This is a genomic window from Stutzerimonas stutzeri KOS6 (assembly GCF_000307775.2).
GTDB lineage: Bacteria > Pseudomonadota > Gammaproteobacteria > Pseudomonadales > Pseudomonadaceae > Stutzerimonas > Stutzerimonas stutzeri_B.
Genome location: NZ_KK020676.1, coordinates 2,499,431 through 2,557,101 on the forward strand (window position 1 = coordinate 2,499,431; position 57,671 = coordinate 2,557,101).

At 62.6% G+C, this 57,671-nt stretch carries 50 protein-coding genes (2 of these 50 running past the window's edge); 25 read left to right on the top strand and 25 right to left on the bottom strand.

Annotation, left to right across the window (positions count from 1 at the left end):
- From fliD to moaA, 7 genes are all read right to left on the bottom strand, one after another.
- A protein-coding gene (fliD, locus tag B597_RS39490) for a flagellar filament capping protein FliD (protein WP_024162336.1) crosses the window boundary here: on the bottom strand, positions 1 to 908 show its 5' portion. It extends 580 nt beyond the left edge of the window; 908 of the gene's 1,488 nt are visible here — the first part of the coding sequence; its start codon is at positions 906 to 908; its stop codon lies beyond the left edge, outside the window.
- A gap of 64 nt (positions 909 to 972) precedes the next feature.
- Positions 973 to 1,323, bottom strand: coding sequence for a flagellar protein FlaG (locus B597_RS39495; RefSeq protein ID WP_024162337.1), 351 nt, complete (start codon positions 1,321 to 1,323; stop codon positions 973 to 975).
- A gap of 58 nt (positions 1,324 to 1,381) precedes the next feature.
- Positions 1,382 to 3,973, bottom strand: coding sequence for a flagellin N-terminal helical domain-containing protein (locus tag B597_RS47940; protein WP_003294808.1), 2,592 nt, complete (start codon positions 3,971 to 3,973; stop codon positions 1,382 to 1,384).
- Positions 3,974 to 4,384: 411 nt separating this feature from the next.
- Positions 4,385 to 6,760, bottom strand: a complete 2,376-nt coding sequence (gene ligA, locus B597_RS39500; protein WP_003294809.1) for an NAD-dependent DNA ligase LigA — start codon at positions 6,758 to 6,760, stop codon at positions 4,385 to 4,387.
- A gap of 417 nt (positions 6,761 to 7,177) precedes the next feature.
- Positions 7,178 to 8,011 carry a cell division protein ZipA gene (zipA, locus tag B597_RS39505; RefSeq protein ID WP_003294811.1) on the bottom strand — a complete coding sequence of 278 codons (834 nt, stop codon included), beginning with the start codon at positions 8,009 to 8,011 and terminating at the stop codon, positions 7,178 to 7,180.
- A 177-nt stretch (positions 8,012 to 8,188) separates the two neighbouring features.
- A complete protein-coding gene (smc, locus tag B597_RS39510; protein ID WP_024162338.1) occupies positions 8,189 to 11,677 on the bottom strand; it encodes a chromosome segregation protein SMC in 3,489 nt (1,162 codons plus the stop codon).
- A 200-nt stretch (positions 11,678 to 11,877) separates the two neighbouring features.
- Complete coding sequence (gene moaA, locus B597_RS39515; RefSeq protein ID WP_024162339.1) at positions 11,878 to 12,873, bottom strand: GTP 3',8-cyclase MoaA; 996 nt, start codon at positions 12,871 to 12,873, stop codon at positions 11,878 to 11,880.
- Between the two features lie 189 nt (positions 12,874 to 13,062).
- Between moaA and B597_RS39520 the strand changes: the two genes are divergently transcribed.
- Both B597_RS39520 and B597_RS39525 read left to right on the top strand, forming a co-directional pair.
- Positions 13,063 to 13,914: an ion transporter gene (locus B597_RS39520; RefSeq protein ID WP_003294812.1), complete on the top strand. Its 852-nt coding sequence runs from the start codon at positions 13,063 to 13,065 to the stop codon at positions 13,912 to 13,914.
- Between the two features lie 133 nt (positions 13,915 to 14,047).
- On the top strand, positions 14,048 to 14,461 hold the full coding sequence (locus B597_RS39525) for a CopD family protein (protein WP_003294814.1): 414 nt from the start codon (positions 14,048 to 14,050) through the stop codon (positions 14,459 to 14,461).
- A gap of 99 nt (positions 14,462 to 14,560) precedes the next feature.
- On the opposite strand, the gene B597_RS39530 is transcribed toward B597_RS39525, so the two are convergent.
- Entirely contained in the window at positions 14,561 to 15,037 is a 477-nt protein-coding gene (locus B597_RS39530; RefSeq protein WP_024162340.1) for a DUF2231 domain-containing protein, read from the bottom strand.
- Positions 15,038 to 15,184: 147 nt separating this feature from the next.
- Between B597_RS39530 and coxB the strand changes: the two genes are divergently transcribed.
- Genes coxB through B597_RS39550 form a run of 4 tightly spaced genes read left to right on the top strand, consistent with a single transcriptional unit; the run spans position 15,185 to position 19,798 of the window.
- Positions 15,185 to 16,075 carry a cytochrome c oxidase subunit II gene (gene coxB, locus B597_RS39535; RefSeq protein WP_003294818.1) on the top strand — a complete coding sequence of 297 codons (891 nt, stop codon included), beginning with the start codon at positions 15,185 to 15,187 and terminating at the stop codon, positions 16,073 to 16,075.
- A complete protein-coding gene (ctaD, locus tag B597_RS39540) occupies positions 16,072 to 18,603 on the top strand; it encodes a cytochrome c oxidase subunit I (RefSeq protein WP_003294820.1) in 2,532 nt (843 codons plus the stop codon). Before coxB ends, ctaD begins: the two co-directional genes overlap by 4 nt.
- A complete protein-coding gene (locus B597_RS39545) occupies positions 18,600 to 18,959 on the top strand; it encodes a hypothetical protein (protein WP_003294821.1) in 360 nt (119 codons plus the stop codon). Before ctaD ends, B597_RS39545 begins: the two co-directional genes overlap by 4 nt.
- Positions 18,960 to 18,970: 11 nt before the next feature.
- Positions 18,971 to 19,798, top strand: a complete 828-nt coding sequence (locus B597_RS39550; protein ID WP_003294822.1) for a cytochrome c oxidase assembly protein — start codon at positions 18,971 to 18,973, stop codon at positions 19,796 to 19,798.
- Positions 19,799 to 19,820: 22 nt separating this feature from the next.
- Here B597_RS39550 and tusA read toward each other — a convergent pair whose 3' ends face one another.
- Positions 19,821 to 20,072: a sulfurtransferase TusA gene (gene tusA / locus B597_RS39555; RefSeq protein WP_003294823.1), complete on the bottom strand. Its 252-nt coding sequence runs from the start codon at positions 20,070 to 20,072 to the stop codon at positions 19,821 to 19,823.
- 57 nt (positions 20,073 to 20,129) lie between these two features.
- The gene (gene rlmM / locus B597_RS39560; protein WP_003294824.1) at positions 20,130 to 21,179 is read right to left on the bottom strand and encodes a 23S rRNA (cytidine(2498)-2'-O)-methyltransferase RlmM; all 1,050 of its coding nucleotides are present in this window, start codon (positions 21,177 to 21,179) and stop codon (positions 20,130 to 20,132) included.
- Between the two features lie 174 nt (positions 21,180 to 21,353).
- Here rlmM and acnA point away from each other — a divergent pair, with 174 nt between their 5' ends.
- Together acnA and B597_RS39570 are read left to right on the top strand one after the other, a co-directional pair.
- Positions 21,354 to 24,029, top strand: coding sequence for an aconitate hydratase AcnA (acnA, locus tag B597_RS39565; protein WP_003294826.1), 2,676 nt, complete (start codon positions 21,354 to 21,356; stop codon positions 24,027 to 24,029).
- Between the two features lie 271 nt (positions 24,030 to 24,300).
- On the top strand, positions 24,301 to 25,869 hold the full coding sequence (locus B597_RS39570; RefSeq protein WP_003294828.1) for a methyl-accepting chemotaxis protein: 1,569 nt from the start codon (positions 24,301 to 24,303) through the stop codon (positions 25,867 to 25,869).
- A 53-nt stretch (positions 25,870 to 25,922) separates the two neighbouring features.
- Here the strand turns inward: B597_RS39570 and B597_RS39575 are convergent, their stop codons facing one another.
- Positions 25,923 to 26,609: an alpha/beta family hydrolase gene (locus B597_RS39575; RefSeq protein ID WP_024162341.1), complete on the bottom strand. Its 687-nt coding sequence runs from the start codon at positions 26,607 to 26,609 to the stop codon at positions 25,923 to 25,925.
- 63 nt (positions 26,610 to 26,672) lie between these two features.
- Here B597_RS39575 and ccoN (B597_RS39580) point away from each other — a divergent pair, with 63 nt between their 5' ends.
- The 12 genes from ccoN (B597_RS39580) (at position 26,673) to B597_RS39635 (ending at position 38,776) form a co-directional block, all read left to right on the top strand.
- On the top strand, positions 26,673 to 28,097 hold the full coding sequence (gene ccoN / locus B597_RS39580) for a cytochrome-c oxidase, cbb3-type subunit I (RefSeq protein WP_003294831.1): 1,425 nt from the start codon (positions 26,673 to 26,675) through the stop codon (positions 28,095 to 28,097).
- A gap of 13 nt (positions 28,098 to 28,110) precedes the next feature.
- On the top strand, positions 28,111 to 28,722 hold the full coding sequence (ccoO, locus tag B597_RS39585; protein ID WP_003294832.1) for a cytochrome-c oxidase, cbb3-type subunit II: 612 nt from the start codon (positions 28,111 to 28,113) through the stop codon (positions 28,720 to 28,722).
- 94 nt (positions 28,723 to 28,816) lie between these two features.
- On the top strand, positions 28,817 to 29,752 hold the full coding sequence (ccoP, locus tag B597_RS39590) for a cytochrome-c oxidase, cbb3-type subunit III (protein ID WP_003294833.1): 936 nt from the start codon (positions 28,817 to 28,819) through the stop codon (positions 29,750 to 29,752).
- 350 nt (positions 29,753 to 30,102) lie between these two features.
- Complete coding sequence (gene ccoN / locus B597_RS39595; protein ID WP_003294835.1) at positions 30,103 to 31,530, top strand: cytochrome-c oxidase, cbb3-type subunit I; 1,428 nt, start codon at positions 30,103 to 30,105, stop codon at positions 31,528 to 31,530.
- A gap of 12 nt (positions 31,531 to 31,542) precedes the next feature.
- A complete protein-coding gene (gene ccoO, locus B597_RS39600) occupies positions 31,543 to 32,154 on the top strand; it encodes a cytochrome-c oxidase, cbb3-type subunit II (protein WP_003294836.1) in 612 nt (203 codons plus the stop codon).
- 6 nt (positions 32,155 to 32,160) lie between these two features.
- Positions 32,161 to 32,346 (top strand): CcoQ/FixQ family Cbb3-type cytochrome c oxidase assembly chaperone, encoded by a 186-nt coding sequence (locus tag B597_RS39605; protein WP_003294837.1) that lies wholly within the window; start codon positions 32,161 to 32,163, stop codon positions 32,344 to 32,346.
- Positions 32,347 to 33,264 carry a cytochrome-c oxidase, cbb3-type subunit III gene (gene ccoP / locus B597_RS39610; protein ID WP_003294839.1) on the top strand — a complete coding sequence of 306 codons (918 nt, stop codon included), beginning with the start codon at positions 32,347 to 32,349 and terminating at the stop codon, positions 33,262 to 33,264. It begins immediately after the preceding gene.
- A gap of 135 nt (positions 33,265 to 33,399) precedes the next feature.
- The gene (ccoG, locus tag B597_RS39615) at positions 33,400 to 34,812 is read left to right on the top strand and encodes a cytochrome c oxidase accessory protein CcoG (RefSeq protein ID WP_003294841.1); all 1,413 of its coding nucleotides are present in this window, start codon (positions 33,400 to 33,402) and stop codon (positions 34,810 to 34,812) included.
- Positions 34,813 to 34,824: 12 nt separating this feature from the next.
- Entirely contained in the window at positions 34,825 to 35,325 is a 501-nt protein-coding gene (locus tag B597_RS39620) for a FixH family protein (RefSeq protein WP_024162342.1), read from the top strand.
- A gap of 7 nt (positions 35,326 to 35,332) precedes the next feature.
- Positions 35,333 to 37,747, top strand: a complete 2,415-nt coding sequence (locus B597_RS39625) for a heavy metal translocating P-type ATPase (protein WP_003294843.1) — start codon at positions 35,333 to 35,335, stop codon at positions 37,745 to 37,747.
- Positions 37,748 to 37,854: 107 nt separating this feature from the next.
- Positions 37,855 to 38,067 carry a cbb3-type cytochrome oxidase assembly protein CcoS gene (gene ccoS, locus B597_RS39630; RefSeq protein WP_003294844.1) on the top strand — a complete coding sequence of 71 codons (213 nt, stop codon included), beginning with the start codon at positions 37,855 to 37,857 and terminating at the stop codon, positions 38,065 to 38,067.
- Entirely contained in the window at positions 38,060 to 38,776 is a 717-nt protein-coding gene (locus B597_RS39635) for a sulfite exporter TauE/SafE family protein (protein WP_003294846.1), read from the top strand. Before ccoS ends, B597_RS39635 begins: the two co-directional genes overlap by 8 nt.
- Before the next feature lie 14 nt (positions 38,777 to 38,790).
- On the opposite strand, the gene nadE is transcribed toward B597_RS39635, so the two are convergent.
- Positions 38,791 to 39,615, bottom strand: a complete 825-nt coding sequence (gene nadE / locus B597_RS39640; protein WP_003294847.1) for an ammonia-dependent NAD(+) synthetase — start codon at positions 39,613 to 39,615, stop codon at positions 38,791 to 38,793.
- Positions 39,616 to 39,814: 199 nt separating this feature from the next.
- Between nadE and hemN the strand changes: the two genes are divergently transcribed.
- The 4 genes from hemN to B597_RS39660 all read left to right on the top strand — a co-directional run bounded on the left by hemN (position 39,815) and on the right by B597_RS39660 (position 43,279).
- On the top strand, positions 39,815 to 41,197 hold the full coding sequence (hemN, locus tag B597_RS39645) for an oxygen-independent coproporphyrinogen III oxidase (protein ID WP_003294849.1): 1,383 nt from the start codon (positions 39,815 to 39,817) through the stop codon (positions 41,195 to 41,197).
- Between the two features lie 113 nt (positions 41,198 to 41,310).
- On the top strand, positions 41,311 to 42,045 hold the full coding sequence (gene fnr / locus B597_RS39650; protein WP_003294851.1) for a fumarate/nitrate reduction transcriptional regulator Fnr: 735 nt from the start codon (positions 41,311 to 41,313) through the stop codon (positions 42,043 to 42,045).
- A gap of 24 nt (positions 42,046 to 42,069) precedes the next feature.
- Positions 42,070 to 42,618, top strand: a complete 549-nt coding sequence (locus tag B597_RS39655) for an adenine phosphoribosyltransferase (protein ID WP_003294853.1) — start codon at positions 42,070 to 42,072, stop codon at positions 42,616 to 42,618.
- Positions 42,619 to 42,670: 52 nt separating this feature from the next.
- Positions 42,671 to 43,279, top strand: coding sequence for an SCO family protein (locus B597_RS39660; protein WP_003294854.1), 609 nt, complete (start codon positions 42,671 to 42,673; stop codon positions 43,277 to 43,279).
- A gap of 29 nt (positions 43,280 to 43,308) precedes the next feature.
- On the opposite strand, the gene B597_RS39665 is transcribed toward B597_RS39660, so the two are convergent.
- The 8 genes from B597_RS39665 to pdxB form a co-directional block, all read right to left on the bottom strand.
- Complete coding sequence (locus B597_RS39665; RefSeq protein ID WP_003294855.1) at positions 43,309 to 44,013, bottom strand: type 2 periplasmic-binding domain-containing protein; 705 nt, start codon at positions 44,011 to 44,013, stop codon at positions 43,309 to 43,311.
- 10 nt (positions 44,014 to 44,023) lie between these two features.
- Complete coding sequence (locus tag B597_RS39670) at positions 44,024 to 44,797, bottom strand: ABC transporter permease (RefSeq protein WP_024162344.1); 774 nt, start codon at positions 44,795 to 44,797, stop codon at positions 44,024 to 44,026.
- Positions 44,794 to 45,540: an ABC transporter ATP-binding protein gene (locus tag B597_RS39675; RefSeq protein ID WP_003294859.1), complete on the bottom strand. Its 747-nt coding sequence runs from the start codon at positions 45,538 to 45,540 to the stop codon at positions 44,794 to 44,796. Before B597_RS39675 ends, B597_RS39670 begins: the two co-directional genes overlap by 4 nt.
- Positions 45,541 to 45,636: 96 nt before the next feature.
- Positions 45,637 to 46,626, bottom strand: coding sequence for an ABC transporter substrate-binding protein (locus B597_RS39680; RefSeq protein ID WP_003294861.1), 990 nt, complete (start codon positions 46,624 to 46,626; stop codon positions 45,637 to 45,639).
- A gap of 145 nt (positions 46,627 to 46,771) precedes the next feature.
- On the bottom strand, positions 46,772 to 47,371 hold the full coding sequence (gene recR / locus B597_RS39685; RefSeq protein WP_003294863.1) for a recombination mediator RecR: 600 nt from the start codon (positions 47,369 to 47,371) through the stop codon (positions 46,772 to 46,774).
- 98 nt (positions 47,372 to 47,469) lie between these two features.
- Entirely contained in the window at positions 47,470 to 47,796 is a 327-nt protein-coding gene (locus tag B597_RS39690; protein ID WP_003294866.1) for a YbaB/EbfC family nucleoid-associated protein, read from the bottom strand.
- Positions 47,797 to 47,816: 20 nt separating this feature from the next.
- Positions 47,817 to 49,826: a DNA polymerase III subunit gamma/tau gene (gene dnaX, locus B597_RS39695; RefSeq protein ID WP_024162345.1), complete on the bottom strand. Its 2,010-nt coding sequence runs from the start codon at positions 49,824 to 49,826 to the stop codon at positions 47,817 to 47,819.
- Between the two features lie 88 nt (positions 49,827 to 49,914).
- Complete coding sequence (gene pdxB / locus B597_RS39700) at positions 49,915 to 51,060, bottom strand: 4-phosphoerythronate dehydrogenase PdxB (RefSeq protein WP_003294868.1); 1,146 nt, start codon at positions 51,058 to 51,060, stop codon at positions 49,915 to 49,917.
- 120 nt (positions 51,061 to 51,180) lie between these two features.
- Here pdxB and B597_RS39705 point away from each other — a divergent pair, with 120 nt between their 5' ends.
- Positions 51,181 to 52,575 carry an MATE family efflux transporter gene (locus B597_RS39705; RefSeq protein ID WP_003294870.1) on the top strand — a complete coding sequence of 465 codons (1,395 nt, stop codon included), beginning with the start codon at positions 51,181 to 51,183 and terminating at the stop codon, positions 52,573 to 52,575.
- 10 nt (positions 52,576 to 52,585) lie between these two features.
- Here the strand turns inward: B597_RS39705 and B597_RS39710 are convergent, their stop codons facing one another.
- The 5 genes from B597_RS39710 to B597_RS39730 all read right to left on the bottom strand — a co-directional run.
- Positions 52,586 to 53,689: a cyclic nucleotide-binding domain-containing protein gene (locus B597_RS39710; protein ID WP_003294872.1), complete on the bottom strand. Its 1,104-nt coding sequence runs from the start codon at positions 53,687 to 53,689 to the stop codon at positions 52,586 to 52,588.
- An 18-nt stretch (positions 53,690 to 53,707) separates the two neighbouring features.
- Positions 53,708 to 54,658 carry a 1-aminocyclopropane-1-carboxylate deaminase/D-cysteine desulfhydrase gene (locus tag B597_RS39715; protein ID WP_003294873.1) on the bottom strand — a complete coding sequence of 317 codons (951 nt, stop codon included), beginning with the start codon at positions 54,656 to 54,658 and terminating at the stop codon, positions 53,708 to 53,710.
- A gap of 5 nt (positions 54,659 to 54,663) precedes the next feature.
- Positions 54,664 to 56,022, bottom strand: a complete 1,359-nt coding sequence (locus tag B597_RS39720; RefSeq protein ID WP_003294875.1) for a hypothetical protein — start codon at positions 56,020 to 56,022, stop codon at positions 54,664 to 54,666.
- 188 nt (positions 56,023 to 56,210) lie between these two features.
- Positions 56,211 to 56,573, bottom strand: coding sequence for a nuclear transport factor 2 family protein (locus tag B597_RS39725; RefSeq protein ID WP_051519761.1), 363 nt, complete (start codon positions 56,571 to 56,573; stop codon positions 56,211 to 56,213).
- Between the two features lie 91 nt (positions 56,574 to 56,664).
- Positions 56,665 to 57,671: the 3' end of an NADPH-dependent 2,4-dienoyl-CoA reductase gene (locus B597_RS39730; protein WP_003294879.1), read on the bottom strand. Its footprint extends 1,024 nt past the window's final position; only the last 1,007 of its 2,031 coding nucleotides appear in the window; the start codon falls outside the window, past its right edge; the stop codon is at positions 56,665 to 56,667.

A 57,671-nucleotide genomic window follows, 5' to 3' on the forward strand; every position in this document is an offset into this window, starting at 1 on the left:
TGTTTCTTCACACCGGTCTTGTCTTGCGTGATACCGATAGTCAGCGGCTCGTTTTCCGGCGTCTTGGCCTTGATATCGAGCGTGACGCCTTCTATCGCCCCCTCGATCTTGTTGGTCTTACTGGTAACCAGCATGCCATCAATGGAAATCTGCGCGCTCTGTGCCGTGGCAAGGGTCATCGGCCCCTGGCGGTACTCGCTTAACGCGGCAAGATAGGCGGGATCTTCGCCGCTTTCGTAGTCAGCAGCATTTGGTTCCACGCTGGGCGTGAGATATGCCAGCTGATCCAGAGCGAAGGTGCCTGCGCTCGCGTCCAGAGAAGTCGCCTCGACGGTAATATCTGCGCCCTCACCCGCCTTGGTGCTGCTGAGCACCAGCCGCGAGCCGGCGTCATCCGTAACGATCGCAGCGGAGACACCCATTTCGACGCCTGCCTTGTTGATGGCATCGCGAATGCCTGCCAGCGTGTTATTGCTTGCATCCACACGGATGCTCGGTAGCGCCTCGTCGCCCACCTTCAGCGCCAGCGTGCCACTACCGAAGCTGGCAGGCGCCTCGGCGGAGTTGTCGAATGCGCGCAAGCCCACTTTACTGCTGCTTGCCAAAGCCATGACTTCGACCCTGTAGGTACCTGCACTCGCCTCCGTGCTGGCGCTTACACCAACCACATCCGACTTACTGGAAGTGGCCGAGCGAGCCTGAAACACTTCGGGCTTGTTCAACGCGTCGAGCGACTTTTGGAAATCGCTGATGGCGCTTTTCAATGCACCGAGCGCGGTGATCTGCGTCGTGGTCTTTTTTTCCAGGCTGGCAAGCTGGGTTTCACGGGGCGCGCGCTCGGCGGCGACCATGCTGTTGACAATACTGTCGATGTCGATGCCGGAACCAATGCCCGTTACGCCTGCCATTGCCCTACCTCGTCAAATAAACCACACACCAAATTCGGTCTTGTACCAATCAAGAAACGTGCCGCTATGCCTTCGCCTCGAACAACAGGCTTCGCATTTCATCCAGTCGCTCAGCCAGGCGCAGGATATCCTCTGAAGGAATCTGCCGCACCACCTTTCCGGAGTCGCCATCCACCACCCGCACGACCACCTGACCGGTGGAGTCGTCCACACTGAAGTCCAGGTTGCGTTGCAGGCTCTGCACCTGCGTGCGGATACGCTTTACTGCCTCGCCAACATCCTCCGCCCGCTCGACACTGGCAGATTCAGCCGCCTCGCCGAACGACGAAAGCCCAGCGTCCCTGAGGAGGCTGGGCGTAGGTCTGCTCGTCGAGGGGGGTGCAGAAGGGTTAACCGCTACTCTTGCGATGTCCATACTCACCTCTCAAGGAATCGATGGGGCGGCTGAACCGCCCCATCGGACCGCGCTCCGGTTACTGCAGCAGGCTGAGTACGGCCTGCGGCAGCTGCTTGGCCTGGGCCAGGATCGCGGTGCCGGCCTGCTGCAGAATCTGGTTCTTGCTCAGGGTGGCGGTTTCCGCGGCGAAATCCGTGTCCAGGATACGACCACGGGCGGCCGATACGTTCTCCGTGATGTTCTGCAGGTTGGAGATGGTGTTGTCGAAGCGGTTCTGCACCGCACCGAGCTTGGCGCGCTCACTATCAACCTGCTTCATGGCCTCGTCGAGCACTTGGATGGCCATCTGCGAGCCCTCGGTGCTGCTGATGTCGAGCTTGCTCAGGCTGGCCTCCTGCGATACGGCGGCGTTGCTGCCTGCAGTCAGGCCCAGCGCTGCAAGGCCAGTGCCGGCTGCGCCGTCCGCGACCTCGAACCCCTCCTTGGAAGTGAGGCTCAGCGTGCCGTCATCGTTCTTGCTGGCGGTAACGCCGGTGCTCGAGCCGTTGATGGTGGTCACGATGCTGTCCATGTCATCGCCGGCCTTGAACTTGACCTCGGTGCCATTGAGGGTGATCGATGTATCGGCGGCCAGCTTGGACTCGGTGGTACCGCTAGACAGGCCCAGCTTGGCCAGCGAACCGGCTGACGCGTCCTCCAGCTTGATGTCCTTGCCGTCGGCCGATTGCAGCGCGATACGACCATCCTTGACTTCAGCGGTGACGTTGGTCTTGTCGGTGCTCTTGTTGATGGAGTCGACGATCTCGTTCAGGTTGCTGCCGTCATTGAAGGTCAGCGACTCGCCGTTCAGCTTGATCGATGCACTGCCGGCGATGGTGCCGCTGTTTTGAGCTCCGGCGATGGTGCCGCTGTTTTGAGCTGCCGGACCCGCAACCTTCACAGCGCCGCCGTTGTAGTCGGTGGTAGCTAGGCCAAGCACGGTCAGACCCGCAGCTCCTTCGGCAGTAGTTCCCGCGCCCTTGATAGTGAAGCCTTCCTGGGAGGAGAGCTTAATAGTGGTACCGCCCGTTTGCTCCTCAGCGGTGACCCCTGCGCCCAGATCGTTAATTTTCCTGACGATTGTGTCTACAGTGTCACCAGTGGCGAAGGATAGTTCCTTCCCGTTGATGGACACTTTGCCGTCAGCAATCGTACCAAGTGTAAATAGCTTTTCAGCGTTACCAGTAGCAACTTGTGTGGTGCCTTTCTCGACGCCCAGTGCATCCAGCGCGCTGACGGTGCCGTCGATGGCGATGTTGTTGCTGGAGGTCAGCTCCAGTATGCCGCCAGTTTCGGTAGCAGTAATGCCTAGCCCAGCATCGTTGATCCGCGCTGCCACGGTAGCGGCGTTATCGCCATCCAACAAAGCAATTTCGGTGTTGTTAAGTTTGAAAGAAGTGTTGGAAGTAGGCGCAACGAATGCTTGCGAGCCAACCACTTTGGCCTGACCGAGATCGGCAGCGGCATATGTAGCAGCCGTCAGACCCACATCACCGTTTGCGGTGCCCGCACCAATCGTTATGTCGCCTTTAGCCTCTAGCTTCAGCTTGCCTTCTTCGATACTGGCAGTAACGCCGGAAGTCGCCGAAGCATCATTGAGTCGAGTAACTACATCCTCCAACTCATCGCCCGCCTGAAGCGTAACTGTGCTTGATGCATAGCCAGCAGCGTTAAGAATGATAGTTTCGCCGTCTGCAATCCCGGTAGCGTTGAAGTCGCCCGCCACCACACTGGCCCGTCCGGAAACGGCAACCGCCAAGCTATTGGTTTCATTCTCGAACCCAATGGCAGTGCCACCGGTAACCTCGAAGCTCTCGTTTGAGGTCAGAACGATCTTGCCGTCTTGCTTGCTGGCGGTAACGCCGGTTTTGTCGAAGGAGTTGTTGATCAGTGCGACCGTATCATCAATATCGAGAGCAGTGGGGTCACCATCCAACGCAATGTCAACGCCATTGATATTAACCGAAGTATCGATCGAGATATCAGTGAACACCTTTCCGGTGGAGCTCACCGGTTCACCCGTTGCACCAGCGGTCGTGGTACCGATCTTCGAACCCGTGACCGTAGCGCTCATGCCCTCGGCATCGAGGCCCTGAGTCGAGGCAGCGCTGAAGCTGCCCTTCAGGCCGGTGGAACTCATATCGCCCAGGCTGAAAGAAATGGTTTCGTTGGCGTTGGAGCCCACCTGGAAGGCGGTGCTGCCGAGCGAGCCGTCGAGCAGGTTCTTGCCGCCGAAGCTGGTAGCCTTGGCGATACGGGTAAGTTCGCCCGAAAGGGTGCTGAACTCCTGCTGCAGCGACTGGCGGTCCTGATCGCTGTTCGAGCCGTTCGACGATTGCAGTGCCAGGTCGCGCATGCGTTGCATGATGCTGGTGGACTGCTGCAGCGCGCCTTCGGCCGTCTGCGCCATGGAGATACCGTCGTTGGCGTTGCGCACTGCGACGCCCAGACCGTTGATCTGGCTGGTCATCCGGTTGGAGATCTGCAGGCCGGCGGCATCGTCCTTGGCGCTATTGATACGACTACCGGAAGACAGACGTTCCATCGAGGTGGTCAGCGCGTTAGACGACTGATTCAGGTTGCGCTGGGTATTCAGCGAAGCAATGTTGGTACCGACAGTAAGAGCCATGATGAGCCTCCAGGGGCGCTGGTTACTTGGGTTGCCTGAGCGTGCGACTCCGGGCCGGCTGGTGCCCAGGCACCCTTTGAGTTCGCATTCGAAGAGCTTATCGGCGTCGTTTGGGTTGGCTTTAGGGCAGGTTCGAACTTTTTCGTGAGCCCGGCACCGCTCCAACGCTACGCCAGCGCATCCAACTACGGACTTGCTTGACAAGCTTTTCGGGCGATGCGCGTAAAACTTTAGGGCGGTGGCAGAGCGGTGACGGAGGGACAATCGTTAGATGCTGTTAAGTGCTTGCAAGCATTTTCGCGGCCAAGGCCGCGCCCACAGGGCTAATGAAACATTGTAGGAGCGGGCCATGCCCGCGAAGCTCCTGCGTGGTCAGTGTTCGCGAGCATGGCTCGCTCCTACCTTGCCCAGCTACCACCTAACCCCTTCCAGCTTCGCCAACCGCTCAAGAAACGCTGCCTCATCCAGAACTGTAAGGCCAAGCTCGTTGGCCTTCGTCAGCTTCGAGCCGGCACCTGGCCCCGCCACGACACAGGAGGTCTTCGCCGAAACGGAACCCGCGACCTTGGCGCCCAGGGCTTCCAGGCGGGCTTTGCCCTCGTCGCGGCTCATTGCTTCGAGCGTGCCGGTCAGTACCCAGGTCTGTCCGGCAAGGGGCAAGCCTTCTGCCAGCTTTTTCTCGCTTTCCCAGTGCATACCAAACTCGCGCAACTGCGCTTCGATAGCGCGGGCGCGCTCGGCGTTTTCAGGTTTGTCGAAGTAGTCGCGCAGCGAGCGTGCGGCCTTTTCGGTAAGGCGTTCGACCTGGCGCAGGTCGAGCCAGTCGGCGGCGATGATCGCTTCCAGGCTGCCGAAGCGATCGGCCAGGCGCTGTGCGCCAGTGCTGGCGATGAAGGGAATGTTCAGTTTGTCGAGCAGGCCGGCCAGGGTCGCGCAGGCGGCAAATTCAGGATGGACGTCGCTCTCCCCCTGCGGCTGGACGCCGCGTTCGCGCAGCAGCGTGATGACCGTGCGGTTGTGCTCGTCCTCGAAGAAACTATGGATCTCGTGCGCCACCTCGAGCCCCACATCGGGCAGGTAGACGAGTACATCAGGCAGCGCACGGCCAATACGATCCAGGGAGCCCAGTGCCCGCGCCAGCAATTTGGCGGTTTCCTCACCCACATCAGGGATGCCCAGCGCATAGACGAAACGCGCCAGGGTCGGCTTGCGGCTGGCGTCGATGGCGTTGAGCAGATTGCGTGTGGAAAGCTCGGCGAAGCCTTCCAATTCGATGACTTGCTCTTGGGTGAGGCAATAGAGGTCCGCCGGAGACTTGACCAGTCCCCTGTCAACCAGCTGCTCGACGATCTTGTCGCCGAGGCCATCGATATCCATCGCGCGGCGCGAGACGAAGTGGATGATCGCCTGCTTGAGCTGTGCCTGGCAGGCCAGACGGCCAACGCAGCGGTAGATCGAACCTTCGCTGACCGACTCGCGCCCCTTGCTGCGCTTGATCAGCTGGGTGCGCTCGACTGCAGACCCACAGACCGGGCATTGCTCGGGCACATGCACCACGCGCGCGTCAGCCGGACGGCGTTCAGCTATCACCCCAAGTATCTGCGGAATCACATCGCCGGCACGGCGCACGATGACTGTATCGCCGATCATCACGCCCAGCCGCGCCACTTCGTCCATGTTGTGCAAGGTGGCGTTGGAAACCGTGACACCCGCAACCTGTACCGGCTTCAGACGAGCGACGGGCGTGATGGCGCCGGTACGGCCGACCTGAAACTCGACGTCCAGTAGCTCGGTGATCTCTTCCCGCGCCGGAAACTTGTGTGCGATGGCCCAGCGCGGCTCCCGCGCCCGGAAGCCCAACTCGCGTTGCTGCGCGACCGAGTTCACCTTGAACACTACGCCGTCTATCTCATACGGGAGGGCATCACGCTTCTCGCCGACGGCGTCGTAGTAAGCCCGGCATTCGGCGACCCCTTTGGCCAATTTCAGCTCACGGCTGATAGGAAGCCCCCAGCTTTTCAGCGCTTCGAGAATGCCGATGTGCGTACCGGGCAACTCGCCATCGTTGCGCCCTACGCCGTAGGCACAGAGCTCGAGCGGACGACTGGCTGTGATCTTCGAATCCAGCTGGCGCAGGCTACCGGCCGCGGCATTGCGTGGATTGGCGAAGGGCTTGCCACCGTTTTCCAGCTGCCGCGCATTGAGCGCCTCGAAGCCGGCCTTGGGCATATAGATCTCGCCACGCACCTCGAGCACCGCTGGCCAGCCGGTGCCATGCAGCTTGAGCGGGATGTTGCGCACGGTGCGCACGTTGGCGCTGATGTCCTCGCCGGTGCTGCCGTCGCCACGGGTGGCGCCGCGGACCAGGTGGCCGTTCTCGTAGAGCAGGCTGACGGCCAGGCCGTCTAGCTTGGGTTCGCAGCTGTACTCGACCACCGCACCATCACCGAACAGGTCGCCTGCCGGGAGATCCAGCCCTTCGCGCACACGCCGGTCGAAATCGAGCAGGTCCTGCTCCTCGAACGCATTGCCCAGGCTGAGCATCGGCACTTCATGGCGCACCTGGCCGAACGCCGCAAGCGCCGCACCGCCGACCCGTTGGGTCGGCGACTCCGGTGTCACCAGTTCCGGGTGTTCGGTTTCGAGCGCCCTGAGTTCGTTGAACAGGCGGTCGTACTCGGCATCGGGCACGCTGGGCTCGTCGAGAACGTAGTAGCGATAGTTGTGCGCGTCGATTTCGCTGCGCAGTTCGGCAATGCGCTCGGCAGCGGTTTGGGCGGAAGGCATATGACGGAGCCGTGGCAGTGGCAGTGCTGATTCAGACCGTATCAGCGCGCCTTGGTTGATATGAAGGCGCAGGATTCTAGCCGAATGCGAAGCTGAAGGCAGGTCTGCGGCATTGGACGGAGTTCGGACTATGCGAACTGCGTAACGGGACGCCTGCTTTGAATGATAGGAATGCCGGTTCTAGTGGCTGAACTGCTGAATGATAGGAGTGCTGGTGGGCTGAAGCCCACCCTACGGAATACCCCGAACACGGCGTGCCGGCGGGCTGAAGCCCACCCTACGGAATACCCCGAACACGGCGTGCCGGCGGGCTGAAGTCCTCCCCGCGGCATTTGCGGAGCGAGGCGGCAGGCAAGCGAAAGCGAGTTTGCCCCCGCCAAACGCAACACCGGGCGTGAGGGCCGGTGTGGTGAGTTATCAGCGTTGCTTGATGGTCATCTGCCGGCGTTCGTATTCGACGATACGCTGGCGGTAGTGCTCGATGGTCTGGGCGGTCAGCACGCTGCGCTGGTCGTCCTTCAGTTCGCCGTTGAGTTCCTGGGACAGCTTGCGCGCGGCGGCGACCATGACGTCGAACGCCTGCTTCGGATGGCGCGGGCCGGGCAAGCCGAGGAAGAAACTCACCGCCGGGGTGGTGAAGTGATCGATATCGTCCAGATCGAAAGTGCCTGGCTTGACCGCGTTGGCCATGGAGAACAGCACCTCGCCATTGCCGGCCATGCTTTCGTGGCGGTGGAAGATATCCATCTCGCCGAAACGCAGGCCGCTTTCCAGGATGTTCTGCAACAGCGCCGGACCGCGGAAACCGTGTGGGTCGCGGGAGATGACGTTGATGACCAGCACCTCCTCGACAGGCGCCTGCTCCTTGGCTGGCTGCCCCTCGGTGTCCTCAGCGTCGCCAACCACAGGGTCGAGCAAGGTCGGGACCGGTTCGCCGGCATTGAGCTCCAGGTCGCCCTGATACGGCTCGCTCTGGCGACGTTTCTTGCCGAAGTCACGAGTGGACTCGCGAGCGTTCATGGGTGGCATGTCACCCTCGTCCAGCGAGGGCTCGTGATTGCGATTGACCACGCGTGCAGGCCCGAGAAGCTCGTTTTCTTCATCGGCGTCGGGAAGATTGGATAGATTGCGGTCGAGCTTGAACTTCAACTTGCCTTTGCCGCCTCGCATGCGCCGCCAGCCGTCGAACAGAATCCCGGCAATGACCATGATGCCGATGACGATCAGCCACTCGCGCAGACCGATATCCATTAATACATTGACCTCTGAATCCGATGATAAAGACGCAACGAGTGGTCACCTGGACCCCTTCAGCGCATCGAAAAAATTGTGTTCTAAGCTAGCACGACGAACGGTAGATTTCACCGTACGGGACTTGTCTTTTTATTCACTTCCTTTGTCAGAAAGGGTCAACCGCATACTTGATCCTCAGGCTTGCGCCAGTTCCACGGCCTGTTCCACATCGACCGTAACCAGGCGAGAACACCCCGGCTCGTGCATGGTCACGCCCATCAGCTGATCGGCCATTTCCATGGCAATCTTGTTGTGCGTGATATAGATGAATTGCACGGTCGAAGACATCTCTTTCACCAGTCGCGCATAACGACCGACGTTGGCGTCGTCCAGTGGCGCATCGACTTCGTCGAGCATGCAGAACGGCGCAGGATTGAGCTGGAAGATGGCGAATACCAGCGCCAGCGCGGTAAGCGCTTTCTCGCCTCCGGAAAGCAGATGAATGGTGCTGTTCTTCTTTCCCGGCGGGCGAGCCATGATCGCCACTCCGGTATCGAGTAAATCTTCCCCGGTAAGTTCCAGATAAGCATTACCGCCACCGAAAACTTTGGGGAACAGAGCCTGCAAGCCACTGTTGATCTGGTCGAAGGTTTCCTTGAAGCGGTTGCGGGTTTCCCGGTCGATTTTGCGGATGACATTCTCCAGCGTCTCCAGTGCCTCGACCAGATCATCGTTCTGCGCATCGAGATAACGCTTACGCTCCGACTGCTGCCGATACTCGTCGATTGCCGCCAGATTGATCGGCCCGAGACGCTGGATACGTTGGGCCAGGCGCTCCAGCTCCGCTTCCCAGTCCTGCTCGCTCGCCTCGACCGGCAGCGTCGCGAGCACACCGTGCAGATCGTAGCCATCCTCGTGCAATTGGTCCTGCAGCGCCTTGCGCCTGATGCTCAGCCCCTGCCAATCCAACCGCTGTTGTTCCAGCTGACCACGCAGCAACTGTGCCTGCTGCTCGGCCTGGGCCCGCCGCTTCTCCGCGTCACGCAATTGGCGATCGGCATCCTCCAGCGCCAGGCGCGCATGCTTGAGTTCGTCCTCGACACCCATGCGCTGCTCGAGCAACTCCTCGAGCTTCATACGCAGCTCTTCCAGCGGCGCCTCGCCCTCCTCCAGATTCAGCGTGAGCTGCTCACGGCGCTCGATGGCACGTTCGAACTGCTGCTCCAGGCGCTCCAACGCCTGCCGCGTCGAGTCGTGCTGCGCCTGGAGCGAACCGACCCGCAGCGCTAGCTGATGCGCATGATCCTTGTGCTGGCGCGCTTCCTGACGGATACGGTCCAGTCGTTCGCGAATGCCGTCGCGGCTCGCCAGCAGGGCTTCGCGCTGATCGGTGTCCTGAGCCATGGCATCCAGCGCCTGCTCAAGCTGCAGACGCGCTTCGCCCAGTTGCTCGGTTTCGACCTCGCGCTGCTCGAACAGCTCGGCGAACTCCTCGTCCATACGCTGGCGGCGCAGCGCCAACTGCTCCAGACGGGCCTGGCGGGCGGATAGTTGTGCTTTGAGATCACTGTGGCTGCGCGCCTCGTCCTGCTGGCGACGGCGCTGCTGCTCACGCTCGTCTTCGAGACGGGAATGATCGCTAAGTAGCCCAATGATTCGCTCTTCGACCGCAGCCAGGCTGGCTTCACGTTCGTCGCGCTCGGCCAGAAGACGCTCCAGTTCCTGTCCACGTGCGAGCACGCCGGATTCCGCCTCGCTGGCACGACGCACCCGCAGAAAATGCCGGCCGACCCAAAAGCCATCGCGACTCACCAGGCTTTCGCCCTCGACCAGTCCCGAACGCGCAGCCAGCGCCTGCTCCAGCGAGTCGACCGGCCGCACCCGGCCCAGCCAGGGCGCCAGGTCATGCCCGGACTCGACCAGCTCGAGCAAGCTGCCAGGGCTGCGTATGCCACCCGCCGCGGCGCTGACCAATCGCAGCTCACCCTGCTCGAAGCCATCGAGCCCGAGCGCTGCGAAATCGTCCAGCAGTACCGCCTGCAGGTCGGCACCGAGCACGGTTTCCACCGCCAGTTCCCAGCCCGGCTCGACACGCAGCCCCTCGGCCAGGCGCGGCCGCTGCTCCAGCCCCTGTTCACGGAGCCACTCGGCGATCCCTTTGCCCGGATCCATGGCGGCCTGCTGCAAGGCTTCCAGCGAAGCGATGCGACCGTTGAGGCGCTGCAACTCGCCCTGCGCCTGTTGCTGCGTTCGGGTCGCCTGCTGCAGTTCTTCGCGCAGCTGTTCCAGACGTTCATTGAGCGCTTCGCCCGCCGCCGCCAGCGCTTCGAGGTCGAGTTCGCTGGCGGCAAGCTGCTCGCCGAGCTCGAGAATCGCCGCATCTTCGGGATCGGCAGCCAGCAACGCGCGCTCGTCATCCAGCCGGCGCTGGCGCTCGGCCAGGCGCTCCAGGCTCTGCTCCAGCTGCTGGATACGTGATTGCTGGACCTCCGCAGCGCGGCGTGGCTCGGCGCTGAGCTGGTTGAAGCGTTCCCACTGCTCCTGCCAAGCCAGCATGGCCGTTTCCGCTTCTTCCAGCTGGGCAGCGGACTCTTCGGCGGCCGCACCGGACAACGCCTGCTCGGGCTCGAGCATGGCCAACTCTTCACCCAGCGTGGCCAGCAGGGTGCGATCGTGGCCCAGGTGGGATTCGGTCTCCAGGCGCGCCTGTTCCGCTTCGCGAAGATCGTCCTGCAACTGGCGCAAGCGCTGCTGGCCGTGCTGGATGCTCTGCTCGACGCGGGCGATGTCACCACCGACCGAATAGAAGCGGCCCTGCACCTGGTTGAATCGCTCGGACAGCTCGTGATGACCGTCGCGCAGGCGCTCGATGCTGGCATCGGCATTACGCTGCTCGGCGACCAAGGCCTCGAAGGCAACCTCCTGATCGCCGATGACGTGCTCGCGCTGGCCGACCTGCTCGTTCAATGCCTGCCAGCGCAGCGCCGAAAGCTGCGCCTTGAGCTGGCGCTCCTCGGTCTTGTATTCCTGATACTTCTCCGCCGACTGCGCCTGGCGGTGCAGCCGCTCGAGCTGGCGCTCCAGTTCTTCGCGCAGATCGGTCAGGCGGGCGAGGTTTTCGTGGGTGCGGCGAATCCGATTCTCGGTCTCGCGCCGACGCTCCTTGTACTTGGAGATGCCTGCCGCTTCCTCGATGAAGTTGCGCAGATCCTCAGGCTTGGCCTCGATCAGCTTGGAGATCATGCCCTGCTCGATGATCGAGTAACTGCGAGGCCCCAGGCCCGTACCGAGGAAGATGTCGGTGATATCGCGACGCCGACACTTCACCCCGTTGAGGAAGTAGGTGTTCTGCGAGTCGCGGGTGACGCGGCGGCGAATGGATATCTCGGCAAAGGCGGCGTACTCACCGGTGAGCGTGCCGTCGGCGTTGTCGAAGATCAGCTCGATGCTCGCCTGGGTCACCGGCTTGCGTGTATTGGAGCCGTTGAAGATGACGTCGGTCATCGACTCGCCGCGCAGGTTTTTCGCCGAGCTTTCGCCCATGACCCAGCGCACCGCGTCGATGATGTTGGATTTGCCGCAGCCGTTCGGCCCGACCACTGCCGCCATGTTGCTCGGAAAGCTCACCGTAGTGGGATCGACGAAGGATTTGAAGCCGGCGAGTTTGATGCTTTTCAGTCGCATGCGCCTATCCGTGGCAGTCAGCGTGGGAACGAACAAGCGGGGTCGCCGTGAACATCGGAAATCCTGGCATCGAATGGGTACTGGCAAGAAGCCAGGGAGTTTATCACGCAGCCCGGCTCTGCTCGCAGCGTGGCGGCGCACAGAACCGCAGCCGCGAGGGCAACGGAACTGAAGCAGCGCTCAGCCAGTACGACGGCTCGCTAACCGCCCGTCATGCTCATGAAGCGCACCACCTGGACTTGCTCGTCGGTGCGGAAATGATGCTTCTCCGGCTTGAGCTGCAGGGCCTCCATCAGGGCATTGCGCAATCGCTCGCCGTCACCCGGATGACGGCGCATCAGGCTTTTCAGATCGAGCGCGCCTTCGTGCCCGAGGCATAGCACGAGCTTGCCTTCGGCGGTCACCCGCACACGGTTGCAGCTGCCGCAGAAATTGTTGCTGTGCGGCGAGATGAAGCCGATCTGCGTCTCGCTGCCAGCGACCTGCCAGTAGCGCGACGGCCCCCCCGTGGCATGGCTGCTGCGCACCAGCGCATGACGCGCCTCGATACGTTCGCGCACCTCGTCGCTGGAACAGAAGGTGATCTGCCGTTGATGGCTGGAAACGCTACCCAGCGGCATTTCCTCGATGAAGCTGATGTCGAGGCCTCGTTCGATAGCGAAATCCACCAGGTCGAGGATTTCGTCATCGTTGCGCCCTTTCTGCACCACGCTATTGAGCTTGATGCGAGTGAAACCGGCCCGGCGTGCGGCTTCGATGCCTTCCAATACCTGGCCCAGCTGGTCGCGCCGGGTCAGTTCGGCAAAGCGATCACGCCTGAGCGAGTCAAGACTGATGTTGAGACGCTTGACGCCTGCGTCGCGCAGCGTCGAAGCCAGTACCGGTAGCTGCGAACCGTTGGTAGTGATCGCAAGATCCTCCAGCTCCTCGCGTGCGCCAAGTTGTGCGAGCAGCCCCGCAACCCCCTTGCGCACCAGAGGCTCGCCGCCGGTCACACGGATGCGTTTGACACCGAGGCTGATAAATGCATCGGCTACGGCATAGAGTTCTTCGAGAGTGAGTATCTGCGCGCGCGGCGCGAAGACCATGTCCTCGCTCATGCAATAGGTACAGCGAAAATCGCAGCGGTCGGTTACCGACAACCTCAGGTAGGTGATGCGCCGGCCGAACGGGTCGACCAACTGGGAATCGGGCATTGAACTCTCCAACTGCTGGCTGCGCCTGTGTTCAGATTATGCGCTTAAAGCGGATCAGGCAAAGTGACGTTACCAGCGGCGCGCAGCAAGTGCCACAGCGAGACATGCAGCTGGACGACCGCAATGCTTTAATGAGCCGTTTTGGCAGGCAAGCGGCTCGACCTGCCCCAATGCGAGAGAGCATAGCGAATGGATAACGACTCCCTGGAAGCGATGAGCTGGCGCGAGCGGCTGTACACCATCATCTTTTTTACCAATACCCCGGCCGGCAAGCGCTTCGACACCTGGCTGCTGGTGGTCATCCTGGCCAGCCTGGTGGTGGTGATGTTCGACAGCATCGCCTCGTACAACCAGCGATACGGCCAACTGCTGACCGGCCTGGAATGGGCTTTCACGATTATCTTCGCCGCCGAATACGTGCTGCGCATCTATACGCACCCCGAGCCGCGCAAGTACATCTTCAGCTTCTACGGCGCGGTCGACCTGCTTTCGGTTCTTCCCGCGTTCCTCGCCCTGCTGCTGCCCGACGCGCAGTACCTGCTGGTAGTGCGTGTCATCCGCATGCTACGGATTTTCCGCGTGCTCAAGCTCACACCCTACCTGAGTCAGGCCAACCTCCTTCTGGTCGCCCTGCAAGGCAGCCGACAGAAGATCACTGTCTTTCTGCTCAGCGTCACCACGCTGATTGTCGTCTACGGCACCCTGATGTACGTGATCGAGGGCCCGAGCAATGGTTTTACCAGCATCCCGATCAGCATCTACTGGGCGGTGGTCACCCTGACCACCGTCGGTTTCGGCGATATCGTTCCCCACACCCCGCTGGGCAAGGCCCTGGCGACCATGGTGATGATCACCGGTTACTCGATCATTGCCGTGCCCACCGGCATCTTCACTGCCGAACTGGCCAACGCAGCGCGTCAGGACAGCTTGCGTCATAGCTGCCCGAGTTGCGACAAGCTTACCCACGAAGCCAATGCCGCCTTCTGCAGCCGCTGCGGCAGCCAGCTGTTCGAGCGCCGCGAGCACGACGCAACAGAGTGAGCAAGGCGACGCCTGAACCCGTCTGCCATGCCCTTTCGCAGGGCGGGCCGGCCGCCTCGCCGAACGATCACGAACTGCCCGCAGGCTGGGCTGTCACATCCTCAGATTCGCATCAGGCAGGATGGAGAACGGCATGCCCTTGCTCAAACTGCTGCACTTCGCCGCCCTGCTCTGCTGGTGCGGCTCGCTGCTCTACCTGCCGGCGCTGATCGCCGCAGGCACCAGGCGTAGCGACCAGCTCTTCTACCGCGATCATGCGCACCTTACCCGTATGGTCTTTACCCTCATCAGCACGCCCGCCGCGCTGCTGGCGATCGGTTCCGGCACGGCGCTGTTCCTGCGTGACGGCACCCTGGCCGGCTGGCTGATCATGAAACTCACGATGGTCACGGGCATGGCGCTCTGTCATGCGCTATGCGGCGTTCTCGTCCTGCGCATCGAACGTGAGCCGGAGCGTGGCGTCACATACCAGTGCATCACATTGGGCGTGATGGTGCCCGTGCTGATCGCCATGACCCTGTGGCTGGTACTGGCCAAACCCTTCTGACTCAAGGAATGACCGCCTCGCATGACCGACCCTCAGGCCCGATTCGCTTATCTCCTGCGCCGCCTCGGCAGCCTACTGGTGACCGCGAGGCGCCGGCGCTCACGGCCCCTCGCCCTCGATGTCCACGCCCACCGCATGCTCATAGACCAGGCGGCCACCGAGAAACGCGGCCAACGAGATCAGCACGGCAGTGAGCAACGACAGGTACAGCCCCCACATGGCGTCAATGTCGGCGCGGTCCATCCCCTGATAGCGCAGCAGCCAGTTCAGCGACGCCAGCGAGAGCATCATGACTGCGAGGATTGCATGGCACCAGGCGGTGACCTTGCGCCGGATCTGCTGGACGGTCACCAGATCGATCACGCCGGCGATGCTGGCGACCCAGCCGCCGATCGCCCCCACTCCGGACAGCCACAATCCGGCACGCCACCAGAATTCGTCGAGCGTCCACAGATAGGCAAGGTCCGCCGGGACCAGGCCGATGAGTGCGGCGACCGGGAAATGGATCATCATCGGATGCAGTGGATGGCCGCCAATTGCGGCGTTGCTGTTGATGGACTGGCGGTCTGTGGCCATCCGGCCCTCCCAGGCACTGAAGTGAAACGGGCCGCCCAGCCAACGAGACGAGACGGCAACCCTTTCAAATGGACCACGCTGGCGCTGGCAGTTCCTTTGCTGGCGGGTTGCGAAGGCCCGCAGTCGGCGCTTTCACCGGCAGGGCCGATGGCCCGCGACGTGGCGAACGTCTGGTGGGCGATGTTCGGCTTTTCCGTGGTGGTGCTGCTGGTGGTGAGTACGCTATGGATCTATGCCATGTTGCGCCGCCCGAAAACACATACTGCCGAACAAGCCAAACGGATCAACCAGCGCTGGATCATCGGCGGCGGCATCATCTTGCCGACCGCCAGTATCATCGCCCTGCTCGCCTTCGGCATTCCCACCGGGCGCGGCATGCTGCCGCTGCCGGTCGATGGCGAGCAACCGTTGCTCATCCAGGTCATCGGTCACCAATGGTGGTGGGAGGTGCGCTACCCGGAAAGCGGCGTGGTGACGGCCAACCAGTTCATCCTACCGATCGATCGCCCGGTGGACGTGGAGGTCACCAGCGCCGACGTGATCCACTCGTTCTGGGTGCCGCGCCTGGGCGGCAAGCTGGACATGGTTCCCGGCCGGACCAACACGCTGCGCCTGGAGGCGGCCAGGCCCGGAGTGTTCCGCGGACAATGCTCGGAGTTCTGCGGCAGCCAGCATGCGCACATGATCTTGCACGTCGAGGCGTTGCAGCCCGACGCCTTTGCCAGCTGGATCGAAGCCCGCGCCGGGCGCGAACACCAGGCACCGACCGGCGATGCCGGCCGGGTATTCGATGAGCGCTGCGGACAATGCCATCGCGTCGCCGGCGTCAGCGCGGGCAGTCGCGCACCGGACCTGAGCGACCTTGCGACACGCCCAACACTGGGTGCAGGCGTGATTGCCAATGACAGCGAAGGTCTGCGCCGCTGGCTGCGCGATCACCAGAGTCTCAAGCACGGCAACGCCATGCCACGCCACGACGACATCCCCGAAGAAACACTCGCCCAGATTGCCGACTGGCTGGAGACGCTCGCTCCATGACCCCGACTCACAACCGCGGTGTGCCTGCCACCGATCCAGACCAGCTCCACGATCAGTTCAACGAGGTCTGGGGCAACCCACGTGGCTGGCGCGCGCTGACCATCGTCAACCACACCAGCATCGGGCTGCGCTTCCTGGTCACCGGCGCCTTCTTCTTTCTGGTCGGTGGCCTGCTGGCCATGCTCATCCGCACCCAGCTCGCCCTGCCCGGCTACGAGTTGATGGAGCCGGATGTCTATAACCAGGTCTTCACCATGCACGGCACGGTGATGATGTTTCTCTTCGCCGTACCGATGATGGAAGGTCTGGCGGTCTACCTGATCCCGAAGATGATCGGCGCCCGGGACCTGATATTCCCCCGCCTGTCCGCACTGGGCTACTACTGCTACCTGTTCGGCGGACTGATCCTGCTGTCGAGCATCTTCCTCGACGTCGCGCCCAAGGCCGGCTGGTTCATGTACACGCCGTTGTCCAGCTCGGCGCATACGCCGGGAGTGAATTCGGACTTCTGGCTGCTGGGCATCACCTTCGTCGAGATTTCCGCGGTGTCCGCCGGCGTCGAGCTGGTGGTATCGATTTTGCGCACGCGCACCAGCGGCATGGCGCTGCACAAGATGCCGCTGTACGCCTGGTACATCCTGGTCATGGCGATGATGATCGTCGTCGGCTTTCCGCCACTGATCCTCGGTTCCATCCTGCTGGAGCTGGAGCGGGCCGCCGACATGCCTTTCTTCGATGTCGCCCGCGGCGGCGACCCGGTGCTCTGGCAGCACCTGTTCTGGCTGTTCGGCCACCCCGAGGTGTACATCATCTTCCTGCCCGGCGCCGGCATCGTCTCGACCTTGATCCCGGTGTTCTGCCAGCGCCCGCTGGTGGGCTATCGCTGGGTCGTGCTGGGCGTGCTGACCACCGGCTTCATCAGCTTCGGGCTGTGGGTGCATCACATGTTCACCGTGGGCATCCCGCAACTGGCCACGGCCTTCTTCTCCGCGGCGAGCATGCTGGTGGCGATTCCCACCGGGGTGCAGATCTTCGCCTGGCTGGCGACGCTCTGGCTCGGCAAACCGGTATACAAGGTGCCAATGCTCTGGCTGGTGGGCTTCCTGATCGTCTTCGTTGCTGGCGGCCTGACCGGTGTGATGCTGGCGCTGGTGCCGTTCGACTGGCAGGTGCATGACACCCATTTCGTCGTCGCGCACATGCACTACGTGCTGGTCGGCGGCATGGTCTTCCCGCTGATGGCTGGCCTGTATTACTGGCTGCCACACTTCTCCGGGCGCATGCCATCGGAGAAGCTCGGCCGCTGGGGTTTCTGGCTGTTCTTCGTCGGCTTCAACGTGACCTTCATGATCATGCACTGGACCGGCCTGATCGGTATGCCGCGCCGGGTCTATACCTACGACACGGGCCTGGGCTGGGACATGCCCAACCTGGTGTCGTCGGTCGGCAGCTTCATCATGGCAGTGGGCGTGGCCACCATCCTGCTGGATATTATTCTGCACTTCCGCTTCGGCATTCCGGCACCGAAAAACCCCTGGCAAGCCGACACGCTGGAGTGGGCTACCAGCCTGCCGCCCAGCGCGTACAACTTCGTCAGCCTGCCCGATGTGACAGAGCGCCATCCGCTCTGGAAAGACCCGGACCTGCCCGACAGCATCGCCCGCGGCGAACATTCGCTGACGGTGATCGACCACGGTCGGCGGGAAACCTGGGGCAGCGATCCACTGACCGGCAAGGTGCGCGAGATCATCCATCTTCCGGGCAACAGCTGGCTGCCGTTCATTGCCGCGGTGTTCCTCGCCGTGCTCTGCCTGAGTCTGCTGAACAAAGCCTATATCATCGCCATCATCGCCACCGTGGCCACGCTGATCGTGCTGCTGCGCTGGTCGTGGGATAACGGTGCGCACCCGGCTGCAGCCCCGGACGCGCATACCCAACCCGGCGAACCGCCGTTGCACTCGCGCACGTTCGATGGCCCCGGCCTGTGGGGCATGGGCGTAACGCTGCTGGCCAACGGTGCACTGTACCTGTCGCTGCTGTTCGGCTGGTTCTACCTGTGGACCGTTTCGCCGCAATGGCAGGTGCCCGATAGCGAATTGAATGGCTGGCTGATGCTGGCCAGCGCATTGTTGCTCAGTGCCGGGACGCTCTGGCTGCACCTTTTGATCAAGCGCCTGCGGGCAGGCATCCACCGCGGACTGATGTCACAGCTCGTGCTGCTGGCGTTGGTGGCGCTGGCGCAGTCGGCCATGCTGCTCTGGCTGCTGCTGTCGGCGGGGCTGGCGCCGACCGAAACCGCCCACGATGCGGTGATCTTCGTGATGCTGGCGTACAACCTGATCCATTGCACCCTGGCTGCCGTGCTAACCGGCCTACAAGCATGGCGGGTAGCGCTCGGCTACGTGGGCGACAAGGCGCCGTACGAGCCCGTCGTGGTCGAGCAGCTCTGGTACTACAACCTCGGCGTGCTGTGGATCAGCTATGCGGCCATCGTGCTGTTTCCGGCGACATGGGGAGGTCCCTCATGAAATATGCGCGCACCTCGCCCTACCATCCGATCCAGATCCCCATCGGGCTGATCATCTGGAGCCTGTGGTTCGTCGCGATGTATGGTGGCCAAGCAGTGGCCTGCAAGGTCAGCCCGCCCGACCCGGCACAGGGCGTATGGAACTGGCTGAATGGCAGCCTCGGTATGCTGACCCTGATAACGCTCGGGCTCCTGCTGTGGATGGCACGCTACTTCTGGCGCCTGTCGCGTGCGCCGGAGCAGTTGAACGAACGCCAGCAGTTCGTCACCAGGATTGCCACCGGTATTCATTTCATCGCGGCGCTGGCCACCCTGTTCGTCGGCATTCCGCTGCTGCAGATTCCGCCATGCCTGTAGGCCGCTCCCCGATGCGCTGGGCCGCCGTTTCAGCGCTGGCCGCGCTCATCCTGCCCGCTCCGGTCCATGCCCACGGACTGTTCGATGCCCACCTGCTCGCCCGCGCACCACTGCTGCTCACGGCTCTGCTGGTGGCGACAGCCTGGCTGCTTTACGTGGTCGGCGCACGCAAGGTGCCGCCACGGCGTCACGAAGCGCTGTGCTTTCACAGCGCCATGCTGCTGGTCGTGTTCGCCGTATTCGGTCCCATCGACGACTGGGCGGAAAGCAGCACCAGCTGGCACATGACCCAGCACATGCTGTTCATCATCGTGATCGCGCCATTGTGGGCGCTTGCCCGCCCGCTACCGCAATGGCGCGGTGTGACCGGCCGCCTGGCCAGGCCCGTATGGACTGCCATCTTGCGCGCAGGACGCTATCCGACCCTGCTGGCCTTGCTGCATGGTGCGGTGATCTGGATCTGGCATACACCGAAGCTCTATGTGCTGGCGCTGGACAACCTCTGGTGGCACGCCTTCGAGCATGCCTGTTTCCTGTTCACCGGCTGGCTGTTCTGGTGGTCGGCCTTTCGCGCCAATCCGAAGCAGGTACCACAGGCGCTGATGGCCGTATTGCTGACCCTGATGCATACCGGCCTGCTGGGCGCCCTGCTCACCTTCGGCACGACGTCGTTCTATGGCGAAGGTCGATCAGTGCAAGACCAGCAACTGGCCGGGCTGATCATGTGGGTACCAGGCGGCCTGATCTACCTGATCGGCGGCGGCTGGATCGCCTGGCGTTGGCTGCTGCGCATGTGGCGGCGCCAGCAGGCGCGTGGCGCGAGCGAGGAGATATCCTGAGCGGCACATGGCGCCGCCGGCCTTACTCGCTCTTCTTGCGAATCCAGTAGAGGTAGGTACCCGAGGCTTCCTGCTGCTCGACCAGATCGTGGCCGAGAAAGATGCAGAACTTGGGAATGTCGCGCTGGGTCGACGGGTCGGTGGCGATGACCTTGAGCAAGGCACCGCTGGCCAGGTCACGCACCTTGTTGTGCAGCATCATTACCGGCTCGGGGCAATTCAGGCCGCTGGCATCGAGTACGGCATCGGCTGTCATTTCGGCTGATCGGGTCATCGCAGGCTCCGGAAAACAGGTCGGCATTGTCGCGCAGATGGGTCGGGAGGTCACCCGTCAGAGGCGACGCAGATGGCAGGTCACTTCCTCGCGATCGTGATACAGCTGCTTGCAGCCGATACTGGCCTTCACTCCGCGCTCCGCCAGTCCGTCGGCGATGCGCTCCAGCAAGCGTTTCACCTCGGCATAGCGCTGCTTCATCGGCAGCTTGAGATTGACCACCGCCTCCCGGCACAGGCCCTCGCCGATCCAGGTTTCCAGGAGCGCCGCGTTGCGCGCCGGCTTTTCGACGATGTCGCAGACCATCCAGTTGACCGGCTTGCGCGGGCGGAAGGTGAAGCCGTCGGCACGAAAATGCTCAACCAGGCCGGAATCCATCAGTTCGGCGTTCATCGGGCCGTTGTCCACGGCGCTGACCTTGATATGCCGGTTGACCAGTTGCCAGGTCCAGCCGCCCGGCGCTGCGCCGAGATCGACGCCGGTCATGCCCGCCGCCAGCCGCGCATCCCACTGGTCACGCGGGATGAAGTGGTGCCAGGCCTCCTCCAGCTTCAGCGTGGAACGGCTTGGCGCCTGGCGCGGAAACTTCAGGCGCGGTATGCCCATCGGCCATAGCGCACTGTTGCGCGCTTCGGCGATGCCGGCGAACACTTCCCGGCCGCTCTTGAAGGTCAGCAGCAGGCGCGGACCATTGCCCTGCTCGTCCAGTCGGCCGGCCTTGATCAGCGCCTTGCGTAACGGTGCCTCGAATTTTCGACAGAAATTGGAGAGCTCCTTGCCGTCATTAGTATCCAGCACCTCCAGCCACAGGCCGCTGCACACCGGGTAGCTCGCCAGATGCGCCAGCAGCACACTGATGCGATCCGTTTCAGGAAGTTGCAGATAGGCTCCACGCGCCCATTGCCGCGGAAAGATCAGCTCGGCGAAACGCAGCTTGCGCATCAATCGCTCGCTACCGGCGGCATCAGCGCAGACGAACTCGGCGCAGGCGCTGTCCGGCCGCGCCCGGGCATAGCCGGCGACCTCGAGCGTGGCGGCATGTTCGCTGATTTCCGCGCAGACCTCGCCTTCGAAACCGGGGCGGCAATGCAGCAGCAATGTATTCATGTTTGAATCCTGTCGGCAGTCGGACCTGCGCCAAAGCCGCGCATGATAGCCGACCGGGGGAACCCTCGCCTGCATGGTCCGGTCCAGTGCACTAGCGAAACCCCTCTCGAAGGTCTAGTTTCAAGACTCTCAGTCACCAGCCAGCCCGTACCGTGCGGGCATAAGGAGAGCGCAATGCCGTCCCTGGATAGCCTGAACTGTCGTCGCCGCCTCGAAGTCGCCGGCAGCACCTACCACTATTACAGCCTCCCCGACGCCGCAGCCCAGCTGGGCGATATCAGCCGCCTGCCGACTTCACTGAAAGTACTGCTGGAGAACCTGCTGCGCTGGGAAGATGACGTAACGGTGCGCTCCGACGACCTGAAGTCACTTGCGCGCTGGCTGCAGACCCGCAGCTCCGAGCAGGAAATCCAGTACCGCCCCGCCCGCGTACTGATGCAGGACTTTACCGGCGTGCCGGCAGTCGTGGACCTGGCCGCGATGCGTGACGCCGTGGCCAAGGCAGGAGGCGATCCACAGAAGATCAACCCGCTGTCGCCGGTCGACCTGGTGATCGACCACTCGGTGATGGTCGACCGTTTCGGCAGCCCCCAGGCGTTCGCGCAGAATGTCGATATCGAGATGCAGCGCAATGGCGAGCGCTACGAGTTCCTGCGCTGGGGCCAGCAGGCCTTCGACAACTTCAGCGTGGTACCACCGGGTACCGGCATTTGCCATCAGGTGAATCTTGAATATCTCGGCCAGGTCGTCTGGACCCGGGAAGAAGACGGTGAAACCTATGCCTATCCCGACACTCTGGTCGGCACCGACTCACACACCACCATGATCAACGGCCTCGGTGTACTGGGTTGGGGCGTCGGCGGTATCGAAGCCGAGGCGGCGATGCTCGGCCAGCCGGTGTCGATGCTGATCCCGGAAGTGATCGGCTTCCGCCTGACCGGCAAGCTGAACGAAGGCGTCACTGCTACCGATCTGGTGCTGACCGTGACGCAGATGTTGCGCAAGCACGGCGTGGTCGGCAAGTTCGTCGAATTCTATGGTCCGGGGCTGGATCACCTGCCGCTGGCCGACCGTGCCACCATCGGCAACATGGCGCCCGAGTACGGCGCCACTTGCGGCTTCTTCCCCGTCGATCAAATCACCATCGACTACCTGCGCCTGACCGGCCGCAACGAAGAGCGCATCGCCCTGGTCGAGGCATACAGCAAGGCGCAGGGCATGTGGCGCGACAGCGACTCGCCCGATCCGCTCTTCAGCGCGACGCTGGAACTGGACTTGAGCCAGGTCCGACCCTCCGTCGCCGGGCCCAAGCGGCCCCAGGACCGGGTAACGCTCGGCGACATCGGGGCAAACTTCGATCTGCTGCTGGAAACCGCCGGCCGCAAACAGCAAACCGATACGCCCTATGCCGTCGCGGGCGAAGACTTTGCGCTCAAGCATGGGGCGGTGGTGATCGCTGCCATCACGTCCTGTACCAACACCTCGAATCCGAACGTATTGATGGCCGCGGGCCTGGTCGCAAAGAAGGCGGTGGAACGAGGGCTCAAGCGCCAGCCCTGGGTCAAGACTTCCCTGGCGCCGGGTTCGAAGGTGGTCACCGACTACCTCGAACGCGCCGGGCTGACGCGTTATCTGGACGAACTCGGCTTCAACCTGGTGGGCTACGGTTGCACCACCTGCATCGGCAACTCGGGGCCACTGCCGGACGCCATAGGCGAGGCCATCACCGACAATGACCTGATCGTCTCCTCGGTGTTGTCCGGCAACCGCAACTTCGAAGGCCGCGTGCATCCGCTGGTCAAGGCAAACTGGCTCGCATCGCCGCCATTGGTGGTCGCCTTTGCCCTGGCAGGCACCACGCGCATCGACATGGACCACGAACCGCTGGGCCATGACACGCACAACCAGCCGGTATATCTGAAGGATATCTGGCCAAGCAGCGCCGAGATCGCCGAGGCGGTCGCACGCATCGACGGGGAAATGTTCCGTAGCCGCTACGCCGACGTGTTCAGCGGCGACGAGCATTGGCAGAAGATTCCGGTCAGCGCCGGCGACACCTATCAGTGGAACGCCGGCTCCAGCTATGTGCAGAACCCGCCCTACTTCGAAGACATCGGCCAGCCATCGGCGCCGCCTGCGGACGTCGAGAATGCCAGGGTACTGGCCGTGTTCGGCGACTCGATCACCACCGACCACATCTCGCCGGCCGGCAACATCAAAGCCAGCTCCCCGGCCGGCCTGTACCTGCAGTCGCTGGGCGTGGCGCCCGAAGACTTCAATTCCTACGGCTCGCGCCGCGGCAACCACGAAGTGATGATGCGCGGCACCTTCGCCAATATCCGCATCCGCAACGAGATGCTCGGCGGCGAGGAAGGCGGCAATACGCTGTACCAGCCAGGCGGCGAAAAACTCTCCATCTACGACGCCGCGATGCGCTACCAGGCCGAAGGCGTGCCACTGGTGGTGATCGCCGGCAAGGAATACGGAACAGGCTCGAGCCGGGACTGGGCGGCCAAGGGCACCAATCTGCTGGGCGTCAAGGCTGTGATTGCCGAGAGTTTCGAACGAATCCACCGCTCGAACCTGATCGGCATGGGTGTCCTGGCGTTGCAGTTCGTCGGTGAGCAGACGCGCCAGTCGCTGGGCCTGGACGGCACGGAGAAGCTTTCGATCCGCGGCCTCGGCGTCGACCTCAAGCCTCGCGAGTTGCTGACCGTGGAAGTGGGGCGCGCCGACGGCTCGAGCAGCACATTCCAGGTGCTGTGCCGCATCGATACGCTCAACGAAGTGCAGTACTTCAAGGCTGGCGGAATCCTGCACTACGTGCTTCGCCAACTGATCGGACGCTGAGACACAAAGCAAAGCGCCGGCACGAATCACGTCGTGCCGGCAGCTGCCCTTTGGCCTTTGCCCTCCAACCGTCTGGGCAGCCATCGTGTACAAAGCCCACCCTCTTGCCAATGCCGCTCGGCATGGTCAGCGCCCGGACCTGCCGTCCGACTCGCCCTGCGCTTTTTCATTCAAGAACGCCCGGCCGCAGCCGATCAATTAGCCAGCCTGAGCCTCAGTACAACAACACAGGCGCGCCCCCTCACGAAATCTTTATTCAGGCGTGATGCCGATGCGTAAAAACCTGCCCGTAACACAGCGTGAACACGCCTTTCCTGACCAGCAACGCCTCATCTCGACGACAGACCTCAAGGGCCAGATCACCTACTGCAACGACATATTTGCCGAGGTCAGTGGCTTCGATCGCGAGGAGCTGATCCGTGCCCCGCACAACCTGGTGCGCCATCCGGACGTGCCGCCCGCCGTGTTCGAGCACATGTGGAAGACGCTCAAGCAAGGCCGCCCCTGGATGGGGATCGTCAAGAACCGTCGCAAGAATGGCGATCATTACTGGGTGAGCGCCTATGTAACACCCATTCTCGACCAGCAGCGACAAGTGACCGGCTATGAGTCGGTGCGCACCAAGCCGACGCGTGAGCAGGTCGAGCGTGCCGAGGCGCTGTATGCCCGAATCAATGCTGGCAATAGCGGCGTGCCGCATCGTGACGTCTGGCTGCCAGTGCTGAGCAAGTGGCTGCCGTTGCTGATCGTCAGCCAGATCGGTTTCCTGGTAGGCACAGCCTTCGATCATACCTTTGGCTTCATCGGTGCAGCGTTGTTGGCCGTGCCGCTCGGCCTTGCCGGAGTGCGATGGCAGCAACGAGGCCTCAAGCGATTGCTTCAGCTGGCGCAACAAGCCACCAGCGACCCGCTTATCGCGTGCATGTATACTGACAGCCGCGGTGTGGAGGCGCAGCTGGAAATGGCGATGCTCAGCCAGCAGGCGCACCTGAAAACCTGCCTGACTCGCCTGCAGGATACTGCCGTGCAGCTTCAGGGACAGGCGCGACAAGCCGATACCCTGGCGCAAAACTGCGCCGATGGGCTGATCCAGCAGCATCAGGAAACCGAGCAGGTCGCCACGGCCATCAACGAGATGGCGGCGACGACCCAGGAGGTAGCGAGCAATGTGGCGCTGGCCGCCGATGCCACTCGGGAAGCCAGCCGACTCACCGTGCGGGGGCGCGAAGTCACTGCCGAAACCCGCACGGCGATCCAGCAACTATCGGACTCCGTCACCAAGACCGGTGAAGCAGTCAACCAGCTGGCGAGCGACAGCGAGGCGATCGGCAGCGTGGTGGACGTGATCAAGAGCATTGCCGACCAGACCAATCTGCTCGCGCTCAATGCCGCAATCGAAGCCGCTAGAGCTGGGGAGAGCGGGCGCGGCTTCGCCGTGGTGGCCGACGAGGTGCGGCAACTGGCGCAACGCACCACCGCCGCCACCAGCGAAATTCACCAACTGATCGCAAAGCTTCAAGCACAGGCTCACCATGCGGTGAGCATGACGGAAGAGGGTCGCATCCAAGCTTCCCGGGGAGTCGGCCAAGCGATCGAGGCCGACCAGGCCCTGAGTGGAATAAACGAGGCGATGGGCAATATCATCGACATGACTTCACAGATCGCCTCTGCCACGGAGGAGCAGAGCGCCGTTGCCAACGAGATCAGCCGCAATGTCAGCACCATTGCCCACTTGGCCGAGCAGACTTCCGGCGATGCCCGCAGCTCGGCATTGCTCAGCGAGGCGCTGGCAGCGACGGCGCAATCCCAATACCTGCTGGTAGAGCGCTTCAACCGCTGATACCTGGCCCGCGGCCGGTGCAACGCTATCGACAGCCGGCTGCAAGCGGCGGATTACATCTGGCTGCCAAGAAACGTCACGATTGCCGCGGCGGCGCCATCCAGGTGCCCATCATGGGTAAGCCCGGAGCGCTTCAAGGGCTTGAGGTCGTGATCCGCGGCCGCGAGCCAGTGCAGATTGATCATCGGTGACAGGACATACTGCGCCACCGTCTCGCAGTTGCCCAGCGCATCACGTTCGCCCTGCACGATCAGCGTTGGCGTCTGCAGTGTCGCCAGATGAGCCACCCGTGGCTTCTCCGGCTTGCCGGCAGGATGAAACGGATAGCCCAGACACACCAGGGCGTCTGCACCCAATTCATCGGCCAGCAGGCTGGCCATGCGCCCGCCCATGGACTTGCCGCCGATCGCCACCAGCCCTGTGGCCTGCTGTCGCACCAGAGAGTGGACTTCCCGCCACTGCGCGAGCAGCTGCGCCTGCGGACTGGGTGGCCGCCTGCCTGCGCCCATGCGCCGCGCCGCCATATAGGCAAACTCGAACCGACACACCGCGATCCCGCATGCTGCAAGGCGTCCGGTCAATTGTTCCATGAACGGGCTGTCCATCGGCGCACCGGCACCATGGGCCAGGATCAAGCTGGCCCGGGTATCGCCCTGCGGTAGATCCCATCTGACGAGATGCCCTTTGTCACTTTGTGTGTATTGACCCGCGTCAATACCGCCAAATTGCCCTTTCCCCATCCTTGCCCCGCTTTCTATTAGAAAGAAAAAAACTGCTCATTACCCGTGGATGGAAGCCCATACATGAACACAGCAACCAGTACCGCCTACAGCTACAAGGTGGTCCGCCAATTCGCCATCATGACGGTGGTGTGGGGAATCGTCGGGATGGGGCTCGGCGTTTTCATCGCAGCACAATTGGCCTGGCCATTTCTGAACTTCGACCTCCCCTGGACCAGCTTCGGCCGTCTACGTCCATTGCACACCAATGCGGTGATTTTCGCCTTCGGCGGCTGTGCTCTGTTCGCGACCTCCTACTATTCGGTCCAACGCACCTGCCAAACCACCCTGTTCGCGCCCAAACTGGCCGCGTTCACCTTCTGGGGCTGGCAGTTGGTCATCCTGCTCGCCGCGATCTCCCTGCCGCTGGGTTTCACCAGCTCCAAGGAATACGCGGAGCTGGAGTGGCCGATCGACATCCTGATCACCATCGTCTGGGTGGCCTATGCGATCGTCTTCTTCGGCACGCTGGCGACGCGCAAGGTCAAGCATATCTACGTCGGTAACTGGTTCTTCGGCGCCTTCATCCTGACCGTGGCGATTCTGCACATCATCAACAACCTGGAAATCCCGGTCACCGCGATGAAGTCTTACTCGCTGTATGCCGGCGCGACCGATGCGATGGTTCAGTGGTGGTACGGCCACAACGCGGTGGGCTTCTTCCTGACCGCGGGCTTCCTCGGGATCATGTACTACTTCGTGCCCAAGCAGGCCGAGCGTCCGGTGTATTCCTATCGCCTGTCGATCGTCCACTTCTGGGCACTGATCACCGTCTACATCTGGGCCGGTCCGCACCACCTGCACTACACAGCGCTGCCGGACTGGGCGCAGAGCCTGGGCATGGTGATGTCGCTGATTCTGCTGGCGCCGAGCTGGGGCGGCATGATCAACGGCATGATGACCCTCTCGGGCGCCTGGCACAAACTGCGTAGCGACCCGATCCTGCGCTTCCTGGTGGTCTCGCTCGCCTTCTACGGCATGTCCACCTTCGAAGGCCCGATGATGGCCATCAAGACGGTCAACGCCCTGTCGCACTACACCGACTGGACCATCGGCCACGTACACGCCGGCGCCCTCGGCTGGGTTGCGATGGTATCCATCGGCGCGCTGTATCACCTGATTCCAAAAGTGTTCGGTCGCGCCCAGATGCACAGCGTAGGCCTGATCAACACCCACTTCTGGCTGGCCACCATCGGCACCGTGCTCTACATCGCCTCGATGTGGGTAAACGGTATCGCCCAGGGCCTGATGTGGCGCGCGATCAACGACGACGGCACCTTGACCTACTCCTTCGTCGAAGCACTGGAAGCCAGCCACCCCGGATTCGTGGTGCGGATGATCGGTGGTGCGATCTTCTTCGCCGGCATGCTGGTGATGGCCTACAACACCTGGCGCACCGTTCAAGCGGCCAAGCCGGCCGAGTATGACGCAGCCGCGCAGATCGCTTGAGGAGCCAACACAAATGAAACAACACGAAAAACTTGAGAAGAACGTAGGCCTGCTGGCCCTGTTCATGATCCTGGCCGTGAGCATCGGCGGTCTGACCCAGATCGTCCCGCTGTTCTTCCAGGACGCGGTCAACGAACCGGCCGAGGGCATGAAGCCCTACACCGCGCTGCAACTCGAAGGCCGTGACCTGTACATCCGTGAAGGTTGCGTCGGCTGCCACTCGCAGATGATTCGCCCCTTCCGTGCCGAGACCGAGCGCTATGGTCACTACTCCGTTGCCGGCGAAAGCGTCTACGACCACCCGTTCCTGTGGGGCTCCAAGCGTACCGGTCCGGACCTGGCCCGCGTCGGCGGTCGCTACTCCGACGACTGGCATCGTGCGCACCTGTACAACCCGCGCAACGTAGTGCCCGAGTCGAAGATGCCGTCCTACCCGTGGCTGGTCGAAAACACCCTCGACGGCAAGGACACCGCCAAGAAGATGTCGGCGCTGCGCACCCTCGGCGTTCCCTATAGCGACGAAGACGTCGCAGGTGCTCAGGACTCCGTCAAGGGCAAGACCGAGATGGATGCCATGGTCGCCTACCTGCAGGTACTCGGCACGGCTCTTACCAACAAGCGCTGAGTCATAACAGCCAAGAAATGACGGGCTGCCGAGCAGCCGTCAGGGACTTCAATCGCGGACAGCCAGAGTTGCTCGGGCTGTCCAGGAGTAGCACATGAGCACTTTCTGGAGTGGATACATCGCCCTGCTGACGCTGGGCACCATCGTCGCTCTGTTCTGGCTGATCTTCGCCACCCGCAAGGGCGAGTCCGCCGGCACTACCGACAAGACGATGGGACATGCCTTCGACGGCATCGAGGAATACGACAACCCGCTGCCACGCTGGTGGTTCCTGCTGTTCATCGGCACCCTGGTGTTCGGCATTCTCTATCTGGTGCTTTACCCAGGACTGGGCAACTGGAAGGGCGTCCTGCCCGGCTACGAAGGTGGCTGGACTCAGGAAAAGCAGTGGGAGCGCGAGGTCGCCCAGGCAGATAAGAAGTACGGTCCGATCTTCGCCAAGTACGCTGCCATGTCGGTAGAACAGGTCGCCCAGGACGAACAAGCCGTAAAAATGGGTGCCCGTCTGTTCGCCAACTACTGCGCCATCTGCCACGGTTCCGATGCCAAGGGTTCGCTGGGCTTCCCGAACCTGGCCGACCAGGACTGGCGCTGGGGTGGTGATGCGGCGTCGATCAAGACCACCATCCTGCATGGCCGTATCGCGGCAATGCCGGCATGGGGCCAGGCAATCGGCGAAGAAAGCGTGAAAAATGTCGCCGCCTTCGTCCGCCAGGAACTCGCTGGCCTGCCGCTGCCGGAAGGCACGGACGCCGACCTGGGCAAAGGTAAAGAGGTCTACGCACAGACCTGCTCCGTTTGCCACGGCCAGGGTGGCGAAGGCATGGCCGCACTCGGCGCGCCCAACCTCAAGCACGCCTCCGGCTGGATCTATGGCTCGAGCCTGGCCCAACTGCAGCAGACCATTCGTCACGGCCGCAACGGTCAGATGCCTGCGCAGAAGCAGTATCTGGGCGAGGACAAGGTCCACCTGCTCGCCGCCTACGTTTACAGCCTGTCGCAAAAACCGGCTCAACTCGCCAAGCAGTGAGTCCGAAAAGGGCGGTACACTGGTACCGCCCTTCCCGCCTTGTTCCCGAGCAACTTCTTACCACTGCGACCATCTGTCGCATCGCAAACTGACAGACGCCCTTCCCCCTCTACGCTTGCACTCCTAAGCTTTGCTTCCGACTCGCCGCCCTGCCTAGAACCACAAGGCGAAGTCGCAATTCCTGCGCGCCGGCCGGGTGCGTAACGTCCCTGCGCAGCGCATGGAAAACGCATGAAATCAGGGCTTTGGGGAGAAAAGGGAGCCGTGTCGTCGTTTGCATTGCCCCCCTGCTTTCTCCATACTTGCCGCCGTTTTTGCCTTCGAAAATGCCATTAGCGTGGAAGCCTTGCATGAGCACAGCAATAAGTGAGACTGCTTATAACTATAAGGTGGTTCGCCAATTCGCCATCATGACGGTGATATGGGGAATCATTGGGATGGGTCTGGGTGTCTTCATCGCCGCGCAGCTGGTGTGGCCCGGGCTCAACTTCGATCTACCATGGACGAGCTTTGGCCGTCTGCGACCCTTGCACACCAATGCGGTGATTTTCGCCTTCGGTGGCTGTGCGCTGTTTGCCACGTCCTACTACGTGGTTCAGCGCACCTGCCAGACACGGCTGTTCTCCGACGGTCTCGCCGCTTTCACCTTCTGGGGTTGGCAGGCCGTGATCGTGCTGGCGGTCATCACCCTGCCGCAGGGCTTCACCAGTTCCAAGGAATACGCCGAGCTGGAATGGCCGATCGATATCCTGCTGGCGATCGTCTGGATCAGCTATGCGCTGGTCTTCTTCGGCACCATCATGAAGCGCAAGGCCAAGCACATCTATGTCGGCAACTGGTTCTTCGGCGCCTTTATCCTGGTGACGGCGATGCTGCACATCGTCAACAACATGGAAATCCCGGTGACCCTGTTCAAGTCCTACTCGATCTACTCGGGTGCGACCGACGCGATGGTGCAGTGGTGGTACGGCCACAACGCCGTGGGCTTCTTCCTGACCACTGGCTTCCTGGGCATGATGTATTACTTCGTGCCGAAGCAGGCCGAGCGTCCGGTGTATTCCTATCGCCTGTCGATCGTCCACTTCTGGGCATTGATAACCCTGTATATCTGGGCCGGCCCGCACCACCTGCACTACACCGCACTGCCGGACTGGGCGCAGAGCCTGGGCATGGTGATGTCGATCATCCTGCTGGCACCGAGCTGGGGCGGCATGATCAACGGCATGATGACCCTCTCGGGCGCCTGGCATAAGCTGCGCACCGACCCGATCCTGCGCTTCCTGGTGGTATCGCTGGCCTTCTATGGCATGTCGACCTTCGAAGGTCCGATGATGGCCATCAAGACCGTCAACGCCCTCTCCCACTACACCGACTGGACCATCGGCCACGTACACGCCGGTGCCCTTGGCTGGGTGGCGATGATCACCATCGGCTCCATGTACCACCTGATCCCGAAAGTGTTCGGTCGCGAGCAGATGCACAGCATCGGCCTGATCAATGCGCACTTCTGGCTGGCCACCATCGGCACCGTGCTCTACATCGCCTCGATGTGGGTCAACGGCATCACCCAGGGTTTGATGTGGCGTGCGATCAACGAAGACGGCACCTTGACCTATTCCTTCGTGGAAGCACTGGAAGCCAGCCATCCCGGCTTCATGGTCCGTGCCCTTGGCGGTGCCTTCTTCCTCGCCGGCATGCTGCTGATGGCCTACAACACCTGGCGCACTGTGCGTGCCACCAAGCCAGCCCAGTACGACGCTGCCGCGCAGATCGCTTGAGGAAACGGATAGATGAAGAACCACGAAATACTTGAAAAGAACATCGGTCTGCTGACCCTGTTCATGATCCTGGCCGTGAGCATCGGCGGTCTGACCCAGATCGTCCCGCTGTTCTTCCAGGACGCGGTCAACGAACCGGTCGAGGGCATGAAGCCCTACACCGCGCTGCAACTCGAAGGCCGTGACCTGTACATCCGTGAAGGTTGCGTCGGCTGCCATTCGCAGATGGTACGCCCGTTCCGTGCCGAGACCGAACGCTACGGCCACTACTCCGTTGCCGGCGAAAGCGTCTACGACCACCCGTTCCTGTGGGGCTCCAAGCGTACCGGTCCGGACCTGGCCCGCGTCGGCGGTCGCTACTCCGACGACTGGCATCGTGCGCACCTGTACAACCCGCGCAACGTAGTGCCCGAGTCGAAGATGCCGTCCTACCCGTGGCTGGTCGAGAACACCCTCGATGGCAAGCACACCGGCGACAAGATGTCGGCGCTGCGTACCCTTGGCGTTCCCTACACCGACAAGGACATCGCCGGCGCCCGGGATGCCGTTCGCGGCAAAACCGAGATGGACGCCCTGGTGGCCTATCTGCAAGTACTCGGCACTGCACTCACCAACAAACGGTAACGCATGATGGAAATCGGGACTCTTCGTGGCCTGGGCACAATTCTGGTATTCGTCGCCTTCATCGGCGTGGTGCTCTGGGCCTACAGCAGCAAACGCAAGCAAAGCTTCGACGAAGCAGCAAACCTGCCCTTCGCAGACGACGAGACCGACGCCAAGAAGCGTGATGAAGAAGCTTCCAGGAGTAAGAAATAAATGACCTCGTTTTGGAGTTGGTACGTCACCCTGCTAAGCCTCGGCACCATTGCCGCGCTGGTCTGGCTGCTGCTGGCGACACGCAAGGGACAACGCCCCGACAGCACAGAGGAAACCGTCGGCCATTCGTACGACGGCATCGAGGAATACGACAACCCCTTACCGCGCTGGTGGTTCATGCTGTTCGTCGGCACTGTCGTGTTCGCGCTTGGCTATCTTGCGCTGTATCCCGGCCTGGGCAACTGGAAAGGCATTCTGCCTGGCTATGAAGGTGGCTGGACCCAGGTCAAGGAATGGCAGCGTGAGATGGACAAGGCCAATGAGCAATATGGCCCGCTATACGCCAAATACGCTGCCATGCCGGTGGAAGAAGTTGCCGCGGACCCGCAGGCGCTGAAGATGGGCGGACGCCTGTTTGCCTCCAACTGCTCGGTCTGCCACGGCTCCGACGCCAAAGGCGCGTACGGCTTCCCGAACCTGACCGACAACGACTGGCTGTGGGGCGGTGAGCCGGAAACCATCAAGACGACCATTCTGCATGGCCGTCAGGCCGGCATGCCCGCATGGAAGGACGTAATCGGCGAAGAAGGTATCCGCAACGTCGCCAGCTACGTACGCAGCCTGTCGGGCCGAGATACCCCAGAGGGTATTAACGCGGACATTGAGCAGGGTCAAAAGATCTTCGCGTCCAACTGTGTAGTCTGCCATGGACCGGAAGCCAAGGGCGTTGCAGCCATGGGCGCGCCGAACCTGACCGACAATGTCTGGTTGTATGGTTCGAGCTTTGCCCAGATCCAGCAGACCCTCCGTTACGGTCGCAATGGCCGCATGCCGGCCCAGGAAGCAATCCTTGGCAATGACAAGGTGCACTTGCTGGCAGCCTACGTCTACAGCCTGTCGCAGCAGCCGGAGCAGTGATCCACAGGGTCGGGGGTGACGACCTGTCGCACCCGACCCCAACGCTCCGGGCGTACCATTCGCAGCTGGACAGAAAATGATCCTGGTCGGCACGTATCGGCCAGGACACCCACCTTCCGCCGTGGTACGCACTTCATGACTCAGCAGATACCCGTTCGTGATGTAACCCCCCCGTCCAAGGCCGGCGCCTCCGGCGACCTTTACGCCGCGCGTGAAAAGATCTACACCCGAGCCTTCAGCGGACTGTTTCGCAACCTGCGACGCGTCGGCGGCGCAGTGCTGTTCATCCTCTTTTTCGGCACCGTCTGGCTCAACTGGAACGGCCGCCAGGCTGTCTGGTGGGACCTGCCAGAACGCAAATTCCACATCTTCGGGGCAACCTTCTGGCCCCAGGACTTCATGCTGTTGTCGTGGCTGCTGATCATCTGCGCCTTCGGCCTGTTCTTCATCACCGTATTCGCCGGCCGTGTCTGGTGCGGCTACACCTGCCCGCAAAGCGTCTTCACCTGGGTGTTCATGTGGGCGGAGAAGATCACCGAGGGTGATCGCAACCAGCGCATGAAACTGGACAAGGCGCCCATGAGCGCCAACAAGTTCCTCCGCAAGCTCGCCAAGCATGCGATCTGGATCGGCGTCGGCATTCTGGTCGCCATCACCTTCGTCGGCTACTTCACTCCGATCCGCCAACTGGTTCCGGACCTGCTCACCTTCAACGTGAATGGATGGGCGGCGTTCTGGATCGGCTTCTTCACCCTCGCCACCTATGGCAGCGCAGGCTACCTGCGCGAGCAGGTGTGCATCTACATGTGCCCCTATGCGCGCTTCCAGAGCGTGATGTTCGACAAGGACACGCTGATCGTCTCCTACGATCCACGCCGCGGCGAGAAGCGCGGCCCGCGCAAGAAGGACGCCGATTACAAGGCCATGGGCCTCGGTGACTGCATCGACTGCACCATGTGCGTCCAGGTCTGCCCGACCGGCATCGATATCCGTGACGGCCTGCAGATCGAATGTATCGGTTGTGCCGCGTGCATTGATGCGTGCGATGCAATCATGGACAAGATGAACTACCCGCGCGGGCTGATCAGCTATACCACCGAGCACAATCTGTCCGGCCAGAAGACCCGCCTGGTGCGCCCGCGCCTGATCGGCTACGCGGTAGCACTGCTGGCCATGATGAGCCTGTTCTCGTACGCCGTGTATGATCGGCCACTGGTTAAACTGGATGTCCTCAAGGACCGTGTGCTGTACCGCGAGAACGAGCAGGGCAATGTCGAAAACGTCTACACCCTGAAGGTGATGAACAAGGCTCAGCGCGAGCAGACCTTCGTGATCGAAGCATCCGGACTGGAAGGCCTGGTCTACGAGGGCCGCAACGAAATTCGTGCAGAGGCCGGCGAGTTGGTCACCGTTCCGGTCGAGCTGTCCATTGCACCGGAGAATCTTCCCTCGAGTACCAATGAAATCGTCTTCCATGTTCGCTCGGTAGACGACGAGTCGATAAACGACGATGCCGACAGCCGCTTCATTGGCCCTAGCATCCGCTAAGCAAGGTAATTCATGCGCTCTGAAAACGAACAAACGCGGTGGTACACCCAGTTCTGGGCCTGGTTCGTCATCGCGATCCTGCTGATCGCGGTGGTACTCGGCTTGTCGATGCTGACCATTGCGATCCGAAACGCCGACACGCTCGTCGCGGACAACTACTACGACGCAGGCAAGGGCATCAATCAATCGCTGGAGCGCGAGAAGCTGGCCGAGCGCCTCGAGATACATGCTCGCATCGTTCTCAACGACGAACGCGGCCTCGCGGAATTGCAGCTGAGCGGCGCGAGTCGGCCCCAGCAGCTGGTGCTCAACCTGCTCTCGCCGACCCAACCCGAGCGTGACCGGCGTATCATCCTGCAGCCTCAAGGTGACGGCTTTTATCAAGGCCAGATGCAAGAGCCGATCAATGGACGGCGCTTCGTCGAGCTGCTTGGCCGCGAGGGCGACCAGGACTGGCGTCTTTTCGAGGAAAAAACCATCGAAGCCGGCCGCGCGCTCGAACTGAAGCCCTGAGCCGCTGATGGCAAAGCCCCTTCCCTGCTACCACTGTGGCCTGCCGGTTCCCGCCGGCAGCCATTTCCAGGCCCGCGTGCTGGGTGAGACGCGGGCCTTGTGCTGCCCAGGCTGCCAGGCGGTTGCTCAGGCGATCGTCAACGGCGGGCTGGAAAGCTACTATCAGCACCGCAGCGACACCGCGATCAACCCTCAGGCCCTGCCTCAGGAGCTGGGCGAGGAGATGGCACTGTACGACCGCAAGGACGTGCAACAGCCATTCGTGCAGCATCAGGGCGAGCTGGCCAGTACCTCCCTGATGATCGAAGGCATCAGCTGCGCCGCCTGCGGCTGGCTGATCGAGCGTCATCTGCGCAACCTGAACGGTATCGCCGAAGCAACCCTCAATCTCTCCAATCACCGCCTGAACGTGCGCTGGAGCGATTCCCAGCTGCCGCTCAGCGAACTGCTGGCCGAGCTACGACGCATCGGCTACGCCGCGCATCCCTATCGGGCCGACGAGGCCGCGGAGCGCCTGGCCAGCGAGAACCGTCGCTCCCTGCGCCAGCTGGGCGTCGCCGGCCTTCTGTGGATGCAGGTCATGATGGCCACCATGGCCACCTGGCCCGAGTTCAACCTCGACCTGTCGGAGAGCTTCTTCGTCACCCTGCGCTGGACCGCCCTGTTGCTGACCACGCCCATCGTCTTCTACTGCTGCACCGACTTCTTCAAGGGAGCGGTGCGCGACATACGCACCCGCCACCTGACCATGGATGTTTCGGTTTCTCTGGCCATTGGCGGCGCGTATGTCGCCGGTATCTGGTCCACGATCACGGGTCAGGGCGAACTCTATTTCGATGCGGTCGGCATGTTCGCCTTGTTCCTGTTGGCGGGCCGCTATCTCGAACGAAGAGCCCGCGAGCGCACCGCGGCCGCCACCGCTCAGCTCGTCAACCTCTTGCCCGCCTCCTGCCTGAGGCTCGACGCTGAAGGCCACGGCGCCCGCATCCTGCTCAGCGAGCTAAGGCTCGGAGATCACGTACTGGTTCAGCCCGGTGGGCTGATTCCAGCGGACGGGACGATCATCAGCGGGCAGTCCAGTGTCGACGAGTCGCTCCTGACTGGCGAGTACCTGCCTCTGCCGCGCGGCGTGGACGACGCGGTCACGGCCGGCACGCTGAACGTGGAAGGCCCGCTGACCGTCGAAGTCCAGGCCTTGGGCGACGACACACGTCTGTCAGCCATCGTTCGGTTGCTGGAGCGCGCCCAGGCGGATAAGCCGAAGCTTGCGGAGCTGGCTGACCGGGTCGCGCAATGGTTCCTGCTGGTGGTCCTGGCGGTAGCCAGCATCGTGGGCCTGGTCTGGTGGCAGATCGATCCGCAACGGGCGTTCTGGATCGTCCTCGCACTGCTGGTGGCGACCTGCCCCTGCGCCTTGTCGCTGGCGACGCCCACAGCCTTGACTACGGCTACCGGCACCTTGCACAAGCTCGGGCTGCTGCTGACTCGTGGGCACGTGCTGGAGGGCCTCAATCACGTCGATACCGTAGTGTTCGACAAGACCGGCACCCTGACCGAGGGACGCCTGACACTCACTGCCGTGCATACGCTAGGCCCGCTCGACACCGATACCTGCCTGGCCCTGGCCGCGGCTCTCGAAAACCGCTCAGAGCACCCGATTGCGCGCGCCTTCGGACGTGCACCACTGGCAGCCGAGTCCGTCGAGAGCGTGCCGGGCCTCGGCCTGCAGGGCAGCGTCAACGGACGGATTCTGCGCATAGGCCAGCCGAATTTCGTTGCCGATGGCTATGGCCAATCCGCGCCGACGATTCCGGGACAACAGGGGCAATGGCTGTTGCTGGGCGATGGGCAGGGGCCGCTGGCCTGGCTGGTACTGGATGATCGCCTTCGTGACGACGCTCCGGCGCTGCTCGAAGCCTGTCGGCGCCGCGGCTGGCAGACGCTGCTGTTGTCCGGAGACAGCTCGCCGATGGTCGGACAGATTGCCACCGAGCTGGGTATCGACCAGGCCGAAGGCGGCATGACACCAGCTGCGAAGCTGGCCCGCTTGCAGGCACTGCAAGCCCAGGGGCATCGGGTGTTGATGCTCGGAGACGGGGTCAACGACGTGCCCATCCTCGCCGCGGCTGACATCAGCGTCGCCATGGGCTCAGCCACCGATCTGGCGAAAACCAGCGCCGATGCCGTCCTGCTCTCCAATCGTCTGGGCAGTCTGGCACAGGCGTTCGTCGTTGCGCGCCGCAGCCGGCGCATCATCATCGAAAACCTTGCCTGGGCAAGCCTGTACAATGGCCTGATTTTGCCATTCGCCGCGATTGGCTGGGTCACGCCGCTTTGGGCGGCACTGGGCATGTCGATCAGCTCATTGCTGGTGGTATTGAACGCTCTTCGACTGACGCGCCAACCCGAGGCCGTCAGTTGAGCGCCGATTGAAACGTGCCGCAAGGCGGTGATCCCTACCCCGTTGGATACGCCCGCCATGCGCTTATCATTCGCTGAAGACTTTCGCTTCAGATTCTGGAGGTCCCGATGGCCGCTCTGTATATCCTGATCCCTGTCGCGGTGGTCCTGGTGGCGCTGGCTATCTGGGTATTTTTCTGGGCGGTGGATAGCGGCCAGTTCGATGACCTCGACGGCCCGGCACACAGCATCCTGTTCGATGACGATGAGCCGAAACGGCCTGCCGCAGCCGATCCAGAAGCCGCACCCGAAAACCAGGCGGAGCAACACAAAGGTGAATGAACTGGCACCACTGTTGCTGTCCGCCCTGGTACTGGGATTGTTGGGAGGCGGTCACTGTCTCGGCATGTGTGGTGGCCTGATGGGCGCCCTGACCATGGCGATACCACCGGAGCAGCGCTCCAGACGTTTGCGCCTGCTGATCATGTACAACCTGGGACGTGTATCGAGCTATGCCGTTGCCGGCTTTCTAATCGGACTGGCAGGCTGGGCAGTGGCGAACAGTCCTGCAGCCATGGCTTTGCGCGTCATGGCTGCCCTCTTGCTGATCAGCATGGGCCTCTATCTGGCCGGCTTGTGGAGCGGCCTGACCCGCGTCGAGGCGCTTGGCCGCGGGCTTTGGCGACATATTCAACCTGTCGCCAGTAGATTGATGCCGGTTACCAGCCTACCACGCGCCCTGGTGCTGGGTGCACTTTGGGGGTGGCTGCCGTGCGGACTGGTCTACAGCACGCTGCTGTGGTCAGCCAGCCAGGGCGATGCACTGGATAGCGCACTGTTGATGCTGGCGTTCGGCATCGGCACCTGGCCTGTACTGCTTGCTACTGGCGTCGCCGCCGAACGCTTGACCGCACTATTGCGCAAGCGCGGAGTCCGGGTCGTCGGTGGAATAATGGTCATTCTGTTCGGCATCTGGACCATGCCCGGCCCGCACCAGCAATGGCTGATGGGGCATGGCTCAGCAACATCGCAGGGCGGCCACGCGCACTAGCGCCGGCAGCTGCTTCATGGTTCCTTGGGCAGTTGGCGCTTGTGCGCGGTCTTGTCGTAGGTCTCGACGATGATAAGCGCCGCCTCGTCAGGAACCGGCTTGCCTTGCAGGAAGTCGTCGATATTACGATAACTCACGCCATGCGCCGCCTCATCGGGCTTGCCCGGTGTCAGCTCCTCCAGATCCGCGGTCGGCACCTTGTGCACCAGCTGTTCCGGCGCGCCCAGCGCGGCGGCCAGTTGCCGGACCTGATCCTTCACCAGACCGGCCAGCGGTGTCAGATCGCACGCACCGTCCCCGAACTTGGTAAAGAAGCCCATCACCGCCTCAGCGGCATGGTCGGTGCCGATGACCAGGCCTTGCCGGGCATTGGCGATGGTGTACTGGGCAACCATGCGCATGCGCGCCTTGGTGTTGCCCAGCACGAAGTCGCGCTGCTCGGGGCTCAGTGGATCGAGCGCCTCGGTGGCTGCGGCCAGGCCGAGCACGGCGGTACCGATATTCACGGTGTGGCATTCGTCGGGCTTGATCGTATCCACTGCGAGCTGGGCTTCGTGTTCGTCATGCTGCACCTGATAGGGCAGGCGCACCGCAATGAAGCGGTAGTCGCCCTCCCCAGCCTCGCGCAGGCCCTCTACCGCCCGCTGGGCCAGCAGGCCGGCAGTGGTCGAATCGACCCCGCCGCTGATTCCCAGCACCAGCGTCTTCATTCCCGATTCACGTAGACAGCGCTGTATGAAGTGCACCCGGCGCTCGATCTCGGCCTGGACCGCCTCCGCCCCCGTGAACGGTGCGCATACATTGAGCGCAGCTGCAATTTCTTGCTGGCGACTGTGCATGAAACTCTCCTTGGCCATATGAGGCTCTGCTGATAAAGGGACATGACGTGATCGTCCGACCACAAATGCAGGAAAACCTTCGGGTTTACCGTCGATCCGGTCCAGCTGGCTAGGGTCAGACCAAGTTTGATACAGGTCAAGTCCGGCGCCAGGTGCTCCCCCTAGAATCCTGCCACCGCTGCCTGACCGGACCCGCCACATGCTCGACTCCATTCGCTGGAATGCCGACCTGATCCGTCGTTACGATCAGGCTGGCCCGCGTTATACGTCGTACCCGACAGCGGCCCAGTTCAACGACAAGGTCGGCTCTTTCGACCTGCTGCATGCCCTGCGCAGCAGCCGCCTGGCATCACAGCCATTGTCCCTGTACGTCCACCTGCCCTTCTGCGCCAATGCCTGCCATTACTGCAGCCGCAACAAGGTGATCACCAAGGATCGAGGTCGCGTGGGGCCCTACCTGGAACGTCTGGAAAAGGAAATAGAGCTGATCGCCTGCCACCTTGGCCAGGACCAGATCGTCGAGCAACTGCATTTCGGCGGAGGCACACCGACGTTTCTCAGCCATGCCGATCTGCGGCGACTGATGAACCAGCTACGCCAGCACTTTCATCTGCAGGACGACGACCACGGCGACTTCAGCATCGAAGTCGACCCCAGGGAAGCGGACTGGCCAACCATTGGCCTGCTCCGGGAGCTCGGATTCAATCGCATCAGTATCAGCCTCCAGGACCTGGACCCGGACGTGCAACGCGCGATCAATCGCATGCAAACCCTAGAGCAAACCCGCACCATCATCGAAGCCGCACGCACGTTGCAATATCGCTCGCTGAACATCGACCTGACATACGGCTTGCCATTGCAAGACCCGACGCGCTTCGCCAAAACCGTGCAGGCGGTCATAGATCTCCAGCCGGATCGCCTGTCACTGTTCAACTATGCGCATCTGCCGGAGCAGTTTCCGTCACAGCGTCGCATCAACCCCGCCGAACTGCCAAACTCCGCAGAAAAGCTGATCATGCTCGAACAAAGCATCGAGCTGCTCACCGATGCGGGATATCGCTACATCGGCATGGATCACTTTGCCCTGCCCGATGACGAACTGGCGATGGCCCAGGAAGACGCCAGCTTGCAACGCAACTTCCAGGGTTACACCACTCACGGACACTGCGATCTGGTTGGACTCGGTGTTTCGGCGATCAGCCAGGTCGGCGATCTCTATTGCCAGAACAGCCTCGACATCTCCGACTACCAACGTCAGTTGGATCAGGGTCAACTACCCATCATCAAAGGCTTGCGCTGCAACCGGGACGACCGCATTCGTCGCGCCGTCATTCAAGCGCTGATCTGCGACTTCGAATTGTCTTTCGAGCATATCGAGCGCGAGCACGCCATCAATTTCAAGAGTTATTTCGCCGAACCCTGGCCTATGCTGGAGAAAATGGCAGTAGACGGACTGATCGAGCTGACGGATGCCCACCTGATCATCCAGCCGACCGGGCGCCTGCTGGCTCACTCGATATGCATGCTGTTCGATCACTATCTACCCGAGCATGCCGCTCACGGCTACTCACGCGTGATCTAGGCATCGACCGGACGGCTTGCATCGCTCGCCCTGCGACCCTCGTGCCGATTGGCTATGGCCGACAAGCTGGGTTAACCTTGCGAGCTATATTCAGGTTTTCCAGGAAGCCCCCTATGTCCGAATCGATCAAGGTCCGTGCGCAGCGGCAAGCACACTGCAAGGATTGCAGCCTTTCCGGGCTTTGCCTGCCTCTGTCGCTGAACATGCAGGACATGGACGCTCTGGACGATATCGTCAAACGCGGCCGGCCCCTGAAGAAAGGTGAAACCCTGTTCCGGCAAGGTGAAACTTTCAGTTCCGTATTTGCCGTGCGCTCTGGCGCCCTGCGTACGTTCAGCGTTACTGACGGCGGCGAGGAACAGATCACCGGCTTCCATTTGCCCAGCGAGCTGGTCGGCCTATCCGGCATGGATACGGAAAGCTACCCGGTAACCGCGCAAGCCCTGGAAACCACGTCGGTCTGCGAAATCCCCTTCGAGCGGCTCGACGAACTGAGTGTGTTGCTGCCGCAGCTGCGCCGCCAGCTGATGCGCATCATGAGCCGCGAAATTCGCGACGATCAGCAGATGATGCTGCTGCTTTCCAAGAAGACCGCCGACGAGCGCATCGCAACCTTTCTAATCAACCTGTCTGCGCGTTTCAGTGCACGAGGCTTCTCGGCCAACCAGTTCCGCTTACCGATGTCGCGCAACGAAATCGGCAACTACCTGGGGCTGGCGGTTGAGACCGTTTCCCGCGTATTCACCCGCTTTCAGCAGAGCGGCCTGCTCGAGGCCGAGGGCAAGGAAGTGCGCATTCTGGACTCCATCGGTCTGTGCGCCCTTGCCGGCGGGGCCATGGACGTCTGAGTCAGCGAGTTTTGGAGTAGTCCGATGATCTTCGACGAGTTCAGCATCAAAACCCTGATCCGCCCCGTACCCGACTTTCCCCGGCCGGGCGTTGTGTTTCGCGACATCACACCGATCTTCCAGTCGCCCAGGGCGCTGCGCATGGTGGCCGACAGCCTTATCCAGCGCTATGTGGAAGCCGACTTCACCCATATTGGAGCCCTGGACGCACGCGGCTTTCTGGTCGGCTCGATCCTTGCGTATGAGCTGAACAAACCCCTGGTGCTTTTCCGCAAACAAGGCAAGCTGCCGGCAGACGTGCTGTCACAGGCCTACTGCACCGAATACGGCGAAGCGCATCTGGAAATCCACGCAGACAGCCTCTGCGAACGCGATTCGGTGCTGCTGTTCGATGACCTGATCGCCACCGGTGGCACACTGCTCGCAGCAGCCCAACTGGTCAGACGCATGCGCGCCAACATCCATGAGGCTGCCGCGATTATCGATTTGCCCGAACTGGGCGGCTCGCAGAAACTGCAGGATATAGGCATTCCCACCTTTACGCTGACCGCCTTTGCCCTGAGCGACCGCTGAGGGCGACCTGCCGGCGTGCCGCCGATTCGCTGCAACCTGAAGGAACCTGCCCGTGTTTAAGACGCTTTTGGGCGGCCTGCTTGCCCTCGCCCTGGCTTGCGCCGGCCCCGCCTTCGCTCTGGATCGCGATGCCTTGCTGGACCAGGCGAACATCCTGCTGCTGCCACGTGAGCGTGCCATACCGCAGATCGAGCTGATCAATCAGGACGGGCAGCCGTTCAGAACCTCGTCTCTGCGGGGACGCTGGCATATCCTGTTCTTTGGTTTCACCGCTTGCCCAGACATCTGCCCCACTACACTTAGCGATATGCGTCGCCTGTTCGCCCAGCTACCGGCCGAAACCCGTGAGCGACTGCAGCTGGTCTTGGTCAGCGCCGACCCGGCCCGCGACACGCCGCAACAATTGAAGACCTACCTGAGCTACTACCGCGCCGGCTTCAGCGGGTTGACCGGGGACCTGCAGCAACTGCAGCGGCTGTCCAAGGCACTGGGCCTCCCCTTCGTACCAGCCACCGACACTCAAGGGGATTACAGTGTCAGCCACAGCGGCAACCTGGCGCTGGTCGCGCCCGATGGCACGTTGCGCGGGCATATCCGCGCGCCGCTCAAACTCACCGGGCTGCAACGGATGTTGCCACAAGTCATCGATAGCGAGCGCTGAACAGAACCTGGGCTGCAGCTCAGTCTCGATCAATGGCAATCCAGAGTGTCAGCCAGCACGTAGGCCTGAAACGCCACCTCATCGATCCACTGCTGCGTGAGCTTCGCCAACCGCCCTTCTGCTGACCAACTTGCGATAAACGTGTCGATCTGCCGCTGCAGGCCTGCATCGTCCGAGCTCAGCCTCAGCTGCCTTTCAGCATCGGACAGCGCCGGCAACAGACGCTTGTAGCGCCGCCACTCCGGCAAGGCAGCGATCTGCGCAAGCAGTACGTCGTCATCGACCACTGCACGGCATTCGCCAAGCTTGAGCCCAATGAGCGCGTGCGCCGCGCTCGGATACTCACGCGGCAAGGCCGCGAAGCGAGTACTCAGCAGTGCCGAGTAAGGGCTGGCGCTGCTGATGCACACCGGCTGGTTTCGGAGGTCGGACCAGACAGCCGGACCACCCTCGGTGGCGACGAGCGCGGCCGGCATGGCACGGTAGTAGCTGCTGCCGCCACGCTGATCGCTTGCCAGCATGCGCACATCGGCATCCGCCGCTCCTTCTGCCACCAGTTGCATGGGACGTCCGAGCGCTCCGGCCAGTTGCTCGGCCAAGGCCGGCTCGAGGCTCTCCGTTTCGCTGCTCGACAGAACCCGATGCTCGGGCAGTTGTACTCGCATTGGCTCTGCAAGCAGCGCAGCCGGCATCAGCCAGGCAAGCCAGAGAACGAGGCGCGGGAGAGCAGCCATTCAGGCGTCCTCAGACATACTGATAGCGCAGCATCCGCTGCTTGAACTTCTCCAGCACCACCTGATCGATCAACGTGGCGAGAATGGCGATGACCAGGATGTTCATCATCACCCCCACCATGTCGGCGATCTCCCCGGAATAGGCCAGAGAACGGCCGAGCCCCTGGCCGAAGCCAATAAGCATCTCAGCGGAAATGAGCGCACGCCAGGCATTACCGAAGGCCAACTGGGCACCCGTGATCAGCTCTGGCATCACCGCCGGCAGATAGACACGACGCAGCAGTTGCCAGCGTGACGCCCCCATCACCCGCGCTGCCGACACGTGTACCGGCTGCACGCTCTCCGTGGCGTTCATCACCGACAGCGCCATCGGGAAGAAGGCGGCCAGGGCGACCACCACGATGATCGGCAGATTGCCGAAACCCATCACGATGAGGAACAGCGGCACCCAGGCGATCGACGGAATCGACTGCAGAATGACGATGGCCGAGCGCAGGATCTCCCGGAAGAAGAACAGCACCCCGCCGACCAGACCGAAGCCGATGCCGAACAGCAGCGCGAAGCTGTAGCCGCTGCCGAGGCGGCTCATGCTGCCGTAAAGCCCTTCACGGAACTCCGGCTCCTGGATGGTGCTGAACAGGCGCTCGAAGACGGTCGGGATGCCAGGCATCAAGAACGCCGGCAGGCTCCAGGCGGCAGCCTGCCAGATCAGCAGGATGAACAGGATTGCCAGAACGACCGCAAGGTATTTCTTCGGGCCGGTAAGACGACGTGCCTGGCTCATGGGTGCGTTACCTCCGTCTTGATACCCAGCAGACTGAGAATTTCCTTACGCTCGGCGGCGAAGTCGGACAGGTCGTGGCTCTTCTCGCAGTGAGTGAAGTTGAAGGTTTTCAACACGCGTGTCGGTCGCGCGCTGAACACCAGCACGTGGTCGGCCAGATACAGAGCCTCATCGACGTCATGGGTGACCAGCAGCACGGTCGGCTGATGCTCCTCGATCAACTCGCGCAGAACGTCCTGCAGCGCCATGCGGGTCAGGGCATCGAGTGCACCAAACGGCTCGTCCAGCAACAGCACCTCGGGCTTGGCGATGAATGCACGGGCCAGGGCAGTACGCTGACGCATGCCGCCAGACACCTGATGCGGGTAGTAATGCTCGAAGCCATTGAGCCCGACGCGCTCGAGCCAGGCCTGCGCCTGCTCGAATGCGTCGGCCTTGGCCACGCCCTGCAGCTCAAGAGCCATGGCGACGTTGCCCTGCAGGCTCAGCCAGGGATACAGCGCATGCTCCTGAAACACCAGCGTGCGCCGCGGGCTAGGTGCGCTAATCGGCTTGCCGTCGGCGAGCACGCGACCTGCACTGGGCTTTTCCAGCCCGGCCACCAGGTGCAGCAGGGTCGACTTGCCGCAGCCGGATGGACCTACCAGGGCAACCAGCTCGCCCTGGGCGAACTCACCACTGAAGCCCTTGATGACCTCGAGCTGCCCGAAGCGCTTGTCTACTTCCTCAAAACTGAGTTGCATAAAAATCCGCAAATCCAGAAACGAAATTGCCCGGCAATGCGGGCGATGCAAACGACCCGGCACGAGGCCGGGCCCATGTGTCAGCAAACCAGACGATCAGAGCTCGCGAGCTTCCTGCCAGGACAGATCGACAATGGCGCTGGTGTCGAACGGCTTGCCATCGCGGGTCTTCAGCGAACCGAGCTCCTGCAGAATGTCCGCCAGCTCCTGGATGCGCGCCAGATCGTCCTCGCCAAGTTTGGCACTGAAGGTCTGGGTACCGATTGCCTCTTCAATGACCACCTCGCGAGCCAGCTCGCCACGCTTGAGCGTCTTGAGCGTCGGTTCGGCGATGAAGTAGTCCGCGATCAGCTTGGCCGCCTCGGCTGGCTGCTTGTCGAGCATCTCGATGGCCTCGCGCTGAGCGTCCAGAGACTTCCAGACGGCATCCTTGCGCTTGGCCAGGGTATCGCCGGAGGTGATCACCACCATGCATGGGAATGGCCAGACTTCGCCGATCTCGTAAACCTGCTGAACCGGCGCAACCAGCTGTGCGATACGATCATAAGGCTCGAACAGGAAAGCGGCATCGACACGTCCGGATACCAGCGACTGCACCGCCACGGCGGGGCTGACACCCATGATGTTGACGTCGCTCGGCTTGAGTTCGGCGTCCTTCAGCGTGACTCCGCGCAGCACCGCATCGGCCGTGCTCCCTTCTTTCTGGGATGCGAGGATCTTGCCCTTCAGGTCGGCGACCTTCTCGATGCCCGAACCCTCAAGCGCCACGATGGAGTGGTAGCCCTGCTGGGCACCGCCTACCACCTTGAGGTCAGCACCCTTGGAGGCCCAGGCCACCGCGTTGGTGAAGCCCAGCACGCCGGTGTCCAGTTGCCCGCCAACGATGGCCTTGATCAGATCGGTGCCGGAACTGAACTCGATCAGCTCGACGTCCAGGCCATGCTTCTTGTACAGCCCGGCCTCATGCGCAACCATCGCCTGAGCGTCATCCATCACGCGGATGTAGCCCACCTTGAACTTCTCCTGAGCCTGCGCGAAGGCACTCAGTAACAGGAGAGCTGGAACCAGCCAATGCTTTGCTTTCATTTCGACCTCGATTCATATAGCCAGCGCATATAACCAAAACGAAGAAGCATATTCGATTAGGTTATCTAACTTTTCCGGCTTAGAACTTTACCCGAACTATGCGCAAAACGGCACTACCGAGACGTCATAACGTTAACGCTTCAGGTTATAGGCTGATCGGTTTGCGACCTGCCAGCGCGTGTGCCAGCGTACCGCCATCGACCAGTTCGAGCTCGCCGCCCAAGGGTACCCCGTGGGCGATTCGACTGATCGTAAGCCCTTTTGGAATCAGCATCTGCGCGATGTAGTGCGCCGTCGCCTCGCCCTCGACCGTCGGGTTGGTCGCCAGGATGACCTCGCTGAACGCTCCGTCCGCCACCCGGGTAAGCAACTCAGGGATACCGATCGCTTCCGGTCCCAGGCCATCGAGCGGGGACAGATGCCCCTTGAGCACGAAATAACGCCCGCGGAAGCCGGTCTGCTCCACGGCGAATACATCCACTGGACTTTGCACCACGCACAACAGAGAGTCGTCGCGCCGTGGATCCGCGCACTGCGGGCACAAATCATCCTCGGTCAGGGTGCGGCACTGCCGGCAGTAACCCACGCCTTCCATCGCGGCTGCCAGCGCCTGCGCCAGGCGCAGACCGCCACTGCGATCACGCTCGAGCAACTGCAGCGCCATACGCTGCGCGGTTTTCTGCCCAACACCGGGAAGAATGCGCAGGGCATCGATGAGTTGGCGAATCAGGGGGCTGAAGCTCATGGACATCTCGAAGCTGAAGGCTGGGGCTGGGGCCCCTGGCACGCCGCCCTATAATGGACGGGCAGTGCTCAGCAACCTCCAGCCTGGATCGACGCGAATCAGAACGGCATCTTGAATCCGGGTGGCAGTTGCATCCCGGCGGTCATGCCCGCCATCTTATCCTGGCTGTTCTGTTCGATCTTGCGCACCGCATCGTTGACTGCAGCAGCGATCAGATCCTCCAGAATTTCCTTGTCCTCCTGCATCAGGCTGTCGTCAAGGCTGACGCGCTTGACGTCATGCCGTCCGTTCATCACGACGCTGACCAGGCCGGCACCCGACTGGCCCGTGACCTCGGCATTCGCCAGCTCTTCCTGCATCTTCTGCATCTTTTCCTGCATCTGCTGCGCCTGCTTCATCAGGCCGGCCATGCCACCTTTCATCATGGGATATCACCTCAATTCGATCAGGGTTCGGATTGTTCTACGGGTTCGATGGTGCCTTCACGGACCACCGCCGAGAATTGCTGCATCAGTTGCTGGACCAGAGGGTCCGAGTGAATCGATTGCTCCGCTGCGCGCTGGCGCTCGGCACGACGGCGTTGCGCAGCCTGCGCCGGGGTTTCCTGCTCCGGTTTCTGCAGCACGATATCCAGCTGCAGGGTGCGGCCATGGTACTGGTTCAGCGCATCGTTCAGTCGTCGTTGCTGGGTCGGGTTGAACAGCGCGCTCTGTGCCGGATCGAGGTGCATCAGCCAGCGATCATCTTCGACGGCGATGAGCGTACAGTTGGCCGCGATGCTCCCTGTGAGACCGGACAGGCCGAGCTTGAGATAAAGCTCCAGCCACTCGGCAGCCATTCCCGTCGCAGGCTCGACCGAAGGCAGCGGCTCAGCCATTGCCGGCTCGGCGCTCGCCTGGTCCAGTTCGTCAAGGTAGGCCTCAGCCTGATTCTCGACCTCGAAGTAATCTTCGTCGGTAAGCGGCGGCTCGTCATCGTCCGGCTCTTCGACCTGCACCACCGAGGCCACCTGCCCGGGTGGGCTGTCGAGCGGGACCGGTTCGGGCAGAACGGCATCGGCCGCGACCGCAACCGGCGGCACGTCGGGCGGCTCATCCCAGGGCAGGTCGACCAGCGGCGGCGCCTGTTCTTCTGCTTCGAGCGGCGCTGGCGCTTCAGCCACGACAGGGCGCTCGGGCGCTGGTGAATCCGCCGATTCGGCAAGGCGGGTTGCAACAGGCGCTGACGCCGGCACGTCGCTGGTTGGCGCAGCCGATGGAGCGGGCGACACGCCAGTCGGAGCCGTGTCGGCCACCGCTGCAGGTCCGGAATCAGCTGTGGCCGGGCTGATTCCCAGGTTCTTTAGCGATGTTCGCGGCGCATCGTCACTGCCCGCCGGACGGAACGCCAGCATGCGCAGCAGCACCATTTCGAAACCGCTGCGCGGGTCGGGCGCCAGCGGCAGATCACGTCGACCGATCAACCCCATCTGGTAATAGAACTGCACATCTTCGGCCGGCAGCGCCTGGGCCAATGCCAGCACCCGATCACGATCGCCCTGGCCATTGTCCACTGCCTCCGGCAGCGCCTGGGCGATGGCGACACGGTGCAGCACATTGAGGATCTCGGCCAGCACGCCAGCCCAATCCGGCCCCTGCTCGGCGAGATGGCGGACCGCATCGAGCAACGCCTTGGCATCGCCTTCGAGCAGTGCCTGCAGCACGCCGTAGACCTGGCCGTGATCGAGCGTGCCGAGCATGGCCCGCACATCGGCCGCCAGTACCTTGCCCTCGCCGAAGGCGATCGCCTGGTCGGTCAGGCTCATGGCGTCGCGCATCGAGCCGTCGGCCGCTCGCCCAAGCAGCCAGAGGGCGTCATCCTCAAATGGCACGTTCTCGACGCTCAACACATGGCTGAGGTGTTCAACCACGCGCTCGGGCGGCATGTTCTTCAACGAGAACTGCAGGCAGCGCGAGAGAATGGTCACCGGCAGCTTCTGTGGGTCAGTGGTGGCCAACAGGAACTTGACGTGGGGCGGCGGCTCTTCAAGGGTCTTGAGCAGGGCGTTGAACGAGTGCGACGAGAGCATGTGCACTTCGTCGATCAGATAGACCTTGTAGCGCCCGCGACTGGGCGCGTATTGCACATTGTCCAGCAGCTCGCGGGTATCCTCGACCTTGGTGCGGCTCGCGGCGTCGACCTCAATCAGGTCGACGAAACGCCCTTCGTCAATCTCTCGGCATACCGAGCACTGGCCGCAAGGCGTTGAGCTGACGCCGGTTTCGCAGTTCAGGCACTTGGCGATGATCCGCGCGATGGTGGTCTTGCCGACGCCGCGGGTACCGGTAAACAGGTAGGCATGGTGCAGGCGCTGATTGTCCAGCGCATTGATCAAGGCCTTGAGCACATGTGTCTGGCCGACCATTTCGCGGAACGAGCGCGGACGCCATTTACGTGCGAGAACCTGATAACTCATAACACCATCGCGGGGGAACAGGGCGGAGGACGGGTAATGCTAGCGGAGCAGGATGGAAATTGCATCCGGGCTGCGACCGAACCACCGACTAGCCCAGCAATCGGGCACCAAGCGCTTCGACCAGCGCCGCCAGCGGCGGGTTGTCACCGGCAATCCGCACCTGGAGCCCGTCGATCTCGCGCCGCGACGGATAGCGCTTGCGCAGCAGATCGAACGCTGTCCGACGCTGCGCTGCGTCACCGACGAGGCTGCGGCGAAAGTCGGCATCGTCACGACGCGGGTCGTAGACCGCCCGACACAGCGTCGCCAGCATTGCGGCCGGTTCTGCCGATGCGGCCAACGTCAGTTCGCGCAGCGGCGCCTCAGGCATCAGCTGCGCCAGTTCGACTCCCGGCTGCAGACCGCGGGCAGCGCAGTATGCCGCATGGATCTGCGCCGTCCCGCGCAGCTTGCCATCCAGGCTGTAGCCCGCAATGTGCGGGGTGGCGATACGGCACAGGCCGGCAAGCTCGACATCCACCTGCGGCTCGCCCTCCCAGACATCCAACACCGCCTCGAGGTCAGGTCGCTGCAACAGCAGCTCGCGCAGCGCCGCGTTATCCACCACAGCCCCCCGGCTGGCGTTGATCAGCCAGGCACCGGGCCGCAGCCTGCTCAGCCGCTGCTGATCGAGCAGGTGAAAGGTCGGCCAGTCGCCGCTCATGCTCAGCGGTGTATGCAGGCTGATCACATCGCATTCGGCGAGCACCTCGTCCAGCGAGACGAAGCCGCCGGCCTCCCGGGCCTGGCGCGGCGGATCACAGGCGCGCACGTCCCAGCCGAGCCCGCGCAGCACATCGAGCAAGCGCCCGCCCACCTCGCCAGCCCCTACCACGCCGAAACGGCGACGGGAAAGGACTTCGCCCCGCACTTCGGCCAACGCCAGCAGGCTGCCCAGCACATAATCGACCACACCCCGGGCGTTGCAGCCTGGCGCGCTGGCCCAGTCGATACCGGCCTGCTGGAAGTAATCGAGATCCAGATGGTCGGTGCCGATGGTGCAGGTGCCGACGAAGCGCACCGCCGTGCCTTCCAGCAGCTCGCGGTCGACCCGGGTGACCGAACGCACCAGCAGCACATCGACCTGTTCCAGCGCCGCTCGATTTATGCTGCGGCCCGGCATGCGACGTATCTCTCCGAGACTGGCAAAGAACTCATCGACCAGCGGAATGTTTTCGTCGGCGAGGATGTGCATGGCATGGCTCCGTTTGGGGGGAAGCGAATTCTAGACGGTTCGCCAGTGCTTCGCCGCCTTCCTGAGCGCAGCCTTGGAGCGTAGACTAGCGCGCTTTGTATACAGTCGGAACGCCTCGTGATGCCCACTGAGCTCAGACTCAGACGGGTCCGCCTTGAACTGCGCACCCTCTTCGCCCTAGCCCTGCCCATGATGATCGCCCAACTGGCCAGTACCGCCATGGGCTTCGTCGATACCGTAATGGCCGGGCGCGTCAGCCCGCATGACCTGGCTGCGGTCGCGCTGGGTAACTCGATCTGGGTGCCGGTCTACCTGCTGGTCTGCGGGATCACCCTGGCCACCACGCCGAACGTCGCGCAGCGCTTCGGCGCAGGCAGTCATGCCGAAATCGGCCCCCTGGTGCGTCAGGCACTGTGGATGGGCGCAGGCATCGGCGTGACCAGCGCCCTGCTGATGTGGAACGCCCAACCGGTACTGCGTCTGATGCGCGTCGAGCCTGCCTTGATCGAGCCGACCATGGCCTACCTGCGCGCCGTCGCCTGTGGCTTCCCCGCCGTGGCGCTGTATCAGGTTTTGCGTTGTTTCAGCGATGGCTTGGGCCATCCGCGACCAAGCATGGTGATCGGCCTGCTCGGCTTGTTGCTGAACATCCCGCTGAACTATGTCTTCATCTACGGCAAGCTCGGCATGCCGGCGCTCGGTGGGGTCGGCTGTGGCGTATCCACGGCCCTGGTGATGCTTTTCATGCTGGTGTCCATGAGCCTCTGGGTGAAGCGCGCCGCGGCCTACCAGGCGAGTCAGCTGTTCTCCCATTTCGAATGGCCGCGCTGGCCCATGCTTCGCCACTTGCTGTCGGTTGGCGTCCCGATCGGTATCGCCGTGTTTGCCGAAGCCAGCATCTTTTCCGTGATCGCCCTGCTGATCGGCGCACTGGGTGCGACGGTCGTCGCCGGCCACCAGATCGCCCTGAATTTCACATCGCTGATCTTCATGATTCCGTTGTCACTGGGGATGGCCGTGACCGTGCGTATCGGCCAGGAACTGGGCCGCAACGCCCCGCGGAATGCCCGCTTCGTCGCTGGCGTGGGGATTGCCGCAGCCTTGGTCTACGCCTGCTTCTCGGCCAGCGCCATGCTGCTTTTCAGCGAGCAGATCGCCCGGATCTATACGCCGGACCCGGCCGTGATCGCGGTCGCCGCCAGCCTGTTCTTCTATGCTGCGCTGTTCCAGTTCTCGGATGTGATCCAGGTAACGGCCGCTGGGGCATTGCGCGGTTATCAGGACACCCGAATGACCATGATCTACACGCTGTTCGCCTACTGGGGCATCGGTCTGCCGGTAGGGTACCTGCTGGGACTGACCGATCACCTTGGCACCGCCAGCGGGCCGAGCGGCCTATGGCAGGGCCTTATCGCCGGCCTGAGCTGCGCGGCGCTGTTGCTCAGCGTGCGCCTGGCGCGCAGCGCTCGACATGAAATACGGCGGCATAAGGTGCTACGCAGAACCGCAGCATGAGCCAGTCGCCTCAGAGACTGCGCTCAATGCGGCCGTCGGATCGTGCCAGGTAGCCGCTGCCGCACTCCCAGAGCAGCGCCGCTCGATCCTCCATGCCGAGCGCGTCGAGACCACCCCGAAGCGCATAGGCGCAGAAGCCGAGCTGAGTCAGCAGGAACACCGCATTGGCGCTGCGCTTGCCGCTTTCGCAGTAGCACAGGTAGGTGCGTTGCGGGTCCAGCAGGCGGGTCTTCATACGCAACAGGTGCAGAGGCATATGCAGTGCCTGCATGGCATGACCCCGCTCGTAATCTTCGAGCTGGCGCACATCCAGCCACTGGGCGCCGCAGCCGAGCAGATCGGCCACCTCGGCAAGACCGACCTCGGCGACCACCGGAGCCTTGAGCAGCTCGAGGAAGTCGGCCCGATCGAGGCGCAGCACACAACCGTCTTCGATCATCACGACACTGGCGTTGCGCGCACAGTCTTCCAGCAGCGCCTCTTCGCCAAAGCACGCACCAGGCTCCAGTTCGGCGAGCAACTGCCGGCCGTTATCGGCATTCTTCAGTACCTGGGCACGACCACTCTTGAGGAAGTAACAGCAATCGCCAGCCTCACCTTCACGCAGCAGGGCTTGCCCTGCCGTCGACTCGATGCTCACGAGCCGATTGAGCATGCTGCGGATGTTCACTGGCGGCACCTGGGCAAACAGCGGATTTTCCAGCAATCGCTCCAACCACACCTCCACCTCGCCCTCCATGGACAATTCCAGCAATACATCCTGAAGGGCCTGGCGCCAGGACAGCAGCCGCTCAAGCTCGCCACTGTCGATCGACAGCAACAGGCAATCGTCCAGCGCTCGCACTTCCCCGGGCAGGCTCAACGAAAGACGGTGTAGCGCCGCGGGGGTACCGGCATGCAGCAGCGTCTGCTGACCATCGCTGCCGGTTAGCAGCAACCGCCCCGAAAGAAGGTAATCGTGCGTTTCGCCCCGCCCGAGGCCTCGCTCGAGCACCTGGCCAGCCCCTAGCTGGCAAGGGACCAGCCGAGTACGCACCTGCCACAGCTGGCGGGGCGACAGGCCGTCGAGCGGTACCAGCTTGCGCAACTGGTCGGGGTGCAGCGGTCGGTTCATCCTGGCAAACCCGAGGCTCTATCCATCCATCAGCCGTTTCAGTTCGACCTGAGCGGCACGGCTGCCCTGCAGTCCGCCCGTGTGAACAAAAACCAGGCGGGCGCCCGAGGGAAAATAACCGCGCTCGACATAAAGGCGCAATGCCATCAATGCCTTTGCGGTATAGATCGGATCCAGGGGCACACCAGCATCGCGCTCAGTGGCCTGGATGAACTGGGCGAGTTCCTTGTCGAAACGGCCAAAGCCCCCGCGACTGGCGTCCAGAAGCTGATAGTCGGCCTGCGTCATGCCCGCTTCGGCCAGCAGTTCGCTCACACACCGGTCGACCGCATGCGAGGGCGGCCCCGCCAACGCGCCGAATACCGGATGTCGACCTGCTTCGCCAATGGCCATCCCGGCGACGGTAGTCCCGGTCCCGGCAGCGAGCCAGATCGCGTCGTAGTCATCCCAGCCAACCGCTGCCAGGGCGCAACGCAAGCGGCGCACCAGGTCGGCGCAACCCAGCGCGCCGAGTAAACCGCCACCGCCCTCGGGAACGCTGTAGAAGCCCGGATAGCATTCCTGCCAGGGCTCCCAGAAGCCAGGCAGATTGCGCGCCCGATAACCACCATAGCCGAGCCAGTGCAAGCGCATGCCAGAGGCTCGCAGGTCGGTTACCGTCGGCGTGTCCTGCTCGTGACCGCGCAGCAAGCCGACCGTTGCCAGGCCGAAACGTCGGCCGGCGGCCGCCAGCGCATGCAGATGATTGGAATGGGCACCGCCAAGGCTGATCAGTCCGCCCGCGCTAACGCCCCGGGCCGCTTCCAGATGCCTGACGAGCTTGAACCACTTGTTGCCCGACAGCTCCGGATCCACCAGGTCGAGCCGCAGCACCGCAGCCTCCACGCCACTGCGCTGCAGCCATTCCAGCGACAGCGGCTGCAGGATCAGCGGAGCATCCGGACCGATGCGGGTATTCAGCAGAGGCACGTCGTTCAGCTACCGGCGCGCTGCCGGTCTTCCTTGCGGTGCCGGGCGCAGCAGTTCGACGCACCGATCACGAAGCGAGCCGGCGAGTCGATCCTGTCCAGTGGCATCGCGCAGCGCTCACCGCTCGGCAAGGTCGCGACACAGGCTGGGATCTGATAGTGCTCCAGCCACTGTCGGTACTGTTCTTCCGCAACCAGGCACTTGGCAGCGGCATAGGCCATTGGGTTGGCGCGGTAACGTGCCAGGTCCTGCACGGCAATGGTCAGATGCCCGGCGCCGGGATGGTAGGCCATGAACACCACGCCCTGGCGCGACAGCTCCTCAGGCACACGATCGACACTGCGGCGAAGCTCATCGCACTCGGCCTTCAGCCGCTGGATCTCCTCTTCGAGCTGAGCATCCAGCTCGTTGCGATAGGCCAGCTCGACATCGCGGATCGCTACCTGCTCCCTGTACTCGGCGACCGCCGCGGCAATGCGTGCCTGCGCTTCGTGTTCGAACTGGTCACGGGCTGCGCTTACCTCGACCCGACCATTCGCTTCCAGCGTACGTAGCTGCCTGCTCATCTCTTCACGCGCCGTCTGGAAGCTTTCGCCCTGCGCGGCCAGCTGCGCGTGCAGGCTCGTGTTGATATCGCTCTGCTGCTGCAGCTGTTGCTGCAGTGAACGGAGCTCGTCCTGCAGCAGCCTGCGCTCCTTCTCCGCGCCAGCGCGCAGCCTGCTTGTTTCCTCTTCGCGCAGACGCTCGAGATTGGCAATGCGCTGACGCTGCTGCCTGATCAGCAACGCCGCCTTCTGTCGCTGTTCCCGCGCATGCGCCTCGGAACGCCTGACGGCCGCCTCCCTGGCCACCTCAGCGGCATACCAGGTGTCCTCGGCAACCATTTGCAACCGCTCGGCAGGCACCGTCAGGGGCAAGTCCTCATCGACCAGCAAACCGAGCTGGTTGCGCTTGATGGTTTCACGCAAAACCACCAGGTCGTTGCGCTCGGCGGTCAACTTCGGGTCCCACATGTGCATCTGATGCCAGGACACCGGGCACTGGCTGCGGCAGGCCAGGCGGATAGGCCCGGCCCCCATGTCCGGGCCACGCCCGGTACGCTCGGCCAGTTGGCGCAACGGAATGTTCCAGCCCGAGTCGGCAGAGCCATCGTCGTTGAAGTCGAGACAGAAGAACACCGCGGCACGAATCTGCAGCCGTGGATTGATCATCACGTAAACGGCGCACATCTGGCGGTCGGCAAATTCGGGAAGCGCGACCACTCCATCCAGCACCGCCTCGAACTCCGGATACAGCATTTCCTTGCAGACGGTACCTTCGTTGAAGAACAGCACGGCTTCGACCATCTGCGGTTTGTTCTGCATGCTCGACTTCCTTTCTCGCCCGTAACAGCGAGCCAGCGAATTCCGGGAGCAAAGCAGCGCCCGCCCCGTTGGTGCCGCAAGTTTAGGGGAAATGTCAAAGCAGGCAATGTGACTGGGTTGGCAGGCAATTCCCGCATCGGACGCCGTCCGGCAAGACGCCCTGCGGATTTGCGATGAGCTTGGCTAAATCACCCGCCGCCGTAGGCTGCGAGGCGACGCTTCATCTCGTCGCCCAGCGCCTGCAGCGCGCTCATCGGCCTGATCATGACCTCGAATTCGACGATCCTGCCTGCCTCGTCGAAGCGGATCAGGTCGATGCCCTTGAGCTCGCGGCTGCCCACGCGGGCGCTGAATTCGAGAACGACATCGGTGCCCTGCACGCTCGCCAGCTCCCGGTGGTAGCGGAACTCCTCGAAGACCTGCAGCACGGTGTTGAGGATCAGATTGACCGCCGCCGCACCCTCGTAGGGCTTGTGCGCCATCGGTGAGTGAAACACCGCCTGGGGATGCAACAGCTCAGGCAGGCGGCTCAGATCGCGCTCGCCGATCATTCGATGCCAGACCTGCAGGCTGCTCGCAGCACCCGGCTGCAACAGGGTTGCGCCCGCGTCCTTCTCCTCATTCACCGGCGACCTCCGAAACCTAGAGCGCTGCAGCCAGGCGGCAGCCCTGGTTGATAGCGCGCTTGGCGTCGAGCTCGGCCGCCACGTCTGCGCCACCGATGAGATGCACCCGTGCGCCCGCCGCTTCCAGCCCCTGCTGAAGCTCGCGCAGCGGCTCCTGACCCGCGCAAAGAATGACCGTATCCACCGGCAACACCTGCGGCTCGCCGTCGCCTACCCGGATATGCAGGCCGGCATCGTCGATCTGCAGGTACTCCACCGAATTGAGCATCTGCACATGCTTGCTTTTCAGCCCGGCCCGATGAATCCAGCCGGTGGTTTTGCCCAGCCCGTTACCGACCTTGGACTTCTTGCGCTGCAGCAGATAGACCTGGCGCTTGGGCGCATGCGGCGCCGGCTGGATACCGGCGATGCCGCCGCGCACCGAAAGCCCCAGGTCGATACCCCACTCCTTCCAGAACGCTTCGCGATCCAGACTGGTGGACTGGCCATCGTGGCTGATGTATTCCGAGACATCGAAACCGATGCCGCCGGCCCCGATCACTGCCACGCGCTGACCGACCGGCTTGCGCTCGAGGATCGCATCCAGATAGCCGATCACTTTCGGGTGGTCGACGCCTGGAATGTCCGGCGTACGCGGGACGATCCCGGTGGCCAGGATGATCTCGTCGAAGCCACCCGCCAGCAGCGTTTCGACCGTCGCACGAGTGTTAAGGCGCACCTCGACCCCGGTTTCCTGCAGGCGGTTCTGGAAATAGCGCAGGGTTTCGGAGAACTCCTCCTTGCCCGGCACTCGCTTGGCGACGTTGAACTGGCCACCGATCTCGCCCGCCGCATCGAACAGCGTCACCCGATGACCGCGTTCGGCGGCGATGCTCGAGGCGGCGAGCCCTGCCGGGCCGGCACCGACGACGGCGATCTTCTTCACCGTCGTGGTGGGAATGTAGTTGAGTTCGGTTTCGTAGCAGGCACGTGGATTGACCAGGCAGGTCGTCAGCTTGCCGCTGAAGGTATGATCCAGGCAGG

Coding starts and splice junctions, on each gene's coding strand:
- B597_RS39495 (WP_024162337.1), bottom strand. CDS start 1,323: ATGGACATCGCAAGAGTAGCGGTTAACCCTTCTGCACCCCCCTCGACG.
- B597_RS47940 (WP_003294808.1), bottom strand. CDS start 3,973: ATGGCTCTTACTGTCGGTACCAACATTGCTTCGCTGAATACCCAGCGC.
- ligA (WP_003294809.1), bottom strand. CDS start 6,760: ATGCCTTCCGCCCAAACCGCTGCCGAGCGCATTGCCGAACTGCGCAGC.
- zipA (WP_003294811.1), bottom strand. CDS start 8,011: ATGGATATCGGTCTGCGCGAGTGGCTGATCGTCATCGGCATCATGGTC.
- smc (WP_024162338.1), bottom strand. CDS start 11,677: ATGCGACTGAAAAGCATCAAACTCGCCGGCTTCAAATCCTTCGTCGAT.
- moaA (WP_024162339.1), bottom strand. CDS start 12,873: ATGCCCGATTCCCAGTTGGTCGACCCGTTCGGCCGGCGCATCACCTAC.
- B597_RS39520 (WP_003294812.1), top strand. CDS start 13,063: ATGGATAACGACTCCCTGGAAGCGATGAGCTGGCGCGAGCGGCTGTAC.
- B597_RS39525 (WP_003294814.1), top strand. CDS start 14,048: ATGCCCTTGCTCAAACTGCTGCACTTCGCCGCCCTGCTCTGCTGGTGC.
- B597_RS39530 (WP_024162340.1), bottom strand. CDS start 15,037: ATGGCCACAGACCGCCAGTCCATCAACAGCAACGCCGCAATTGGCGGC.
- coxB (WP_003294818.1), top strand. CDS start 15,185: ATGGCCCGCGACGTGGCGAACGTCTGGTGGGCGATGTTCGGCTTTTCC.
- ctaD (WP_003294820.1), top strand. CDS start 16,072: ATGACCCCGACTCACAACCGCGGTGTGCCTGCCACCGATCCAGACCAG.
- B597_RS39545 (WP_003294821.1), top strand. CDS start 18,600: ATGAAATATGCGCGCACCTCGCCCTACCATCCGATCCAGATCCCCATC.
- B597_RS39550 (WP_003294822.1), top strand. CDS start 18,971: ATGCGCTGGGCCGCCGTTTCAGCGCTGGCCGCGCTCATCCTGCCCGCT.
- tusA (WP_003294823.1), bottom strand. CDS start 20,072: ATGACCCGATCAGCCGAAATGACAGCCGATGCCGTACTCGATGCCAGC.
- rlmM (WP_003294824.1), bottom strand. CDS start 21,179: ATGAATACATTGCTGCTGCATTGCCGCCCCGGTTTCGAAGGCGAGGTC.
- acnA (WP_003294826.1), top strand. CDS start 21,354: ATGCCGTCCCTGGATAGCCTGAACTGTCGTCGCCGCCTCGAAGTCGCC.
- B597_RS39570 (WP_003294828.1), top strand. CDS start 24,301: ATGCGTAAAAACCTGCCCGTAACACAGCGTGAACACGCCTTTCCTGAC.
- B597_RS39575 (WP_024162341.1), bottom strand. CDS start 26,609: ATGGGGAAAGGGCAATTTGGCGGTATTGACGCGGGTCAATACACACAA.
- ccoN (WP_003294831.1), top strand. CDS start 26,673: ATGAACACAGCAACCAGTACCGCCTACAGCTACAAGGTGGTCCGCCAA.
- ccoO (WP_003294832.1), top strand. CDS start 28,111: ATGAAACAACACGAAAAACTTGAGAAGAACGTAGGCCTGCTGGCCCTG.
- ccoP (WP_003294833.1), top strand. CDS start 28,817: ATGAGCACTTTCTGGAGTGGATACATCGCCCTGCTGACGCTGGGCACC.
- ccoN (WP_003294835.1), top strand. CDS start 30,103: ATGAGCACAGCAATAAGTGAGACTGCTTATAACTATAAGGTGGTTCGC.
- ccoO (WP_003294836.1), top strand. CDS start 31,543: ATGAAGAACCACGAAATACTTGAAAAGAACATCGGTCTGCTGACCCTG.
- B597_RS39605 (WP_003294837.1), top strand. CDS start 32,161: ATGGAAATCGGGACTCTTCGTGGCCTGGGCACAATTCTGGTATTCGTC.
- ccoP (WP_003294839.1), top strand. CDS start 32,347: ATGACCTCGTTTTGGAGTTGGTACGTCACCCTGCTAAGCCTCGGCACC.
- ccoG (WP_003294841.1), top strand. CDS start 33,400: ATGACTCAGCAGATACCCGTTCGTGATGTAACCCCCCCGTCCAAGGCC.
- B597_RS39620 (WP_024162342.1), top strand. CDS start 34,825: ATGCGCTCTGAAAACGAACAAACGCGGTGGTACACCCAGTTCTGGGCC.
- B597_RS39625 (WP_003294843.1), top strand. CDS start 35,333: ATGGCAAAGCCCCTTCCCTGCTACCACTGTGGCCTGCCGGTTCCCGCC.
- ccoS (WP_003294844.1), top strand. CDS start 37,855: ATGGCCGCTCTGTATATCCTGATCCCTGTCGCGGTGGTCCTGGTGGCG.
- nadE (WP_003294847.1), bottom strand. CDS start 39,615: ATGCACAGTCGCCAGCAAGAAATTGCAGCTGCGCTCAATGTATGCGCA.
- hemN (WP_003294849.1), top strand. CDS start 39,815: ATGCTCGACTCCATTCGCTGGAATGCCGACCTGATCCGTCGTTACGAT.
- fnr (WP_003294851.1), top strand. CDS start 41,311: ATGTCCGAATCGATCAAGGTCCGTGCGCAGCGGCAAGCACACTGCAAG.
- B597_RS39655 (WP_003294853.1), top strand. CDS start 42,070: ATGATCTTCGACGAGTTCAGCATCAAAACCCTGATCCGCCCCGTACCC.
- B597_RS39665 (WP_003294855.1), bottom strand. CDS start 44,013: ATGGCTGCTCTCCCGCGCCTCGTTCTCTGGCTTGCCTGGCTGATGCCG.
- B597_RS39670 (WP_024162344.1), bottom strand. CDS start 44,797: ATGAGCCAGGCACGTCGTCTTACCGGCCCGAAGAAATACCTTGCGGTC.
- B597_RS39675 (WP_003294859.1), bottom strand. CDS start 45,540: ATGCAACTCAGTTTTGAGGAAGTAGACAAGCGCTTCGGGCAGCTCGAG.
- B597_RS39680 (WP_003294861.1), bottom strand. CDS start 46,626: ATGAAAGCAAAGCATTGGCTGGTTCCAGCTCTCCTGTTACTGAGTGCC.
- recR (WP_003294863.1), bottom strand. CDS start 47,371: ATGAGCTTCAGCCCCCTGATTCGCCAACTCATCGATGCCCTGCGCATT.
- B597_RS39690 (WP_003294866.1), bottom strand. CDS start 47,796: ATGATGAAAGGTGGCATGGCCGGCCTGATGAAGCAGGCGCAGCAGATG.
- dnaX (WP_024162345.1), bottom strand. CDS start 49,826: ATGAGTTATCAGGTTCTCGCACGTAAATGGCGTCCGCGCTCGTTCCGC.
- pdxB (WP_003294868.1), bottom strand. CDS start 51,060: ATGCACATCCTCGCCGACGAAAACATTCCGCTGGTCGATGAGTTCTTT.
- B597_RS39705 (WP_003294870.1), top strand. CDS start 51,181: ATGCCCACTGAGCTCAGACTCAGACGGGTCCGCCTTGAACTGCGCACC.
- B597_RS39710 (WP_003294872.1), bottom strand. CDS start 53,689: ATGAACCGACCGCTGCACCCCGACCAGTTGCGCAAGCTGGTACCGCTC.
- B597_RS39720 (WP_003294875.1), bottom strand. CDS start 56,022: ATGCAGAACAAACCGCAGATGGTCGAAGCCGTGCTGTTCTTCAACGAA.
- B597_RS39725 (WP_051519761.1), bottom strand. CDS start 56,573: ATGATCGGCGAGCGCGATCTGAGCCGCCTGCCTGAGCTGTTGCATCCC.